Below are 56,924 nucleotides of genomic sequence, written 5' to 3'. Positions count from 1 at the left end.
GCCCAGCCACAAGAGGTCGGTGCGGTACTGGAAGCGCTGTGGGGCGGGCCGGAAACCCTCATTGTAATCAGTTCCGACCTTAGCCACTATCGCGGCTATCAGGCGGCCCACATATTGGACAGCGCCACCTCGCAGGCCATCGAGGCGCTTCGTTTCGAGGACATCGGCTACGAACAGGCTTGCGGGCGCAATCCGGTCAACGGTTTGCTGTGGGTCGCACGGCGTAAGGCGCTGCACGGTGAAACGATTGATCTGCGCAATTCCGGCGATACCGCCGGCCCCCGCGATCAAGTCGTAGGATATGGCGCTTATGTCTTCCACTGAATCCCTCTCGAATTCAAGCCGCGCCGCACTGCTTGATGTCGCCCGCGCCTCCATTCAGCACGGTTTGCGCCAGGGTCAGGCGCTGGCGGTAAATCCGGACGACTATCCCGCCGCCTTGCGACCGTTGCGGGCGACCTTTGTGACTCTGGAAATCGGCGGCCAGTTGCGTGGTTGTATCGGCGCGCTCGCCGCCTATCAACCGCTGGTGCAGGATGTCGCTGCCCATGCTTACGCAGCGGCCTTCGAGGATCCGCGTTTTCCCCGACTGCGGCCAGAGGAGTTTCCGAGTCTGGATCTTCACCTCTCGGTGCTGTCGCCACCGGAGCCGCTGCATTTCGGATCGGAGGAGGAGTTGCTGGCGCAATTGCGGCCGGGCATCGACGGTTTGATCCTGCACTGCAACAACTACCGCGCCACCTTCTTGCCCGCAGTATGGGAAAGCCTGCCCGACCCCTATATGTTCCTGACCCAGCTCAAGCTGAAGGCAGGGCTGCCGCTGGATTTCTGGTCGCCGGAACTGCGGGCGGAACGCTATACCACCGAGTATTTCGGCGCAGATGCCGCAGATCAGTAGGGGTGTCAACGTCCCAGCCGAGCGGCAATTCCGCCCAGTCCACCCCCGCTCGCTTGAACCGGCGGCGAGTCGTTGCCAGCACGGTGGGCGTACTCCAGGCGATGCCTCGGAACAAGGCCGGACAGCGCTGACCCAGCCCAACCAGCACATAACCCCCATCCGCCGCCGGTCCAATCACGGCGTCCCGTCCAGCGGCGAGCAGATCGAATGCGGCGCGCAACTCCGCGATACCCAGCGAAATGCAGTCACTGCCGATCAGTACGGCGTGATTGCCTTCGGCCAGCGTCCGGTTCAGAGCATGGTTCATTCGCTGACCCAGATCGCCGGTACACTGCCGGCGCAATCTGATCCCGTACTTCCGCCGGCAGGCGACGAAAAAACCGTGCCGCGAATCCGGCGCACACCACAGTTCAATCGGGCATAGCCGGGATGCATCAGCCATAGCCAAGGTGCGCCGCAACAGTTCTTTATAGAGCTTCGCTGCGCCGCGAGTACCCAATGATCCCGCCAGCCGGGTTTTGACCCGACCGGGAATCGGCGCCTTGACGAAGATCAGCAGGCGGGCGTTAGGAAAGATGTAGGCGTTGCTCATCAGCGGTAGTAAAGCCGGGCCAAATGGTTGGGATCGACGCCAAGGAAATAGGCCAGTCGCAGTCGCCACATCAGCAGAATGGTGCGAAGTATCCCGTCACGCTCCCAGCGCCGGCTGGACGTTTGCAATCGCTGGCGCAAGCAAACCGGCCAGCCATGCCGCTTTAACAATCGGCTGAGGGCGATGTCTTCCATCAGCGCGAGGGCGGGATAACCGCCGACCCGTTCGAATAGTTCTCGGCGGACGAAAATTCCCTGGTCGCCGGTGGCGATGCCGGTGAGCCGGGAGCGGAGATTCATCAGGGTTTCCACCATCCGCAGCAGCGGATGACACCCGGACAGGCGCACATCAAACCGGCCCCAATGTCGGGCCGGGTCGTTCAAGGCGGCGCGGATGATGCCAGCCGCATCCGGTGGAGGCAGGCAGTCGGCGTGCAGGAACCAAAGCAGGGGACTCTGCGCCAGCGCTGCACCGGCGTTCATCTGTGCCGCACGGCCTTTGGGGCTGGCGATCACCCGATCTGCCAACGGTCTAGCCAGCGCCATGGTTTGATCCCGGCTGCCGCCGTCTACTATGATCAATTCACAATCCTGCTGGCGCAACGGTTGCAAGCGGCTTAGTCCGCCACTGATAGATGTTTGCTCGTTCAGTACCGGCAGAATAATAGAGATGTGAGGCATGATTTTTCCGGCGTGAGGTCTAGCCAAGGGTCATTGAAAATTGTATAGTTTGCGCCCTCGTAAAGTCATGGGGCGGTAGCTCAGTTGGGAGAGCGTCGCGTTCGCAATGCGAAGGTCGAGGGTTCGATCCCCTTCCGCTCCACCAATCCAATCAGCGGCCTAGTGCCGCTGTTCTGTTTTTATGGATAGAGCAGCAGGCGCGGAGGCTTCGGGTCCTGTTGTGAACAGGCTCGGAGTGACCGTGGCCGGCCGTGTCACCGGAACCGCAGGCCGGGCAAACCGGCATCGTCAGCGTCTTCATCGCCCCAGTACAACTCACCCAACGACTCGACACAAGGGCAAATCCAGTGGTTTAAGCCCAGTGCCCAGGGTGCTGATTAACTACGATATGCCATGGAATCCAATGCGGGTTGAGCAGCGGATTGGCCGCATTGATCGCTTGGGTACTTCGAGGAACACGCCGACAGCGTGGAATTATGGTCGCCGGGGAATCCGCTGTTTCCGACTGAACCCCTCAGTGGCGAAAACGATAATCCCACGCAGGCCGCGTTTCGGGCAGTCCTGGCGGAGTACGGCTGGGGCAATGTCAGTGACTCGTTTTTAGGCAATACTGCATCCATTGTCGGTTATCCGCCACAATTTCAGGCGTTGATCTCGCCGGTTCTTTCCTAGTTAGGACTTTCGCTTAGGCCGGTTGATAAGCACGAATTCGCGGGTTTCGCAGCTCATTGCGCAGATAATCACTCCCAGGACTTTCGCTAAACCCGTAAATTCGTCATACCCGCGAAAGCGGGTATCCAGGCTTTTCAGCGGCTTACTGGATTCCCGCCTATGCGGGAATGACGGAAAGCGAAAGTCCTGAAAACAAAAGGCTGGATTGCGGTTACCCATCAGAACAAAAAGAAACACTCGGATCGGAGAATGTCATGAAATACGAGAATAAAGGTTGGACGATGCTGCTGTTGGCCTTACTCACCGCACCGGCGCTGGCGGCGAACAAGTGTGTCGAGGTGAGTGGACGGATTTTCTACCAGGCTGCGCCGTGTCCGGCGAGCGCACGGGGTGGCGACATGGCCTTGAACGCCAACCGAACCTTCTCTGGGCAGGCTCAACATTCCTCCACAGAAGCCGCCGCCACTGCCACGACGAGCAACGCGGACTCACTGATCAACAGCGAGCCGGACCACAACGTATCAATCGAAAAGGATGCCGAACAGTAATCGGCAGGATCTGTTCTCAGGGAAGCTAACTTATTTATTTCAATATCTATTTCTCAATTTCGATGACGCTGATCGATCCACCTTTATCGCTAATCGGGTAAAATCGCGCACCTTTCCAACCGCGATGACCCCCGACCCGCAATGACCACCTTTCTCAATGAACTCCAGCGCCGGCGCACTTTCGCTATCATCTCCCACCCTGATGCCGGCAAGACCACACTGACTGAAAAACTGCTACTGTTCGGCGGCGCCATCCAGTTAGCCGGCACCATCAAGGGTCGCAAGGCCACCCGCCACGCCACCAGCGACTGGATGGAACTGGAGCAGCAGCGCGGCATTTCGGTCACCTCCTCGGTGATGCAGTTTCCCTATCGCGACCGCATCATCAACCTGCTCGATACCCCCGGCCATGAAGACTTCTCCGAAGACACCTACCGCACCCTGACCGCAGTGGATTCGGCGCTGATGGTGATTGACTGCGCCAAGGGCGTTGAGGAGCGCACCATCAAGCTGATGGAAGTCTGCCGCTTGCGCGATACCCCAATTTTCACTTTCATTAATAAGCTGGACCGGGATGGCCGCGAGCCGATTGACCTGCTGGACGAGGTTGAAAATGTTCTGAAAATCCGCTGTGCGCCGGTCACCTGGCCGATTGGCATGGGCCGGGAATTGAAGGGTGTCTACCATCTCGACCAGGATTTCATCCACTTTTACGACCCGTCCCGCGATGGCCGAATCAATACGGGTCACCTTCTGCACCGACTGCACAGCCCGGAGGTTGATCAGGTCTTGGGTGTGGATCGGGCGCACGCCTTGCGTGAGGAAATTGAACTGGTGCGCGGCGCCAGCCATGCCTTCAATGTAGACGACTACTTGGCTGGACGGATGGCTCCGGTATTTTTTGGCTCGGCGTTGACCAACTTTGGGGTGCAGGAAATGCTGGATGGCTTCGTCGAATACGCCCCACTGCCGCGCCCCCATGCTACCGCCAATCGCGAGATTGCCGCCGAAGAGGAAGCGTTCACCGGCTTCGTGTTCAAGATTCAGGCGAACATGGATCCGCAACACCGTGACCGCATCGCCTTCCTGCGAGTCTGTTCCGGCAGCTATCAGCCCGGGATGAAGGCGCGGCATGTCCGGCTGGGCCGCGACATCAAGATCGCCGACGCCCTGACCTTCATGGCTGCCGAGCGCGAACACGCCGAGGCCGCCTATCCTGGCGACATTCTCGGTCTGCACAATCACGGCACTATCCGCATCGGCGACACTTTCACCCAAGGCGAAGACCTGCAATTTACCGGCATTCCCGACTTCGCCCCGGAGTTATTCCGCCGCGCCCGCCTGCGCGATCCACTGAAAATGAAAGCACTGCAAAAAGGTCTGGAACAGCTTTGCGAGGAAGGCGCAACCCAACTGTTTCGACCGTTGAACAGCAACGATCTGATTCTGGGCGCGGTCGGGATTCTGCAATTTGACGTGGCCGCTTTCCGCCTGCGCGGCGAATACGGAGTCGAGTGCGGCTTCGAGAACATCAATGTCACTACCGCCCGCTGGGTCCGTTGCGCTGACGCCAAGCGCTTTGAGGAATTCAAAACCAAGCTGCATGACAACCTGGCACTGGACCATCACGGCGAACTGGTCTACATCGCCCCCAGCCGGGTCAATCTGCAACTGACCCAGGAACGCTGGCCGGAAGTGCACTTTGCCGCCACCCGCGAACACGGATTGCACTGAGCCATGCGCCGCCTGTTGCAACGGCTGGCCCGCTACCTGTTTCGCGGGCTGTTCCGGGTAGAATTGCGCGGCTGGGAACATTACCCACACCACGAGCCACGGTTGCTGATCATCGCCAACCATGTGTCCTATCTGGATGGAGCGTTGCTGGCAGCATTTCTACCGGATCTGCCGGTCTTCGTGATCAATACCCACATGGCCCGGCATTGGTGGATCAAGCCGTTCATCGCCATCACCCGCCATATCAGCATCGATCCGACCAATCCGCTGTATCTGAAAATCCTGATTCAGCACCTCAAGGCCGGCGAGCGGGTGGCGGTGTTCCCGGAAGGTCGGATCAGCGTCACCGGGGCGCTGATGAAAATTTACGAAGGGCCAGCGCTGGCGGCGGATAAAGCCGACGCCGCGCTATTGCCGGTTTACATCGAGGGTGCGCAATACAGTCTGCTGTCACGCCTGGGCGGCAAGATGCGACGACAGATGTTGCCGCACATCCGTCTGACCCTGCTGCCACCGCGCCGGCTGACCGCCATCGCCGGTAACGGTCGCGCCCGCCGCCAGTATCTCGGCCGGCAACTGGACGAGTGGATGACCGAACTGGCGTATGCCGGAACGGTGATCGATCAACCGCTGGTGGTATCCATGCTGGAAACCTGGAAGCGGCACAGCAGCGGTGGGATCGTTCTCGAAGACGCACAAGGGCAACGGCTGGGTTGGCGGGCGCTGTTCACCCGCGCTTTCATCCTGGCGGAATTGCTGGAAGCAACCTGTGTCGGCCAACGCAACGTGGGTCTGTTGCTGCCGAATGCCGCTGCTGCCGTGATTAGCCTTCTGGCGTTGCACTTGCGCGGGCGGGTGCCGGTGATACTCAATTTCACTGCGGGCATTCATGATCTCATTAGCGCCTGCCGCACCGCTGAAGTGCGCACGATCTGTACCTCACGGACCTTCGTAGTCACCGCCAACCTGCAAGCACCCATCGCCGCGTTGAGCGAGCGGTTTCAAATGCTGTTCCTGGAGGATGTGCGGCCACGGGCCACGCTGCGGGTAAAATTACGCGGGCTGGCGCAGGCGCTGGTTCCGGAACACAGTTTCCGCCACTGGGCTGGGGCGGTGCGCGGCGACGATCCGGCGGTGATCCTGTTCACTTCCGGTTCCGAGCGGGCGCCAAAGGGCGTGGTGCTAACCCATCGCAACTTGCTGGCCAATGTCGCCCAGGCGCGGGCGATGCTGGATATCATGCCGTGCGACGTGATTTTGAACCCGCTGCCGCTGTTTCACGCCTTTGGCCTGACTACCGCAACGCTCACCCCGCTGCTACTCGGAACCCGGGTCATTCTTTACCCTTCGCCGCTGCACTATCACCTTATCCCGGAACTGGCCTACGAGCGCAGCGCCACAGTACTGTTCGGCACCAACACCTTCCTGATGGGCTACGGGCGGCACGCCGATCCCTACGATTTTTTCAGGGTGCGACTGGTGGTGATGGGTGCGGAACCGTTGCGCGAAGAAACGCGCCGGTTGTGGGCCGAGAAGTTTGGCCTCCGCATCAGCGAAGGCTATGGTCTGACTGAGGCCAGCCCGGTGGTGGCAACCAACAGCCGCCGCCACCATCGCAGTGGCACCGTGGGTAAACTGGCACCAGGGCTGGACTACTATTTGGAGCCGGTCGCCGGCATCGTCGAGGGCGGGCTGCTGTGTGTACGGGGGGCGAATGTGATGGCGGGTTATCTGCGGTCCGAGCAACCGGGGTGCGTAATTCCGCCGCAGACCCAGCGCGGGTTGGGTTGGCACGACACCGGCGATATCGTCCGCATCGACAGCGACGGGTTCATCACCCTGCTCGGTCGGGCCAAGCGCTTCGCCAAAATCGGCGGCGAGATGATTTCACTGACGACGGTCGAGCAACTGGCCGCTGACTGCTGGCCGGAAGACCAGCACACCGCGCTCAACCTGCCGGACCCGGTGAAGGGTGAGAGTATCGTGTTGCTGACGACCCACCGGGATGCTGACCGCCAGGAATTGATTGCCGCCACTCACCGTGCCGGACTGAGTGAGTTGCATCTTCCCCGGCAGGTCATCGTGGTGCGCGAGATTCCGCTACTGGGTTCCGGCAAGCCCGACTATTCGGGCGCCCGGCGGCTGGCGGAAAAGCTGAGCGAGGCCGGGGCGGCAGATTCAACGTAGTCGCTCACACGCCTCGCTCGTTTCCCGCGTTGGACGAATAACTAACGGCGATGGCGACCGCCGCCTCGGTCAGTCGGTGCGCGTTCCTCGTTCACTTTCAGCCGCTGACCACGCAATTCGCGGCCATTGAGCGCACCAATCGCGGCGCGGGCCTCATGGCCCTCCATCTTGACGAAGCCAAAGCCACGACAGGCGCCGGTAAACACGTCCTGCGTCAGCCGAAGTCCATGGACCCGCCCATACGCTGCGAACATCTCGGTGACTTCCTGTTCCGTCGTATCCGATGGCAAATTGCCGACAAAAACTGTTTTCATTAACGGCCTCCCGCTGTCGTGACCCGTCGGGTCTGGTGATAGGTGCGCCGCTGGGAGGAGTCTCCTGCCGCTCCCCCTGAACCGGCAGGCCGCCGCGAGGAGGACGATCCAGACCGCTCTCCGCTTGAGGAGCCGCGCTGAGGATGGTGCCGCCGCGCACCGGGAGCCGCCGACGCTGGCGCTGTCGGTGAACGGCGCACCGGGCTAGGTGCAAAACCTTCGACCACGGATGATGGCAGAGTGCGGCCCAGCAGTCGCTGGATGGTGTGCAGGCGCGACGTCTCATCTTCACTGACCAGCGATACCGCCAGCCCGGTGCAACCTGCCCGACCGGTGCGCCCAATCCGATGGACGTAGTCCTCCGGCACATGCGGCAATTCGTAATTCACCACTCGCGGCAACTGCACGATGTCCAGACCACGGGCGGCAATATCGGTTGCAACCAAGACCTGAATCCGGCCCTGCTTGAAATCATCCAGGGCGCGGGTACGAGCCGACTGGCTCTTGTTGCCATGCAGGGCGGCGGTGCGGATGCCATCACGTTCGAGCTGGCGACTCAATCGGTCGGCGCCGTGCTTGGTACGGGTAAAGACCAGGGTTGCATCACGTTCACCGGCACTTAACAGGTGACTGAGCAGGGCCGCTTTCCGATCCTGATCCACCGGATGCACCTGCTGATCCACCAGATCGGCGGGCGCATTACGCGGGGCTACGTCAATCACCGCCGGGTCGTTCATGAAGTCGCCGGACAGTTGGCGAATTGGTTCAGCGAAGGTCGCCGAAAACAGCAGGGTTTGCCGACGCTTGGGCAACAGCGCCAACAGGCGGCGGATCGCCGGCAGGAAGCCGAGATCCAGCATCCGGTCAGCCTCGTCCAGCACCAGAATCTCGACGTTGGACAGGTTAACCGTTTTCTGGCTGATATGGTCCAGCAGCCGCCCTGGGGTGGCGACCAGGACATCGACGCCGCGTCGCAACGCATCAAACTGCGGTTTCATGCTGACGCCGCCGACCAGCAACGCAGTGCGGGGGGCGAGGTGGCGGCCATAGACGCGAACGCTCTCAACGATCTGGGCGGCCAGCTCACGGGTGGGGGTGACTACCAGCGCACGCGGCCGACCGGGCGGTAACAACCGGCCTTCGCGGCGAATGTCCAGGCGCTGTAACAGCGGCAAGGTGAAGGCGGCGGTTTTGCCGGTGCCGGTCTGGGCAGCGGCGAGCAGATCGCGTCCGGCCAGAATCACGGGAATGGCTTGCGCTTGAATCGGGGTAGGCGTGGTATAGCCTTGGGCGGCAACGGCGCGCACCAAGTCATCGGCCAGGCCGAGGATAGCAAATGGCATGTAAGCTCCTGAATCCGCCTGCCCATGCGGGGCGCATGGAACCGGTCCAGGCAGAACGAGTGAATTGGGGTCATCGGGGAGCCCCGACAGGGGCGAACCACGGCGGGTTTGCTGGAGGGACAGGGGTTGGATGAACCGCTGATGACAATTCCGGGAGGAACGGCTGGAACCTCGGGGCGCGAACCGGATCGCACCGCGACAAACTCGGCGCTGAATGTAACATGATACCGGGTCATTTGCCTAATCCGGGAGCGCAGTGCCTCGGTGCAACCTACGGCTCAGAGGGGTTGCGCTCCCCGGAATACGTCATCACAACAGGCTTTGTGGATGTAGCACGGATCTCTTACCCGTGAGGCGTTGACGGGCTGGAAACCCGCGCTACGCCGAATTCCGCAACTCACTTAGGAGTGCTGCCGACCCTGCTGTCACTGGGCTTCGCTGGACTTCGGATGTTAGTTCTTAGAACTTTCGCTTTCCGTCATTCCCGCGTAGGCGGGAATCCAGTAAGCCGCTGAAAAGATTGGATACCCGCTTTCGCGGGTATGACGAATTTACCGGTTTAGCGAAAGTCCTGGTTCTTATACGGCTTCCTAATTGCCAATTATCCCCGATGCCGATCCTTCAATCGCCGGTAGTTCTGGGCCGAGTATTCCAGAAATTCCAATTCCCGGTCATTCAATGGGCGGACTTGCCTGACCGGACTGCCAACGTACAGATAACCACTTTCGAGGACTTTACCGGGCGGCACCACGCTGCCAGCGCCTATCGTCACCCTTGCCTGTACTACAGCCTTGTCCATCACAATAGTGCCCATCCCAATCAGGCAATAATCCTCTATAGCGCAGGCGTGCAGAATCACCTTGTGACCGACCGTGACATCATTGCCAATGACGGTCGCCTGACCGCCTGGACAGAACCGGCTGTCATGAGTGACATGAATAATGGTGCCGTCCTGAATATTGGTGCGAGCGCCAATTCGGATACTCTGAATATCACCGCGAATCACGCATAGCGGCCACACGGAACTGTCTTGACCAATTTCGACATCGCCAATGACCACGGCAGTGTCGTCAAGGTAGGCGGTAGGATGAATGAGCGGAGCATGGTGTTCAAAAGGACGAATCGGCATGACGGTTCTCGCAATCCTTAACGCATCGTTACCAGTTCTTCAGCGCTGGTGGGGTGAATTGCCACCGTGTCATCAAAATCACGCTTGGTTGCACCCATCCGAACCGCGACCGCAAAACCTTGCAGGATTTCATCCGCGCCCGCGCCAATCAGGTGGCAACCGACAATCTTCTCTTCCGCGCCTACACAAATCAGTTTCATCACCGTTTGCGGTTGACGGACAGTAAAGGCGTGATACATCGGACGGAACCGGGTTTGATAGATGCGCACTGCGTCGCCATGCTGTCGCCGGGCTTCATCCTCGGTCAAACCTACCGTGCCAATCGGCGGGTGGCTGAACACCACGCTGGCGATATTTTCATAGGGCAGCCGCCGTTCCGGTTGCTGGCCGAACAGCCGATCCGCCAGCCGACGACCCGCAGCGATAGCCACCGGAGTCAGGTGGAAATGCTCGGTCACGTCGCCGATAGCGTAAATACCGGAGATGTTGGTGTTCTGATACGGGTCGGTGGGGATAGATCCGCTGGAAGTAGTCGCCACACCTGTCGTCGCCAGATTCAGCGCCTCGGTATTGGGATCGCGGCCAATCGCCCACAGCAGTGTTTCCGCATACAGAATGCTGTTCTGTCCATCGCAGTGCAGACCCAGGGTGCCGTTGGCCAGCCGCGCTACGGCGCGAATCTGGGTACGAGTCAGCACCGTGATGCCATCTTCGCGCAACCGTTCCATCAACTGTTCACGCAGCATGGCGTCGAAAGGACGCAAGACCTGATCGCCGCGCACCAGCAGGGTCACCTCGGCCCCTAGCGCATGGAGCATTCCTGCCAGTTCCACCGCGATATAGCCACTACCGGCAATGGCAACCCGGGGTGGACATGCCTCCAGGGCGAAAAAGCCATCGGACGTGATGCCAAATTCGGCGCCAGGTAATTCGGGAATCTGGGGCCGCCCGCCGGTGGCGATAATGATGTGATCGGCGCTGTAATGTTCACTGCCGACTTCCAAGGTGTGAGCATCGGTGAATCGAGCAAAGCCGCGAATCAGAGTCACCCCGGCCTCGGCCAGGTAGCCCAGATACCACTCGTTAATATCACGCACGAAGTGGTCACGGGCGATTTTTAGCTTATGCCAATCGAAGCCGAAATAATCCAGCCGGAACCCATAGCCGGGGGCATCGTCGAGCGCGTGCGCCAGGTTGGCGGCGTACCACATGACTTTCTTGGGTACGCAACCAACATTGACGCAGGTGCCACCCAATCGGCCGGCTTCGATCAGGGCGCAGCGAACGCCATAACGAGCCGCCCGTTCCGCTGCCGACAGGCCACCGCTACCGCCGCCGATGACGATGAGATCATAATGCTGGGCCATGCACCCTCCTCAGAAAGTCGTGGTAATTTCAATAGATCCGCAGGGGAATCCGCACATTCTGCTTTGCCATTACTATAGCGGGTGCCCGGCGGTCGCGCCCGTCCGGGTGGGATGAATTGACAGAAAACGGGAGAGAATGACGATGTGGCGATGGGCGAAATTAATCGGGTTGATCGGACTGTTGCTATGGATCGGGTGGGTCGGCGCAGGCGAACTGAACTGGCAAGGGCAGATGACGCAAGGTGGATTGATTATCGGTCGAGTGGCACCGGGAACCCGGCTGGAATTGGATGGACAACCGTTGCCGGTCGCGCCGGATGGTGCCTTTGTATTTGGTTTTGGCCGCGATGCGCCGCTACAGGCACGGCTGAGTACGCTGTTCCCCGATGGCCTCCGCCAGGATCGGATGCTGGCGATTGCCCAGCGCCAGTACCCCATCCAGCGCCTCGACGGCTTGCCACCGGACAAAGTGACGCCACCTCCTCTCCTGCTCGATCGCATCCGCCGTGAAAACGCCTGGGTAGACGAAGCACGGCGCCGGGATATTCCACAGCCTTATTTCCTCAGTGGCTTCGCTTGGCCGGTTGCCGGACGCATCAGCGGAGTGTATGGCAGCCAACGCATTCTCAACGGTGAACCGCGCCAACCTCATTACGGGGTGGATATCGCCGCCCCAGTTGGTACCCCGGTGCGCGCTCCAGCCGATGGCATAGTGACCTTGGCCGAACCGGATCTGTACTACACCGGGGTCACACTGATCATCGATCACGGTTACCGATTAAGCTCCACGTTGATGCACCTGAGCCGGCTTCACGCCAAAGTGGGCCAGCAGGTGCGCAAGGGCGAGGTGGTGGCGGCAGTGGGTGCGAGTGGTCGGGTGACCGGGCCACATCTGGATTGGCGAATGAACTGGCGCGAAGCACGGATTGATCCGGCCCTGCTGGTCCCGCCGATGCCGTAAGAGGGTTGCTAAACTATAAAAAAACGCCCTCACTCCTTGGGCGGGAGAGAGGGCGCTGTGGTTAGCTCGAAGAACTTACTTTGAGCCTACGCCAGAGGTGCTTTTAGCAGCGGGTTTGGCTTCCGCCAGCGGCATTTCCGGCAGCGGATTCAGCTTCCAGATTTCGGCGTTGTACTCCAGCATGGTGCGGTCGGTGGAGAACTTGCCGCTGGTGGCGGTATTGAGGATGCTCATCCGCGTCCACCGTTTCTGATCCTGATAGGCCAGAGCTGCCTGCTGTTGAGCGTCGATGAAGCCACGGAAATCAGCAATGGTCAGCCATGGATCGTGCGGGCTGGTCAGCGAATGCAGGATCGGGTCGAAAATACCCTGCTCGAACTGATTGAAGTGCGCGCTTTCCAGCAGTTGCATCACCCGGGCAATGTCAGGATCACTGTGGATGATCTCGACCGGATTGTAGCTCTGCCGCCGTTCCTCTACTTCCTGGGCGGTCAAGCCGAACAGGAAGAAATTCTCATCGCCGCATTCCTCGCGAATCTCGATATTGGCGCCGTCCAGCGTACCAATCGTCACCGCGCCGTTCATCATAAACTTCATGTTGCCGGTGCCGGAGGCTTCCTTGCCGGCGGTCGAAATTTGCTCGGACAGGTCGGTGCCGGGACAGATGAGTTCCATCGCCGAGACCCGATAGTTGGGCAGGAACGCCATCTTCAGCTTGTCGCCGACTGCGGGATCATTGTTGATCACCTTGGCGACATTGCAGGTCAGCTTGATGATCAGCTTGGCCATGTAATAGCCCGGCGCCGCTTTGCCGCCGATCAGCACACAGCGTGGCGTCCAGTTCGCGGTATCGCCGCGCTTGATCCGGTCGTACAAATGGATGACGTGCAGGATGTTGAGCAACTGGCGCTTGTATTCGTGCATGCGCTTGACCTGCACATCGAATAAAGCGGCGGTGTTGAAGGTCACGCCGCAATCGGCTTCGACCAGACTGGCCAACCGCACCTTGTTGTCCAGTTTGATCTGCCGCCATTTGGCTTGGAATTTGGCATCGTCGGCGAGGGGTGCCAGCTTTTTCAGTTCATCCAGATGGGTAACCCAGCCCGAACCGATGGTTTCGGTGATCAGTGCGTTCAGCCCCGGATTGCAACCGGCCAGCCAGCGGCGCTGGGTCACCCCGTTGGTCTTATTGTTGAATTTTTCCGGCCACAGCTCGTAGAAATCGAGGAACAGGCCCTGCTTGAGCAATTCCGAGTGCAGCGCGGCTACGCCGTTAACCGAAGTGCTGCCGACAATCGCCAGATAGGCCATCCGCACCTGCTGCTCATAACCTTCCTCGATCAGCGACATCCGGCGCTGGCGCTCAATGTCGCCGGGCCAGCGCCGGGCGACTTCGGCCAGAAAGCGGGCATTGATCTCGTAGATCACATCCAGAATCCGGGGCAGCAGTTGCCGGAACAGCCGTACCGGCCACCGCTCCAGTGCTTCCGGCAACAAGGTGTGGTTGGTATAAGCCATGACCTTGCTGGTGATCGCCCACGACTGATCCCAGGTTAGGCCGTGTTCATCCATCAGCAACCGCATCATCTCCGCGACCGAGATGCTGGGGTGAGTGTCGTTGAGCTGGAAGCAGTTCTTGGCGGCGAACTCGCTGAAATCCTCGCCGTGAATGCGCACCCATTGCCGGAGTACGTCCTGCAAACTGGCTGAGGCCAGGAAGTATTGCTGGCGCAGCCGCAGTTCCTTGCCACTCTCGGTGGCGTCATTGGGGTAGAGCACCATGGTGATGTTTTCCGCCATGTTCTTGGCGCCCACCGCCTCGGTATAACTCCCCGAATTGAAATCCTCGAAGTCAAACTCGTCAGTCGCCGCCGCCGACCATAACCGCAGGGTATTCACCGTGCCATTGTGATAGCCGGGAATTGGCAGATCGTAGGGCACCGCGAGGACATCATGGGTATCCAGCCAGCGCCAGCCCATTTCGCCATCGGCTTTCAGAAAGCCTTCGGTGCGCCCACCGAATTTGATCCGCTGGGTGTACTCGGTTCGTTCCAGTTCCCACAGATTGCCGCTGCGCAACCAGTGGTCCGGTTCTTCAATCTGGTGGCCGTTCTCGATCCGCTGGCGGAACATGCCGTAAGCGTAACGGATGCCATAGCCCACCACCGGCAGCCGTAGCGTGGCGCAACTGTCCATGAAGCAGGCTGCCAGTCGCCCTAAACCGCCATTGCCCAAGCCGGCGTCGTTCTCACATTCGGTCAGTTCTTCCAGAGTCAGGCCCATGTCATAGAGCGCTTTGCTCACCGGCTCGGTGACGCCCAGATTAAGCATGGCGTTGCTCAGCGCCCGGCCCATCAGGAATTCCATCGACAGGTAGTAGGCGCGACGAACACCGCGGTCTTCCTCATAGGCATAGCGGGTGTCCTTCCAGCGTTCCCACAACCGGTCGCGCAAGGTGAGTACCAGCGCCTCGTACATGTAGTGAGCGTATTTGGTGTGCCGATCACGGCCCAAGGTATGGCTGAAATAGCGGCGGAAATCGGCGGAGATGCTTTTGGCATCCATGCCCATAGGTGGCAATTCGGTCAGCCAGGCTGCTGGTGTACTTCTTTCTATGACTTTGATTGACATAGTGATAGGGTCCGTGAGGGGTGCTGGGTAGCTTGGAAACGCCCGGTGAGTCGAACCGGGCTGGATAGCATCGAAAAGGTTTTGATAGCTTCAGCCGCAAACCGTGCGTTGTGGGTGGTGGTTCGCAGTTTGCCGCGAACCTCCTGAACAACGATAGTCGCGCTGCTTCCAAATGCAAGTCGCTGGTCATAATCGGCGATGGAATGCCGGCAGTTGAACGCTGCGTTCCACCGGATCCCCGCTTAGTCCAGGCAATGCGCCGCCTGTTCACGGGTGTAAAAATGACCTTGGCGGATGAAACCGGCGATGACGCCCGCCTTGATCGCCGTGATATGGCCGCCGGGATCGCGCTCCCGAATCAGGTGATCGGGCAGACCGTCCAGGGCGTGAAAGGGGGCGGGGCGACCATCCGCCCAGCAGGAGCAGTACACCGCCCCGGTTTCCCGATCCAGAAAGCCGGGCGTGAAGCCACAGCATTTATTTTCGGTACTGACGCCTTTGGTGCCAGCGAACGCCTGGTTTTCGGCTTTCAGCATGTGCGGTGTAAGCATCTGCGCCATGATGATGCCCTCGCGATGGAGGTGGATGAAACGGAACCGGCATTATCCCGCATGAATAATAGTTGTATTATGTAAACCACTATTTGTCTAAGCGAGACATATTGTTGTATTTAAGTCTAGGAGTTTTTGGTCACACAAACAACCGGAAAATGGTAATGAAATTGTCGCTGATGGGTATTTGAGGGGAGTTCAAGTGGCTGGAATGTGGAGCGGGATGGCATGACCAAAATTTCGCATGGCTATATCGCCCTGTCCGGGCATGGTTTCGGCCATTTGGCGCAGATCGCGCCGGTGTTAAACGAGTGGCACCGTCGCTACCCGGAGGCGCGGCTGACTCTCCAGAGTGTTCTGCCGGAAGCCGTATTGCGCGAACGAATTGCCGGTGAATTTACCGTTGTCGCCGGTGCGGCTGATTTCGGGATGCTGATGGTGAATGCGCTGGAGGTGAAAGTTACCGAGAGTCTGGCGGCGTATCGGGCGTTTCATGCCGAATGGGAGGAGCGGCTGGCTTGGCAAGATCGCTTATTGCGAGAGGCCGCGCCGGATTTTGTGCTGGCGGATGTGCCGTATCTCACTTTGGCCGCCGCCGCCCGGCTGGGTATTCCGGCGCTGGCATTGTGTTCGCTGAACTGGGCCGATGTTCTGGCCGGCTGTTGTGCAGCGGAACCCGATCTGGCGGCATTGCGTGCGCCGATGCTGGCCGCCTACAACAGCGCCGTAGTTTTTCTGCAACCGACACCGAGTATGCCGATGCCGGAGCTGAGCAACGCGCAGCCGCTAGGCGTGATTGCAGCGTTGGGACAGGATCGGCGGGCGGCGATCAATCGCCGACTTGGGTTGCGGGGCGATGAAACGCTGGTGCTGATGGCTTTGGGTGGATTTGATATGCGTCCGCCGCTGGAAGATTGGCCGGAACTGCCGGGGGTGTGCTGGCTGACTCCGCCGGCGTGGAAGGTGGCGCGGCCCGATATGCCCAGTTGGGCGATGGCGGAAGACGGTTCGATGCTGGATCTAATCCGCTCCTGCGATGTGCTGTTCACCAAGCCCGGTTACGGCGCGTTCACCGAAGCGGCTTGTAACGGAGCGCGGACGCTGTACGTCGAGCGCGATGATTGGCCGGAGGAACCGTGGTTGAGTCATTGGCTGCTGGAATACGGCAACGGCGTCAAGATCAGCCGGCAGCAATTGGTCAGCGGTGATCTGGCGGAACCGCTGCGGGCGTTGCTGGCGCAGCCGGCCAGGCCGCCGGTCGTGCCAACCGGGGTGAGCGAGGCGGCGGATTGGCTGGAGCGGTTGCTGACGCTTTGCCCCGCTCATGGGCTTCGATCCGGTCAAATTTGAAGTCTACTCAAAATCCCAGTTCAGCCTTGACCCGTTCCAGTGGGATCGGCGTTTCACCATCGTGCAAAGCGTCCAGCGCGTCGGCCAAATCCTCGGCGTCTTCGAGATAGCGCTCGATCAATTCAGCCACGATTTGCTCAGTGGTTTTGCCTTGAGTCTTGGCCAGCGCGGTCAATTCGGAAACGGCGGCATCGGTGATCGGGACAGTGAGGATCATGGTGGAGTCTCCCGGTTGGGATGTGAATACCGGCTTTTGGCGGCGTACAGAGCGAGGTTTCGCGACGGGTTGGATCGCCAGTACAAGATATAGCAATCCTATTTGACTTGTAGAATTCGTCGTAGCACGGGCATCCTGCCCGTGTTTAGTTCACGGGCAGGATGCCCGTGCTACATCCACAATTGGCTTCAAGCCGGTCAAATTTGAAATCTACTCAAAATCTCAGTTCAGCCTTGAAGGGTGAACCGGTATTTCCGATTGATCCCCTGCGTTGAGGAAGCCGCGATGATCGAGGTTCGTTCAGTCGAGGCGCTTTCCGGGTACGAGTTGGCGCTGACCTTTAATAGCGGTGAACGACGGCGCTTCGATATGCGCCCTTATCTCCGTTACCCTGTGTTTCGTCGTCTGGAAAATCCGGGTTATTTTGCTTTGGCGCGGGTGGATTACGGCACCGTCACTTGGCCGGGCCACATCGACATTGCCCCTGAAACGCTCTACGAAGGTTCGGTTCCTTGGGCGTAAGTGGGCATCCCAACAAAAACGGCGACCCGAAGGCCGCCGTTTCACATTGCATCAAACTCGCCTACGATTAAGCCCGCCGGCGACGCACGAAGCCCAGACCGGCCAGACCGATGCCGAACAGGGCGAGAGAGGCGGGTTCGGGGATGGTGGGGGGGCCAACCTCTCGGCCAATCTTGGTTAGCACGGCGTTTCCAAAATCATTGAAGTTTGTGGCGGCAATCACGAAGCTGTTGGAGCCACCCTGGATGTTGGCACTGTACCAAGCCGTTAGGCTAGCGTCACCAATGGGTAGGCCGTTAACGGCAGTATTATTGACGGGACCAGCGGCGAGGAAGCTATTGCGGGCAGCGGCGGTATTGGCACCGTCGTTTTCCGGGCCATCGCCAGAAACATCAATAACCCACCCTGTCTTACCTCGGAGACGACGATGCAAACAGTGCTATCAAGCAAAGGTCAGACCGTCATTCCCAAACCCATCCGTGAAGCGCTCGGGATCAAACCGGGCGACCGGATCAACATTGTGTTGGAAGGTAACAGCGCAAGGTTAATCCCGATACGGCAGCGGCCCACCTCTCGCGTGGCCGATGGAGCCGGAATGCTGTACTCCGATCAACCGCCCGCGCCGGTGGATTTCGACGCTTGGAACTGCATCCGCCTTGCGAAAATCCCTTGATTGCGTAGCTGCGCTCCTGAACGCCCATCCCCAAGTTCGCCGCCTGATCGTGGGTTACAGCGGTGGCATGGACTCGCATGTCCTCTTGCACCTGCTGGCGATGCAGCGGGCGCAAAGGCCGAAGCGAACTTTAGAAGCGATGTACGTCGATCATGGGCTGCACGCCGCGTCCGCCGTCTGGGGCGAACATTGCGCCCGCGTCTGCCACGCCTTGAATGTCCCGTTCCGCGTAGTCCCGGTGAATGCCCAACCCGCGCCCGGCGCAAGCCCCGAAGCGGCGGCCCGTCAGGCCCGCTATGCCGCACTTGCAGCGGAATTGGAACCGGATACCGCCCTGCTCACTGCCCACCATCGCGACGACCAGGCCGAAACCCTGTTGCTGCAATTGCTGCGCGGCGCGGGACCGCACGGACTGGCGGCGATGCCCGAAGCAGCGCCTCTCGGTCAGGGTCGGTTGTGGCGTCCGTTGCTGAATGTGGATCGCGCCGAGTTGCTGGCGTATGCCCACGCCCAGCAACTTCACTGGATCGAAGACACCAGCAATACCGATACCGGTTTCGACCGTAACTATCTCCGTCATCGCATTTTGCCGCTGCTGCGGGAACGCTGGCCCGCCGCGAATCGGGTTCTGGCCCGTTCTGCGCACTGGTGCGCCGAAACTGCCGATTGGCTGGACGCGGAAGCCGACGCCGATCTCGCTCGCGTCGCAACCGCCCGCCCCGATGCTCTCACCATTCCGGCCTTGCGCGAATTAAGCGAACTGCGCCAGCGGAATCTGCTGCGGCGCTGGCTGCGAACGCTCGGCTTACCGACACCGGACGCCCGCCAGTTGCAACACCTGCTCCACGACGCTCTAACCGCCGCTGGCGACCGCCAACCGTGCATTCACTGGCCCGGCGGCGAAGTGCGGCGTTATCGCGATACGCTGTACGCCATGCCACCGCTGCTTCCGCACGATCCGCAACACACTTTTCTCTGGCGACCCGATACCAATGCAGCCTATCCACCGCTGAAATTGCCGGGCTTGGGAACCTTGGAATTGCAGGAAACGGTCGGCGCGGGCTTGCGTGCTGAAATGCGGGCTGGAGCGACGCTCAGCGTTCGGTTCCGTCAAGGCGGTGAACGCTTTCGGCCGCTGGGTCGCTTGCATAGCCAGGAATTGAAGAAGCTGTTGCAGGAAGCCGGCATTCCGCCGTGGCAGCGCGAGCGGTTGCCGTTGCTGTATCGAGAGGAGGTGTTGCTGGCGGTGGTGGGGTTGGGCATCGCCGCCGATCATGCCGCTGGACCCGGCGAAGTGGGTTGGCAACCGGCTTTGGAGTCGCTATCGGTAGCGGAACCGGATCGCTGATCGCTTTGCGAAATCGTTATTTTCGGTCCAGTTCATCGAGCATGGCGTTACGCAGGATCGCATTCATCCTGGACTGGTAGCCGCGTCCTTTGACTTTGAGCCAAGCCAGCACATCTGCATCCAAGCGGGCGGTTAACTGCTTCTTGACCGGTTTGTGGAGTGGACTACGGACGGCTAACCACCATGTCTCGGTCGCGGTACTCTGCGGAATGTCCGCGTAGTCAATCTCAGAATCCGGCCTTTGGGCTAAGGCGTCCAGCTCTGCCCGCTGTTCCGCAGTCAATGGCGGAGGATTGCCCGGATCAAGTTTGAAACTGACGATAGGCTCTTTTTTCCGTTTCATCGGCGCACCTCGCTGAAATGATTCTGATGGTTTCTTCGTGATGTCGACGCAGGGTATAAACCACTGCAAGCAACTGGTGTTCAATTAAGCCTACCGTTTTCCAGCGGTCCTCGCCGTAGCTTTCACGGTCGTCGTAGGTTTCGATGCGGTTTGGATCGAGAAACACGCGAGCCGCCACCTCAAAGCTCACATGATGCTTGCTCTGGTTTCGGTTGGCTTTATCCTCATCCCATTCAAAACGCACGATTGACTCGTGAATTTGTAGTTACATCATTGTACTTTATATCAGCAGCAGGGTGAAAAAAAGCGGCCCGAAGGCCGCCGTTTTGCGTTGCTTCAACAATCCCGGCGATTACGTCCGCCGACGGCGCATGAAGCCCAGACCGGCCAAACCGATGCCAAACAGGGCAAGGGAGGCGGGTTCGGGAACTTGACCAGGCTGTTCGGGGGCAGCACCTGCGGGTAGACTGATAGCGATCAGTACGCAAGAAAGACAATCACTGTTTACTCCGGTAGTAAAATTAAGACTATTAAGTCCCGGACTCAGCAAACTGGTGACGTCATAGTCCTTGATGTCCCACAAGCCACCATTATCTGGCCCACCGAGTCCCCTAGGTACGGAATCTCCTGAGAAAATTGGACCAGTAGAGACGAGTGTGCTCGCATTGACTTTCAGCGCATCGTCGTCGAAGGACTGCCCATCACTGACATGAAGCTGCATACTCGCTGAGCCAGCGGAATAATTAATGCCCGCCAAAGTAATGTTCCAGCCGCTCGCATCGAACGAGTTATCGATATTGGAATCGTTGCCGTCGAACATCACGACATCGCGGTTGTTGGTCGTATCTGCATCCTTGTAGAAGACGATTAATGAAGCCCCGTTCACGTTGACTTGATTATTATTCTTGGTGAAATTAGCCAGGGAATAATTGCCGTTACCTGTTACCCAGCTAGTGACATCAGCCCGGTAGGCCATGCTATTTGAAAACCCCCAGCAGTTGTCACTGGATATGCCCAAGAAGATTCCCGACACATTGTTACCATTGAAAAGCACATTGGCGTTGGCATTCGTATCGGTAGCATTAGCATTAGTGGGACCATGCCAATAGAGATAGGCCTCACTGATGGTGCCGGAAACTCCAGACAGGCCTATTGAACCTGTACCTATATCACGCATACCGCCGTAACCAGCAGCAGTGAAATCGGTGTCGAAGACCGTCTTAAAAGGATTTAGATTCGTGGCACTGACTATGCCCGGTAACGACAAGGTCGCAGCCAGCACCGCAGATGAAAAAAGAGTTTTCTTGAACATTTGTGATTTCCCCTTATGGAAAAGATGGATTGGCTGAATCCAGCGCGTTTGCTTGCTTGGCCTTAGTTTTCAATTAAGCAAACTTGCTTGACTCATGCTTTATCGGTATGCAAAAAAAAAACCAACATATAAATTATATAAATATCAATAAATTATAAATAGTTGACTAATTTAGTAGTGTAAAATTCTCCAGACTACCTGATAACCGTAAACCCGGCTCAAACCCGCCAAAACCCGCTCGAAATTATCAATTTATAGATAAATCATAAAGTTAATCACTGTAAAATTTTCTGACAAATCCAAAGCCGCCGAACCGCTACTTCCCGTTGATCTACGGAAACAGGTGCTAAAACCACTGTAAAATTTTCTGACAACTTGGGCGGGCGATGAATAATGGCTACTGCGGCCATGAAAATCATCATCGGCGATCTCAACGGAAAATCCGCTGACCCACTCCGCCCGGCCAGCGCGGGCGGGTCGCTATCGGCGGTGCGGTCTGGTATCGTGTCGCGTCTTCTTTCACTACCCACACCCTTCTCGGCATGACTCGATTTATCTTCATTACCGGCGGTGTAGTGTCCTCACTGGGCAAAGGCATTGCCGCTGCGTCGCTGGCGGCGGTACTGGAAGCCCGGGGTCTCAAGGTCACCCTGATCAAGCTCGACCCCTACATCAATGTTGACCCTGGCACCATGAGTCCCTTTCAGCATGGGGAAGTCTTCGTCACCAGCGATGGCGCCGAAACCGACCTCGATCTCGGTCATTACGAACGCTTCGTTGGCATGACCGCGACCCGCCGCAACAACTTCACCACCGGCCGCATCTACGAAAACGTGATCCGCAAGGAACGGCGCGGCGACTACCTCGGCGGCACGGTGCAGGTCATCCCGCACATCACCGACGAGATTAAACGCTGCATCCGGCTCGGCGCAGGTGAGGCAGAAATTGCCTTGGTCGAAGTCGGTGGCACCGTCGGCGACATTGAATCGCTGCCGTTTCTGGAAGCCATCCGTCAGATGGGATCAGAACTGGGCCGCGAGCGCTCGCTGTTCATCCATCTGACTCTGGTGCCCTACATTTCTTCCGCCGGCGAACTCAAGACTAAACCGACCCAACACTCGGTCAAGGAACTGCGCTCGATTGGCATTCAGCCCGATATACTGCTGTGCCGTTCGGATCGCCCCGTCCCGACCGAGGAACGCCGCAAGATTGCCCTGTTCACCAACGTCGAACCCAAGGCCGTGATCAACGTCCCCGACGCCGACACCATTTACCGGATTCCGCTGCTGCTCCACGCCCAGGGCGTAGATGACATCGTGGCGCGCAGGCTGCGACTGGATAACCTGCCGCCGGCTAACCTCGCCGACTGGGAGCGCGTGGTGCGGTCTATCGAAACCGCCACCGACCCGGTGGACATCGCCATGGTGGGCAAATATGTGGACTTGGCCGACGCCTATAAATCGCTGAATGAAGCGTTGCTCCACGCCGGTATCCACACCCATACCCGGGTTAACATCCACTACATCGACTCCGAACGGATTGAACGTGAGGGCACCGCCAGCCTGGAAACAATGGACGCGATTCTGGTGCCGGGTGGCTTCGGCGAACGCGGCATCGAAGGCAAGATCGCCGCCGTCCGTTTCGCCCGCGAGCGCCCGCTTCCCTACCTCGGCATTTGTCTGGGAATGCAGGTCGCGGTCATTGAATTCGCCCGCCATGTGGCCGGACTGGCCTGGGCACACAGCACCGAATTCCGCAAGAACACCCCGCATCCGGTGATCGCGCTGATTACCGAGTGGACTGATGAGGACGGCACCGTTCAGCAACGCCGGGAGAACAGCGATCTGGGTGGTTCCATGCGCCTGGGCGCGCAGCCGTGCCGGTTGGCTGCCGACTCGCTGGCTCGGCTCAGCTATGGCAAGGACGTTATCACCGAGCGCCACCGCCACCGCTACGAATTCAATAACCGCTATCGGGAACCGCTGCACGCGGCGGGCATGGCTTTCTCCGGCCATTCGCTGGACGACCGACTGGTAGAAATGATTGAGCTGCCCGATCATCCCTGGTTTCTGGGCTGCCAGTTTCACCCGGAATTTACCTCCACGCCGCGCGCCGGTCATCCGCTCTTTCACGGCTTCGTCAAGGCGGCGATCCGGCAGCGCCAGCAACGTCATAAAGAGGTCATCGCCCGATGATGAAGCTCTGTGGTTTTGAGGTGGGACTGGATCGGCCGCTGTTCCTGATCGCCGGCCCCTGCGTGATTGAATCCGAGCAACTGGCGCTGGATACCGCCGGTCAGCTCAAGGAGATCACCGGTCGGCTGGGCCTTCCGTTCATCTACAAATCCTCCTTCGACAAGGCCAATCGCTCTTCACACCACAGTTATCGCGGCCCTGGGCTGGAGCAAGGACTGAAAATCCTGGAAAAAGTGAAAGCCCAAATCGGGGTTCCGGTGCTGACCGATGTCCACGAATACACCCCGCTGGCCGAAGTCGCCGCCGTGGTAGACGTGCTGCAAACCCCGGCTTTCCTGTGTCGCCAGACCGATTTTATCCAGAACGTCGTCCGCCAAGGCAAGCCGGTCAATATCAAGAAAGGCCAGTTTCTTTCACCCTGGGACATGGCCAATGTGGTCGCCAAGGCCCGCATCGCCGGCAATGTTCAGATCATGGTTTGCGAACGCGGCGTTTCCTTTGGCTACAATAATCTGGTGTCCGATATGCGCGCCCTGATGGTGATGCGCGCTACCGGCTGTCCGGTGGTGTTTGACGCTACCCACTCGGTGCAACTGCCCGGCGGCCAAGGCCGCGTTTCCGGCGGCCAGCGCGAGTTTGTGCCGGTGCTGGCGCGGGCCGCAGTGGGCTGGTGGCAGTGGCGGCAGGCGTCTCCGGGCTGTTCATGGAAACTCATCCCGATCCGGAGCGGGCGCTGAGCGACGGCCCCAATGCCTGGCCGCTGGATCGGATGGAACCGCTGCTGGCGACGCTCAAGGCGCTGGACACATTGATCAAGCAACAGGGCTTCCCGGAAGCTGAGCTGTAACGCACCACAACTTTTAACTCTTCACTCAACCCGTACCCATCAGGAGTTCACCATGTCAAAAATCAAGTCCATTCAAGGTCGTGAGATTCTCGATTCACGCGGCAACCCAACCATCGGCGTCGATGTGGTGCTGGAATCCGGCGCCAAGGGCAGCGCGATGGTGCCGTCCGGCGCTTCGACCGGCAGCCGCGAGGCGCTGGAACTGCGTGACGGCGACAAGAGCCGCTATCTAGGCAAGGGTGTCCTCAAAGCGGTCGCCAATGTGAATGGCGAATTGCGCGCCGCCCTGCTCGGGGTGGAAGCCGTCAACAATCAGGCAGCGATTGACGAGAAGATCATCGCGCTGGACGGCACCCCCACCAAGAGCCGGTTGGGCGCCAATGCCCTGCTGGGGGTGTCGCTGGCGGTCGCCCACGCCGCTGCTGATGAACTGGACGTGCCGCTGTACAAATACCTGAATCCCACCGGCCCCTACACCCTGCCGGTGCCGATGATGAATATCCTCAACGGCGGCGCTCATGCCGATAATAATGTAGATATTCAGGAATTTATGATCATGCCGGTCGGTGCGCCCAGCTTCCGCGAAGCGCTGCGCTGGGGGGCGGAAGTGTTCCATGCGCTGAAAGCGGTGCTGAAGAAGCAGGGCATGAATACCGCTGTTGGTGATGAGGGCGGTTTTGCGCCCAACCTGCCGTCCAACGAAGCGGCGCTGGATGTGGTGATGGAAGCCATCAAACAGGCGGGCTATGTTCCGGGTAAGGACATCTACCTGGCGCTGGACTGTGCCAGTTCCGAGTTCTACAAGAATGGCAAATATGTGCTGGAAGGCGAAGGCTCCTTCACCTCCGCCGAATTCGCCGCCAAGCTGGCCGATTGGGCGGCGCGCTATCCTATCGTCTCCATCGAAGACGGCATGGACGAGTCGGATTGGGATGGCTGGGCGGAACTGACTCGCCTGCTGGGCAAGAAAATCCAGTTGGTCGGCGATGATCTGTTTGTTACCAACACCTCGATCCTCAAACGCGGCATTGATCAGGGTATTGCTAATTCGATCCTGATCAAGGTCAACCAGATCGGCACCCTGACTGAGACTTTAGCGGCGATCAACATGGCCGCTGCTGCCGGCTACACCTCGATTTCCTCGCACCGCTCCGGCGAAACCGAGGACACCACCATTGCCGATCTGGCGGTGGCGACCGCCGCCAGCCAAATCAAGACCGGCTCGCTCAGCCGTTCTGACCGCGTTGCCAAGTACAACCGGCTGCTGGTGATTGAGGAAGAACTGGGTTCTGCCATCACCTATCCAGGCAAGGCTGCATTCAACGTGTTTCCAAGCTGAGTCTCAGATCCTGACGGTGACCGTTCTGGTGCCGTCATTTCACCCCTGAATCGCGCCTTCCCTGCCGCTCCGCTCCGTTCTGGATCCGGAGAGCAGGGCGGGCGCTCAATTTTTTAGCCCGCGCCCTTATGGCTTATCCCACAGAACACCGCTTGAGCTTGCAAATTCTGGCGGCGGTGCTGATCGCAGTGTTGGTATTCCTGCACTATCTCCTCTGGGTTGACGAAGGCGGCATGCGCCAGACCCGTGCCCTGCGGATTGCCATCCAGGTGCAAAAGGACGATAACGCGGCGCTGTCCGAGCGCAATAAGGGATTGGATGCAGAAGTCAAGGATCTGAAAAGCGGGTTGATGGCGATTGAGGAGCGCGCACGCGCTGAAATGGGCATGATCCGTCCAGACGAAATTTTTTACCGACTGCTCGAACAGCCGTTGCCGCAACCGGTCACTCCTTTGATTCCTCATAAAGCGGTGCCTCCCGGTAAATCGGCGACTCCCGCCCGAAAACCGCCGGGGGCCGTTAAACCTCTTGCGCCAACCGCCAAGCCTTCTCTCGCCCCGCCCAAACCGACAACTAAACCATCGGCTCCACCGGCCAAACCCAAGCCCGCACCCACTATTGAGGCGGCTGAAATGCCGGAACGCCGTGAATAACCGCCACCACTGGGCCATCGTGCCCGCTGCGGGTGTTGGCAAGCGCATGGGTTCAGCTCTCCCCAAGCAATATCTGTCCTTGGCCGGTCGGTCGGTCATCGCCTACACGCTGGACACGCTGCTACATCATCCGCGCATTGATGGCGTCGTGGTCGTGATCGGTGCTGAAGATGAACAGTGGTCAGAAGTCGCCGCCGAACTCACAACCGACAAGCCCCTGCGAGTCGTCATTGGCGGCGCAGAACGCTGTCATTCAGTGATCAACGGGTTGGAGGTGCTGCGGGAATGGGTCGCCCCGGATGATTGGGTGCTGGTCCATGATGCCGCCCGGCCCTGTCTGACAGTGGCAGACTTGGATCGATTGCTGAACGAACTGGTCGCCGATCCGGTGGGCGGACTGCTGGCCGTTCCGGTTCGCGACACCTTGAAACAGGCGGATTTCGCCGGGCGGGTCGCGGCGACGGTAGACCGCTCGCAGCTTTGGCACGCGCTAACCCCGCAGATGTTTCGGCTGGGGCTGTTGTACGACGCGATCACCGCAGCGTTGGCGCGTGGGCTGCTGGTCACCGATGAAGCGGCGGCGATGGAAGCGGCGGGCTTTGCACCCCGGCTGGTCGAAGGCCGGGCGGATAATTTGAAAATCACCCGACCGGAGGATTTGGCGCTGGCGGAGTTTTATCTGAAGCACCGGACTGCCGGTTAAGCCACTGGAAAATTGCTTTGGCGGGAGGATCACCATGCACATCGGTCACGGTTTCGACGTTCACGCCTTCGGCCCCGGCGCGTTCATCACCTTGGGCGGCGTTCGCATTCCGCATAGCCACGGCTTGATCGCTCACTCTGATGGCGATGTGCTGCTGCATGCACTCTGCGATGCGTTGTTGGGCGCGGCGGGATTGGGCGACATCGGCCAGCATTTTCCCGATAGCAGCGCCGAATTCAAAGGGATTGACAGCCGGATTTTGCTGCGACGGGTGGTCGTGCTGCTGCAAAACCAAGGGCTGACGGTTGGAAACGTGGACGCCACGATCATCGCCCAAGTGCCCAAAATGGCTCCGCACATTGCCGCCATGCGCGAACAGATCGCCGCCGATTTGGGCATCGCCCCGGAACAGGTCAACGTCAAAGCGACCACCACCGAACGCTTGGGCTACATCGGGCGCGGCGAGGGGATCGCGGTTCATGCCGTAGCACTGCTGGTTTGACGCTGCGGCGCTGCGCGGGCTATGGCCGCCGTTCCTGTTCTTCCGCCATCCCGACCGCAGATGGTTCGCTCAGATCTTCGTAAACCGCTTCCACCGGGCATTCCAGGTCAATGCTCTCCAAGCGCAGCCGCTGGCCGGGACCGGCGCTATCCACGATCCATTGATTGTCCCGCCGCCGGTAGATTTGAACCCGAACCCGCTCCGGATCCACCAGTACACATTCTTGCAGGCTGTCGAGTTGCCGGTAGGCCGCAAATTTTTCACCCAGATCGAAGGTGGCGGTCGTTGGCGACAATACCTCGACCACCAGCAGCGGGGAACGCTTGACGTAGCGGTCGGCGCGGTCATGCTCGGCGCGAGTCACCAGCACGTCGGGGTAGAAGCTGCAATCCGCCGTCTCCACTCGAACCTTGACATCAGCCATGTACACTCGGCACGGACTGCCGCGCAGGTGCTGGCGCAACATTACATAAAGATTGCCGGCAACTTCGTTGTGCAGATCACTGCCGCCGGCCATGGCGAACACTTCACCGCACACGAATTCATGGCGCTGCGCTTGGCACTGTTCCCAGGTCAGGTAATCATCGAAACTAAAGCTGAGGCGGGACGCAGGTTGGGACATGGTTCATCTCCTGAAGAAATTCAACGCGAGCAAAAGCGTAGCATAGCCATACAGCAAACCGGCGCGACTCAATCCTGAGCTCTGTGGAAACCACCCAAAATGACTGATGTTGACCCCATAATCTCCTTGCCCTACGCCCACGGCCAGCCGCGCTTGATGGGTCGGTTACGTACCACTCCTGAAGACTTTCAGGTTCGCGAAGAACTGGATTTCAGCTTGGACGGTGCGGGTGAACATGCCTGGTTGTGGGTGCGCAAACGCGGCGCTAATACCGAATGGGTCGCAAAACGCTTGGCGGAACGGGCGGGGGTTGCGCCCAGCGCGGTGAGTTACGCCGGACTGAAAGATCGTCACGCCGTTACCGAGCAATGGTTTTCAGTTCACTTGCCCGGTCGGGCAGAACCGGATTGGACTGTGGGCGATGATCCCGATTTCACCGTACTTAAGGCAGTGCGTCATTCGCGTAAATTGCGGCGCGGCGCTTTGAGTGGCAATGCCTTTCGCATCGTGATCCGCGAACTGGACGGCGATCTGACCGAACTCGAAAACCGGCTGAATCTCATCGCCACCCACGGTGTCCCTCACTATTTCGGCGAGCAGCGCTTCGGACGCGAGGGCGGCAATCTGGAACGAGCGGCGGCGATGCTGAGCGGGCGGGAAAAGGTGCGCGACCGCCATCGGCGCGGCCTGTATCTATCGGCTGCCCGCTCCGAACTGTTTAACGCGGTGCTGGCGCGGCGAGTCCACGATCAAAGCTGGAATCGGGCGCTGCCCGGCGAGGTGTTGATGCTGGCGGGCAGTCACAGCATTTTTGCTGCTACCGAAGTGGATGAAACCCTTCAGCAGCGGGTCGCCACCTTCGATGTTCATCCGACCGGCCCCTTGTGGGGTGCCGGCGAGTTGCGCAGCAGTGGCGCGGTGCGAGAACTGGAGGAGGCAGTCGCAGCGACTTTGCCGGTATTCCGCGACGGATTGGCGGCAGCGGGACTGGCGCAGGAACGGCGGGCGCTGCGGCTGGCGGTACCGGAGGCGACGCTGGAGTTTCCCGAACCCGGTACCGCCATAATCAGTTTCCGGTTGCCCGCCGGCGCTTACGCCACCACGGTGTTGCGTGAACTGGTGGTCGAGCCAATGACGTCAGGTTCAGCCGCCACCTGCTGAACGCAGAGTCAAAACCACGAGGTGAGCCAGGCAGCCGAGTACCATCGCGGCGATACCCGCCTGAAGCAGCGTCCCAACCTGGAACCCGGCAATCCAGAACGCGCCCCCCAGCCGCGCCCCAATGGCGATCAGGCATGCGACTACGCCCACCAAACCGGCCAGTCGGCCAATCCACAACAACAGCATTTCCATAGTGTCACCTCCGCAATTACGCTACGTTAATTATTCTCCAACCGTTCTCGGTTCGTCCAAGCCCCGCTCTGCTAACGCCGCTGCCCGGAACAAGGCCCGGCCCTTGTTCATGGTTTCCTCCCATTCCTTCTCTGGAACAGAGTCTGCCACGACCCCGCCCCCCGCCTGAATATGCAGCATTCCGTCCTTAAGAACAGCGGTGCGAATCGCGATAGCGGTATCCATATTGCCAGACCAGGACAGATAGCCGACGGCACCGGCGTAAATACCGCGTTTGACCGGCTCCAGTTCGTCAATGATCTCCATCGCCCGAATCTTGGGTGCGCCGCTGACGGTGCCCGCCGGGAAGGTGGCGCGCAGCGCGTCGATTGCGGTTAGTCCAGGTCGCAACCGTCCGGTGACATTGGAAACGATGTGCATGACATGCGAATAACGCTCGACCACCATTTTCTCGGTCAAGCGCACACTGCCGATTTCGCTGACCCGGCCTACATCGTTGCGTCCGAGATCGATCAGCATCAGATGCTCGGCCAGTTCCTTGGGATCGGCCAGTAATTCCGCTTCCAGCGCCTGATCCTGCTCCTCGGTTGCGCCGCGTTGACGGGTGCCGGCGATGGGGCGAACGGTCAACAGTCCGTCTTCCAATCGGGTCAGGATTTCCGGCGAGGAGCCGACGATATGAAAATCACCCAGATGGAAAAAGTACATATAAGGCGATGGATTCAGGCCGCGCAGCGCCCGGTAGAGATCCAGCGGTGCGGCCCGGAATGGTGCGCTCAATCGTTGTGACGGCACCACCTGCATACAGTCGCCGGCCAATATATAATCCTTGATCCGCTCAATTGCCTGTTCATACGCCGGTTGGGTAAAGCCAGAGACGAACTCGATGGTGCTCGCCGTCGTTGGGTGGGGATCTTTCGGCGCATAGAGCGAGCGACCCGCCCGCAACCGTTCGACCCACTCATTCAGCCGTTGCTGGGCGCGGGCGTAGGCGCGTTCCACCGCCGGATCCACCAGCGTAATCAGATAGAGCCGCCCGGCCAGATTGTCGAACACCACCACATCCTCAGATACCAGCAGCAGGATGTCAGGATTGTCCAACGGATCAGGGTTGGGGCACTGCGCCAGCCGGGGTTCGATATAGCGGATGGTGTCATAGCCGAAATAGCCGACTAGCCCGCCGATGAAGCGCGGCAAGCCGGCGCCGGTGATGGGCACCCGGTAACGGTGTTGAAACTCCTGAATCCAGGCCAGCGGGTCGGGACAGTCCAGTGCCTCCACGATCTCGCCGGTGTGTTCGACTGTAATGCGGTGGCCGCGCACCCGAATAATCTTGCGGCAGGGCAGGCCGATGATGGAATAGCGACCCCACTTTTCGCCGCCCTGCACCGATTCCAGCAAATAGCTGTAGGGCGCGTCGGCCAATTTAAGGTAGGTGCTGAGGGGAGTATCGAGATCAGCCAGCACTTCGCGGGCGACCGGAATGCGGTTGAAACCTTGATCAACCAGATGTTGAAAATCGTTCGGATTCATAAAAGGACCAACAGCCTTGAGCAGCGGAGACGGAAAACGGCACGAGTCGGTGCAGCGTCACATTCAGCGCCGCCATCGAAAATCCGGGGCCGGTTGCCGCTGCATCAGGCGGCCTTGCCCAACAGGGCCGGCAGATCAGCAATCGAGGCAATTACGGCATCCGGTTGGGCGTCGCGAATATCCTGGCTGTGGTTGTAACCGTAAGGTACGCACACGACGGGGCAACCGGCGTTACGGGCGGCGCCCACATCGTTGAGCGAATCGCCGACCATCAAGCCACGATGGATCGATATCCCCAGCCGCTCGGCGCTGAGCAGCAGCGCATCGGGCGCGGGCTTGGGATGGGCGATACATTCGCCGCCGACCACGGTGGCGAAAAAGTGGCTGATACCCATTTGCTCCAGCAGCGGTAGCGCGAATTCGACCGGTTTGTTGGTCACGCAAGCCATGGGCCAGCCGGCGGCGTGCAGCGTGGCTAATCCGGCGCGGACACCGGCATAGAGGTCGCTGTGGACGCTGACATTCTCGGCGTAAGCCGCTTTGTACAATGGCTTGGCGCGGCTGAACAATTCGGGTTCGGCCTGTCCGGCCATATCACTGGTCAGGGCGCGGCGGATCAGATTATCCATGCCGTTGCCAACCCAATTTCGCACCTGAGTCTCTTCGCACGCCGGCAAATCCAGTTGCCGGAGCATGATATTCACAGCGGCGGTCAAGTCGGGAGCGCTGTCCACCAGAGTGCCATCCAAATCAAAAAAGATCGCCGTTACATTTTCAAACATGAGTTAGCCATTCACCTGAGCCAGTTCGGCGCGCAGGGCCGCAATGGTGGCCCGATAGTCGGGAGTGTTGAAGATGGCCGAACCGGCCACAAAGGTATCAGCGCCGGCTTCGGCGATCCGGCGGATGTTGTCGAGCTTGACCCCGCCGTCCACTTCCAGCCGGATCGGATAACCACTCTCGTCAATCAACCGCCGCACCTCACGCAGCTTGCTGAGCGTGACGTTGATGAAACTCTGGCCGCCAAAACCGGGATTAACCGACATCAACAGCACCATATCCACCTTATCCATGACATAGCGCAGGCAATCCAGCGGAGTGGCGGGGTTGAACACTAGCCCGGATTGGCAACCGCAATCACGAATCAGTTGCAGGCTGCGGTCGATGTGCTCGCTGGCTTCCGGGTGAAAGGTGATGTAGGTAGCGCCCGCAGCGGCGAAATCGGGAATGATCCGATCCACCGGTTTGACCATCAGATGCGCGTCGATGGGCGCGATGACGCCGTGCTTGCGCAACGCCTCACAGACCAGCGGCCCGACGGTCAGGTTAGGAACATAGTGATTGTCCATCACGTCGAAATGAACCAGATCCGCACCTGCCGCCAGCACGGCATCCACTTCCGCGCCGAGCCGGGCGAAGTCAGCAGAGAGAATCGAAGGCGCGATCAGGTAATCCCGCATGGCTTGCCACCTATCCGTTTTCGACCGATGCCGTAGGAGCGGGCTTTAGCCCGCGACCATCGCGGCCTGAAGGCCGCTCCTGCGGTCAATGTGCTGTTCATTACGCGCTTCAAGTTTGCATCTGATCGGTGATGATCCCGCATGGTCGGCACCACCCTAACGCAGCGGAAGCACGGTCATCGCAGGAAAGATCTCCATCGCCCTTACTCCCGCTGTACCCGTTGCAAGTTTTCCCGTCGTTCCTGGGCTTCCAGCGACAAGGTTGCGGTCGGACGCGCCAGCAGCCGTTTAAGACCAATCGGTTCACCGGTTTCCTCGCAATAGCCATACGTACCATCATCAAGCTGTCGCAAGGTAGAGTCGATTTTTTTCAGCAGTTTGCGTTCCCGATCACGCACTCGCAATTCGAGCGCGTGTTCTTCTTCCAGCGTGGCGCGATCCACCGGATCGGCCGCCACTTCGGTGGCGCGCAGATGGGCGCCGGTGACTTCGGCGTTTTCCATCAACTCGCGTTTCATGACGGTTAGCCGCTGGCGAAAAAAGTTGAGCTGAGCCGGATTCATATAATCTGCATCCGACATATCCAGCAGATCTTTTTCAGTCAGAACCAGAGGATCCGATTCGGCGACGTCGTTACCCATGATTTAGAATCTCCATAAGCAGTGGGGTGGCAGGGCGCGCACGGCATCAGTCGTCAAACGTCGGCGTGGCGCGATAATCCCATATCGCCCCGTTTGAAAAAACCCATCAATTGCCGCAATTCGCTGGCCGGGCTGCCCCTCATCCGGCGGGTTGCCACCATCGGTTCGATCAGCGCAGCATGTCGTATCAGAATTTCGCTCTATCGGTTTGCCCTGCACCGGTCGAATCCCGAACGGTTTTTGAACCCGAAGCGAAAATCCCGATGCTAAAAATTCTGGCTGGCAGTGGGTCGCAAGAGCAATTTCACAGTGTAGTACGACTCATCGCATTAACCACTTTTGGCATGATCGGCATGATGACGAACGGTATTCTGAGCGTGGTTTACACCCTTGGAGAGCGGTCATGCTGGAATTCACCTGTCTGAACCTCACCCTGGCCGATCATATCGCCCAGATCGAACTTAACCGACCCGACAAGGCAAATGCCCTGAATGGGACGCTGTGGCACGAGATCAGCGCTGCGTTTCATTGGGTGGACGATACGCCTGAAGTGCGGGTAGCAGTATTGAGCGGCGCGGGCCGGCATTTCTGCGCCGGGATTGATTTTGAGTTGATGGGTGAAGTACTCAGTACGGTTGATACGCTGGGGCCGGGCCGCAAAGAGGAGCAGTTACGGCGGACTATCATGGAATTGCAAGCCGCATTCACCACCCTGGAAAGCTGCCGCAAGCCGGTCTTAGCCGCGATTCACGGGCGGTGCATCGGCGGCGGCCTGGACCTGATCGCGGCGTGCGACATGCGCTATGCCACCGCCGATGCCGCGTTCTCGCTCAAGGAGGTGGATTTCGCTATCGTGGCCGATGTCGGCAGCCTGCAACGCCTGCCCTATCTGATCGGCGGAGGCCGGCTGCGCGAACTGGCGTTCACTGCCCGCTCATTGGATGCCGCTGAAGCACAAGCAATGGGGCTGGTAAACCGGGTGTTCGCCGATGCCGCGCAATTGCGGGAAGGGGTGCAGGCTATCGCCGCCCGCATTGCCACCAAATCGCCGCTGACGGTGCGTGGAATCAAGCAGGTGTTGAACTACGGACGGGATCATAACGTGGCAGATGGCTTGGAGTACGTCGCTACTTGGAACGCCGCCCTGCTGTTGTCGGATGACACCCGTGAAGCCATCGCCGCAACGATGCAGAAACGGACGCCGCAATTCGGGAATTAGTGAGCGATCATCGGGTTTATCGTCCTATGCGGGACATTAAGGATGCGGAGGCGATATGCAGGGATTGAAAGGGGCCTCACTGGGTGCGCGACCGGGTTTCTATCCACACCTGGCCTTTGGATTCCGCCTTCAGCCGTTTGCAGGATTGTCCCAGGACCGCCCTTCTAAGCTATGGGTCCGTTTGATGCCGGACGCATTGCAATTCTCTCCTATTTTATTCCCACCGACTTGACAGTAATAGGGTGTTGCACTGTAGTTATTGTCATTGTTTCCAAGGAAATCCCAATTCGACGGAGCCGCCGTCTTGTACAGAAAAGGAGGGGTTCCATGCGATTGTTATGGATGCAGGCGGGAGCCTGCGGCGGTGACACCCTGTCGTTGCTGTGCGCCGACAACCCACCCCTAGAGCAGCTTGTTGAGGAGGGGCTTGAGTTGCTCTGGCAACCTTCGTTATCCGTAGGCTCGACGCGGCGTCTGGAGCGAATGATTACTGCGATCACCAGCGGCCAGACTACGCTGGACATTCTTTGTGTCGAAGGCAGTCTGATCACGGGTCCGAGAAATACCGGGTTATGGGATCCGCTGAGAGGTCGGGGCAAGAAGGACGTCATCGCAGAACTGGCCGAGACGGCTACCTACGTCCTGGCAGTAGGGACCTGCGCCGCCTATGGCGGCGTTCATGCGGCGGCGCCCAATCCTGCCGACTGTCTGGGCATGCAGTTCGACAAGGATTCTCCAGGCGGTCTGTTGCCTTCTACGTGGCGGAGCAGGAGCGGATTCCCTGTGATCAATCTGGCCGGTTGCCCCACCCACCCGAACGCCATTACCAAATTTCTAGCGTTCCTGCTCCGTGGCTTGCCGGTGACGCTGGATGAATGGCAACGCCCTTCCGTTTTTTTCACCACCACAGTCCATCAGGGCTGCACCCGCAACGAATATCACGAATACGATCTTGAGGATGTGACCTTGGGCGGTCAAGGCTGTATGTTTTTTAATGTCGGATGTCAGGGGCCACTGACGTTGGCGACCTGCAATCAGGAATTGTGGAATGGCCGCAGCAGCAAAACTCGGGCGGGCGTGCCGTGCTTCGGCTGTACGTCGCCTCAGTTTCCACGGGAAGGCGCCCTGTTTCTGACCGAGAAGATCGGCCATATTCCCCTGCGGCTTCCTCTTGGCGTGCAGCGATCCCATTATATGGCCTATAAGGACCTGGCCCGGGAAGCGGCGCCAGAACGGTTGATCCGCCGTGAGATGGAGCCTTGAACCATGGCGCGATACACCCTTGATCTCGACTTGAACCGAGTGGAAGGGGATCTGACCTTCCAGGTAGAGACCGAGGACGGGCAGGTGGCCGACGCGCGCTGCGTGGGGACCACCTACCGGGGCTTCGAGCAGATTATGATCGCTCGCTCCCCCCTGGACGCACTGGTGATTACCCCCCGCATCTGCGGGATCTGTAGCACAGCCCAGCTTTACGCCGCCGTCTGCGCCCTGGAACAGGCTTGGGAGGTCGCTCCACCCACGAACGCCGTGCATATCCGCAATGCCACTCTTATGGCGGAAATCATCCAAAGTGATCTACGCCAGACCTTTCTGTTTTTTACGCCGGATTTCTGTCATGTCCGTTATGCTGATCTGCCGGTGCGGGATGCAGTCATCGCGGCGTTTACCCCCTTCCAAGGATGGATGTATCTGGAAACCCTGCGCTATTCCCGGCGCGTCACCGAAATCGTAGCGCTGTTTGCCGGGCAGTGGCCGCACTCCTCTCACATGGTGCCGGGTGGCGTAACGGTTAAAGCAACAATACGTCGAATTGTCGACGGTCAAAGCATCATTGCCGAGATCACGCGCTGGGTGGAGCAGCGCATTCTCGGCGGTGACCTTGAGGCCTGGCTGGCGCTCGCCCATGGCGATGAATTTGAAGAATGGGTGATGGAACGACCGGCTGCGGCCCTGGCGCTGCTCTCACAGGCAGCCCGCTTCGCCGGCCTGTCGGCCATGGGTTTCGGTTCCGCGCACATGCTTTCTTACGGCGCCTTCATTTTGCCTGAACCGACCCACGGCCAGACCCACTGGATGGCTCCTGGCGCGCTGTTTGGAGACCGATACCCGGCGGTTCCTTTGGAACCGGCCGAGATTAGCGAGCATGTGCGCCACTCCTGGTTCCGTCCATATCCAGGCGGTAAACACCCTTTTGATGGGGAGACCGTGCCGGATTACCAGCCGGCCAGCGACCGGTACTCGTGGGCCAAGGCCCCCCGCTACGGTGGCGTGGCGATGCAAACCGGTCCGCTCGCTGATCTGCTGGTGGACGGCGATCCGCTGATTACAGACCTTTATCGTCGCGAGGGAGGCAGTGCGTGGTTGCGCCAACTGGCGCGAGTGCGGCGCATGACAAAACTGCTGCTGTTCCTGCGCCAGACCCTCAACCAATTGGCGGCGCGAAGCGACGAGCCGCATAGCGTCCCGGCGCTGCGAGATATGGAAAGAGATGGACAAGGCGCGGGGATGTTGACCGCCGCCCGTGGCGCGCTGGGGCACTGGGTCAGTATTCGCAACGGCGTTTTTGATCGCTATCAAATTATCACCCCGACCAGTTGGAACGCATCGCCCCGCGACAGCAACGGCGTTCGCGGGCACTGGGAAGAAAGCCTCATCGGGGTTCCGGTGACCGATCCCGAGGATCCGCTGGAAATCGGCCATGTCATCCGCTCTCACGATCCCTGCCTGGTCTGCACCGTTCATTTCCTCGATTCCGGTAGTCGAGTCCGCTTTGGAGTTTAACTTTGGCGCGGCGCGTGTTCTGTTTCGGCAACTCCTTGCACGGTGACGATGGCGTTGGGCCGCGTATTGCCGAGGAACTGCGCCAACTTCGCTTGCCCAAGGACATTCAAGTGATGGAGTTACCCCATGCGCTGGAACTGACCCGCTTGTTGGAAGGCTGCGTGGAAGCCGTGTTGGTGGACGCATTGTGTTGCGAGAATGGATTCGTGGGTCACGTTTCCGTCCATGGCGCCGAAGCGGTTCTCCAAACGGGAATGAATGGGAGAATCAGCCATGAAGCGGATCTTCGGTTTGCGTTGCAGTCGGCGCGAGCCGAATGGGGTTCGCTCCCACCGATCAAGGTGGTGACAGTGACGATAGCAGCCATCGAAGTTTTTAAAATCGGGCTTTCTCCAGCGGTGGAAGGTGCGATTCCCTTGGCTGTGGCGAAAATCGCCAGCCTGCTTCGATTGGGAGATAGCCAATGATCAGTTCTGGTTTGATTCCGCTAGAACAAGGTCAGGTAATTCCGTCCAGAGACCAGCTTTTGGAAGAAATCGCGGCGTTGCGTCGGATTGTGGCGAACCGGGACAACACGCTCCTTTCCCTGACCCGACGCATGGATCGCGTCATCGAAGAGGTCAGAGCGGAGCGGGATCGCCTCGATAAGGTGGTGAAACGCGAGCAGAAACTGTCGGAGCTGGTGCGGCGGGTGCTGGCCAGTATGCGGGATGCGCTGATAGTCACCGATCCAGAGGGCGTGATCGTGCAGGCCAACGCGGCGACGTATCGGGAACTGGGATATGGACCGGATGCGCTTCTGGGAATCATGGTGGACGTGTTGCTGCCGCCAGAGGTGCTGGCCGCATACGAGCGCGCATTGCCGGTGCGGCGGGTGGTATCGGCTTCGGTCTGGGTTGAAACGATTGCCGGGCGGAGGAGCTATCTGGAGGAACATGAACTGCTGAACCGGGCTGGAAGGGTAGCGGGAATATTTCGGGTGGGAGCAGAAATTTTCCACAGCGCCCAGGGTAAATTTGAAGGCGTCGTGATTACAGCCAGCAATTTTACTCAGCGCATAGCGGTGGAACAGGCGCTGGTGGAGAGCGAGACACGCCTGCAAAGTATGCTGGATGGCAGCCCGATCCCACTGTTTGTGATTGACCTGGAGCATCGGATCACGCATTGGAATCAAGCCTGTGAGGCAATGACCGGGATGCCTGCTGCAGAAATGATCGGCACCCGAAATCATTGGCGTCCATTTTACGACTCGCCGCGTCCCTGTTTGGTCGATGTAGTGCTGGAAGGCGCTGATTCTAGTGAGGTGATGAGGTATTACGGTTCCAGCGTCCGGGATCAGGGGTTGTCCGGGCGGATCCTTGAAGGAGAAGGCTACTTCCCAAGATTGGGGAAATCGATCTTTTTCACGGCTACGTCGATCCGCGATAGCCAGGGCAAGATCGTCGCCGCCATGGAAAGCGTGCAGGATTTTACTCAGCGTAAGGAAGCGGAACGGGCGCTGGCGGAGAGTGAAACGCGCCTGCGGAACATTCTGGATGGTAGTCCAATCCCGTTGTTTGTCATTGACGGCAATCATCGACTTACCCATTGGAACCGCGCTTGTGAAGTGATGACCGGAGTATCCGCCGAACGGATGATGGGTACGCGGGATTACTGGCAGCCGTTTTACGACTCGCCGCGCCCCTGCTTGATTGATATGGTGCTGGAAGGCGTCGATCCCAAGGAAATCGAAAGGTATTACGGCGCCAGCGTCCACAACCGAATCCTCTCCGAACTCGTTTACGAAGGGGAAGGTTACTATCCCACGGTACAAAAGTGGCTCTCTTTTACCGCCGCCCCGATCCGTGACAGCCAGGGCCATATTGTCGCCGCTATGGAAACCGTGCAGGACATTACGGAGAGAAAGGAAGCCGAAGAAGCGCTGCGTCGCAGTGAAACCCGCTTCCGTAGCCTGTTCGAAGAAGTGCCCAGCGTCGCCATTCAGGGGTATGGACCCGATGGGACTATCCGCTATTGGAACAAGGCGAGTGAGAATCTGTACGGCTACACCGCCGGCGAGGTGATCGGGCAGGGTCTGCTGGAGCTGATCGTGCCGCCGAAAATGCGCGAGCGGGCGTTCGACGCCATACGGAGCATAGTCACCAGCCGAAAGTCTCGTCCCGCAGAAGAATTGCAGCTCATGCGCAAGGACGGCTCGCTGGTGACAGTGCTATCGAGCCATGCGGTGATCCCGACCCTGGATAGTAAAAGCGAGGTGGAGTTCTACCGCCTGGATGTTGATTTGTCCGAACTCAAGCGCGCTCAGGAGCGCTTGCGCCTGGCGGCCAGCGTCTTTGAGCATGCCCATGAAGGCATCATGATCACGGATGCGGCTGGAACGATCATTGATGTGAACAAGACCTTTGTGGAGATCACCGGGTACTCGCGCGAGGAGGTGATCGGCCACAACCCGAGGTTGCTGAAATCCGGCCGTCACGATGCCGCGTTTTATGCCCATCTGTGGCAAATCATCGCCGAGCATGGTTATTGGCATGGCGAGATTTGGAACCGGCGAAAAAGCGGCCAAGTCTATCCGGAAATCACCTCGATCTCGGCCGTACATAATGCTAAAGGCGTTATTATCCACTATGTGGGCTTGTTTGCCGATATATCGGTTCTCAAGGAAAGCCAGCAACGGCTCGAAAAAATGGCCTACTACGATCCGTTAACCCGGCTCCCCAACCGCGCCCTGCTGGCGGATCGGCTCCAGCTTGCCTTGTCCAAGGCGCAACGAGAGCAGCGGATATTGGCTGCCTGCTACCTGGACCTGGACGGTTTCAAACCCATCAATGACACCTGGGGGCACGCTGCGGGGGATGATTTGCTGATCCAGGTCGCGCAACGCCTCCAGAGTTGTGTGCGCGACAACGATACTGTAGCCCGCTTGGGAGGTGACGAGTTTGTGGTGCTACTCGATGATTTGCACACGCTTGATGAGGGTGAGCGGGCGTTGCAGCGCATCCTGGAGGCTTTGTCGGCGCCATTCGCGCTGGGTGCGGCGACAGTAACGGTCTCAGCCAGTGTGGGGGCTGCGTTCTTTCCCAGCGATGGCACCGATCCGGATACCCTCCTTCGACATGCGGATCAGGCCATGTATTCGGCCAAGCAAGGGGGACGTAATTGTTACCACCTGTTCGATTCGGAACATAATCGACGGGCGCAGACTCATCGGGAATTGCTGGAACGGGTTGGGCAGGGTTTGGTCGCCGGGGAATTCTGTCTCTACTACCAGCCCAAGGTAGATATACGCTGCGGAAAAGTCATTGGCGCCGAGGCGCTGATTCGCTGGCGGCATCCTGAACAGGGCATTCTCCCTCCCGACGCCTTTATCGCCGTGGTGGAAAACTCTGATCTCGCGCAGACGGTGGGGGACTGGGTATTGGGGACCGCGATGAAGCAGATGGCGGTCTGGGCCGCCGAAGGTCTGACGTTACCCGTCAGCGTGAATATATCGGCGCGCCATCTGCAACAGCCGGATTTCGCGGCCCGCGTTCAAGCCTTGTTAGCTCATCACTCCAGCATCCAACCGGAGTGGCTAGAACTGGAAATTCTCGAAACTACGGCCTTGGATGAGATCGAGCAATTCTCCAGAATCATCGCCGATTGCCGACAACTGGGAGTCCGGTTTGCGCTCGATGATTTCGGCACCGGCTATTGTTCCCTGACTTACCTGAGACACCTGCCGGCTCAGATACTCAAGATCGATCAAAGCTTTATCCGCAACATGCTGGATAGCCCGGATGACTTGGCGATCGTGCGCGGCGTTATAGGACTTTCCTCCGCTTTTAAGCGTGACATTATCGCCGAAGGGGTCGAGACCATAGAACATGGGGTTTTGTTGCTCCAGCTCGGTTGCGATTACGCGCAAGGTTACGCCATTGCCCGGCCGATGCCGGCCGAGGAGGTTCCCGGTTGGGTGCGCGCCTGGCGAAACCCCGAGGAGTGGAATGGTTCGAGACGGCATTCCCGATAGCGCTCGATTTCTAACCGGTTGATCCTAAAATGCTTGGAAAGACCTGCGCCCACCGCTGAAGCATTACGGCTCGGGTTAAATCTCCACCACTCCCGCTCCAGTCTCCATTTTCAGGATGCCCTGCTGTTCCTGGATCACCTCCGCCAGCACCGCTAACCCGCGATCCAATTGATCCGGCGTGGCGTGGCTGAAATTGAGGCGCATGAACGCGCCGTGCTGCGCGTTGGGATTGGCGAAAAACGCCTCGCCCGGCATGAACGCAACCTTGCGCTCCAGCGCCCGCACCAGCAAAGCGCGAGTATCGCCGCCTCCCTTCAGCCGCACCCAGAAGAACAGGCCGCCATTGGGCATCGTCCACTCCGCCAGTTCGCCCAAATGCCGGGTCAGCGCTGCCTCCATGGCGTCGCGCCGCTCTCGGTAAAACGCCCGCAACCGTTCCAGATGCGCGGAGTAGTCGGGCGAGTTCACAAACTGGGCGCACCACCATTGGCCGATGCGGTTGGTATGCAGGTCGGTGGACTGTTTGAGTCGCACCAGATGCGGGTGGACGTTCTCGGAAGCGGCGATATAGCCGATCCGCAGGCCGGGGACGCCCGTCTTGGAAAAGGTGCCCATGTACATCCAGGTGTCGCCCTCACCCAGCCGGGCGCATAAGGGACTGCGATCCACCGGTTCATACACCAGTTCCCGATACGGTTCGTCTTCCAGCAACGGGATGCCGGTTTCGCGCAGCACTGCGGCGACCGCCGCACGAGTGGATTCGTCGTAGCAGACCCCGGCGGGATTCTGAAAGGTCGGGATGAGGTAGACGAAGGCCGGACGGTGGCGGTGGATAAGCAGACGCAACTGCTCCGGATCGATGCCGTTCGCCGTCAGCGGCAGCTCCTCGAACCGGGCGCCGAACAACCGGAACGATTGCAGCGCCGCCAAGTAACTCGGCGTTTCCACCGCCACCGGCGTACCGGGATCAATATAGAGCTTGGAGACCAGATCGATGCCCTGCTGCGAACCGGTGGTGACCAGCACCTGTTCCGGTCGGCAGCGCAGGCCGAGTTCGCGCAGTTGTGCGGCGATGGCCGTGCGCAATTCCGGTTCGCCGTCGGTGGCGCCGTACTGGCTCAGATCAGGCGGCACATCGGCCAGGTTCAGCGGCGGCATGGCTTCGCGGGCCGGCAAGCCGCCGGCGAAGGAAATGATGTCGGGTTTTTGGGTCAGGGCGAGCAGTTCCCGGATCAGGGAACTGGTCAGGCGATCAATACGTTCGGAGAACATGAGCGATATTTCCAAGGCAGGAGTGGTAACGCGGTGGGGCTGGAAAGATTAAACGTCAATGCCGAATCGCCAGCGGATCGTCCTGCCGAGGCATTTGCAGATGCCAGCCGCGTTCCCGCAAGTTCCGCAACACCTCCGCTACGTCTTCCCGCGCCAGCTTGCGTTCCGGGGATAAATCCAGATCCATGACGTGAACCGGCTCGCCGATGAGCTTGAGCAGCGGATCGGGGATGTGGGAAAAATCGTCCTTGGTCGCCAGGTAGAGATAAGTGTCCTGTTTCCTGCGGCTTTTGTAGATCGCGCACTGCATCGGGCGTCTCCGGGAAGAAGGGTTGGAAGCGATCAAGATATAATGCCCACGATGATAAAAATACAACGTTCGGGGAGAGCAGGGCTATGTATCAGCTTGCAGTTCGACATCGCGACCGGCCTACCACGGATTAGCGGCCATGCGCATACTCAGCTTTATCCTGTGGGCGCCATTCTTTGGGGCGATATTGGTGGTCCTGTTACCGACAGCACAGCATCGGATCATTCGTAGTCTGGCCCTGTTCCATGCCGGCCTGGCTCTGGTGCTGTCATGGAGTCTGCTTGCCCAGTTTGATCGGAGTACGGCAGCGATCCAATTTGTGGAACAGGTGGTCTGGAGTTCCAGCATCGGGGTTTCCTACGCGCTGGGACTCGATGGGATTTCCTTGCCGATGGTCCTGCTGTCCACCCTGCTCGTTGCCGTGGCGCTGTTGGCTTCAAACTCAGTGACCGTTCGAGCGAAAGGTTACTACGCCTGGCTGCTGATTCTGGAATTTGCCATGCTGGGCGTGTTCATGGCGCGGGACTGGTCGCTGTTCTTCATGTTCTGGGAACTGACTCTGATCCCGCTATTTTTTCTCATCGACCTGTGGGGTGGTGAAAAACGGCATGTGGCCAGCCTTAATTTTGTGCTGTACACCATGGGCGGAGCCATCTTCATCCTGATCGGCATCATCATGGTCTATCGGCTCACCCCGACCCAATCGTTCGCCATGGCGGCTATTTCACAAGCGGCCGCAAGCCTGCCTCGTAATGAACAGGTATGGCTGCTGCTGGCTTTTCTGGTCGGCTTCGGGGTGAAAATCCCCATCTTCCCGCTGCATGGCTGGCTGCCGCTCGCCCATGTCGAAGCGCCCAGCCCGGTCAGCATTCTGCTCTCCGGGGCGCTGCTCAAAATGGGGGCTTATGGCCTGCTGCGGGTTGTGTCCATGTTGCCGCAAGGGACTCTGGCGCTACAACCGCTACTGGTCGGGATCGCGCTGGTCAGCATCCTCTACGGCGGGTTGCTGGCGTGGCGACAGAGTGATCTGAAGGCGATGATCGCCTATTCCTCGGTCAGCCACATGGGTGTAGTGCTGCTCGGCATTTCGGCCCTGAACGAGATTGGGCTGTTAGGTGCAACGCTGCAAATGGTGGCGCATGGCCTGATCGCCGGTGCGCTGTTTCTGTTGATTGGCCTGCTGTACGAGCGCACCCACACCCGCCAGGTCGCTGATTACGGCGCGCTGGTGCGATTGGCGCCCGGCTTTTCTCTGCTACTGACGCTGGCGCTGCTGGCGGGGATGGGATTGCCGGGCCTGGGCGGATTCGTTGCCGAGTTGCATGTTCTTATCGGCGGCTTCGAGCGTTGGGGCTGGCTGATGCTATTGGCCAGTCTCGGCGTTCTCATCAGCGCGGCTTACGCAGTCCGCACCATGGGGCAGTTATTCACCGGCCCGGTGCGCCCGGCTATGGGGGAACTCCACGATTTGCAGCCCCATGAGTGGGTTGCGGCGATGCCGCTGGCGGCGGGACTGGTGATCCTGGGACTTTATCCCGCGCCGGTCATCGCCCTGCTCAGCGCCACGGTCAAGGAATTAGCCACGATCTTTACTTATTCGCTATAGGAGGGTGACGGTGTGTTCTCGAAAGGCGGGTTACGCTTCGCCAACTTGCCTTACGCTACGCGCTGTTGCCTTGCCAAAGTTCTCGGCGAGCGAGTCGGATTTAGCCGTGCAGCGATTTGAGCGCAACCTCCGGGGTCGCCGATACGATCTTGAGCAACACCCGCGCCGGTCCGGCAGGACGACGACGACCCTGCTCCCAATTTTCCAGTGTGCGTTTGCTGACGCCGATGAGCTGCGCAAAACGGCTTTGCGAGAGGCCGGTTTTCTCGCGGATGGTGCGCACCTGGAGTTCGGCCACCGACGTAACCCGGCCCGGCTCCAGCTCGCCGCGCACGATTTTGTCCATTTCTTCGACACTGGACAGAAGTTCAGCAAATAATGTTTCGTTCATAAGATGGATGATGTGCCATCGGCGTAGTTTGAGGATAGGTGAGATACAAAAGGTCGGAAAGTACAGCGTTGCCTAACGGGTTTCCCCTGCTCAAGAAAATGGCGGCCCGCAGGCCGCCATTTCAATACCGCAACAGATAGACTGCTGGCGATGAATCAGGCCCGCCGCCGCACCCAGCCCAATCCCATCAGTCCTAACCCGACCAACACGAGACTTCCCGGTTCGGGGACGGAAGACGAGGGGGTGGTAACATTGCCGTCACGCACGGCCCATGCGTAATAGAGGGCGTTCTTGTAGTTGATGCCCTGCTCGCCGTAATACGTTTCGAAGAAAAACGCCTGCGTGGTGTCAGGCTCGAACTCAGTACCCGACCAGTAAGCGGTACCTGGGGTATCCATCAGATTTACAAATGGGCCGGTATTATCCAGGCAGCCCAAGGAAGACGCGATATTAAGACATTCAGTTGCCGTCCCACCGGTGTCGTAAGCGCCTATATTCCCTAGGTTCTGATAGTGCATATAGGCTAACTCACTACCGGTACTGCCCGCATAGAGTGTACCGGGCGCACTCAGGTTGTAACCGAGGTCCCGAGTGCCATCTGTAGCATTGCCAGCGACAACAGGAATGAAGCTGACGCCATTGATCGGTTTCACCGTCGGCAAGCGCCAATCGTTATAGGTCACGCCACGCACACTATCGTAATAGCTCAAATTCGCGGCCCAGGTATTCGCCGTATCCCAGTTCATCAAACCGTCTGCGTCGCCCAACGCGCCACCACTGTTGTCGTACTGAGTTTTCGCGTAATTAGCATCCTGCAACCAAGTGATATTCAGCACGTCGTCGTAAATCAGCCCGCCCCCACGATTGATCAACGTGGCATCAGCCGCACCGGCAAAACCCAGCGCCGCAATAAAAACCAGTGACTTGTGATTCATAAAAAATCCTTTGTTGATTTGTTGTTAGAAGGCGGCTCAAAAACATGCAAAAAAAAACCAACTCAACAAAGTTTTTTAATTTCAATAATTTATTTAATTTCTGACCAAAAAACTCTGCAAATCAACTGTAAAAAATCCTGACAACTTATTGCCTAAGCGCTAATCCTTGGATTTTGAGATAAAATTAAAATAACTATTTGATTTTTATATTTTTATTTTTATAAAGTTGATGACTATTGAGTGGTATTCTGTCATAAGAATGCTTGTTTTTCGCTGATTCCAGCTTGATGCAAGCCTTTCAGCCCTGCAACCGGGTGTAAAGCTTTCTGACAAACCAGCGCGACTCGGCCCACCCCGCCTTCTGGCGCAGTGTGCAGAGCGGCCATAATCGGGTGATCTGCCACATCCATGGATCAATAAACCACCCAAAAACGCGATTTTTCCCGAATTTCTGCCCTTGGCGAGCGGTGAAAACCTGATTGCTTTAGTAGTGTAAAATTTTCTGACAACCCTGCCGCCAATCCTGTGATTCGTTGCCTGCGTGTAAAATGATCTGCACTCTTTAGCCGCCTCCGCACAGGATCGCCGCCATGAATACTCCGCACTCGACGAGATCCGGGTCTCATTCCTCTCATCCGCCGCTGGAACCGCGCCAGATCGTCGAACGAGCCATCGCGCACCTGGATCATGTGCTGCCTGGACAAGCGCCGATCCTGAACTTTGTCCATCACAACACCCTGCACGGTTATCAGCACCTGCCCTTTGAGCAGGCGCTGGCCGCTGCTGAGCAACTCACCGGGATTCACGCTTATTGGCCCGATGAGAAATTTCACACCTTGTACCGGGCCGGACGGATCACCGACCGGGATTTGGCGGCGGTTTTTGCCCAGCGCCCGGAGATTCGGGCCGATGCGGTGCTGGTTCGTCTGGGTGAGCGCGAAATTCGCCGGGGCGAAGTACTCCGAATTGCACTGATTCACGGGGCGGAAGCGCTGACCCTGAATCAATTGGTGTGGCACATGGAAGAACTCGACGCCACCCGGCAGTTTCAGCAGGATGTGCCGGAGACCGCCCGGCGGCGACTGCGGGATGCGGCCCGGTGCCAAGGTATAACGGAGGTCGGCGCGGCGTTGGACGATCTATGGCGGACCTGTCTGGAGGGTTTTCAATTACCTGCCTTCAATCTCCATCCTGAAGATTTGGTGGATTTGCAACTGAGCTTGGCGAAGTCGTTACTGGCGCGATTCAGGACCGAGGGTGCGGCGGAAGATCAAGGTCCCATCGTTCACCAGCGGATGCAGGCGGATGCGCTGACATTGCTTGAACGGTTGTTCGCCGATGTCGGAGATGCGCTGACGCTCCGGGGGTTGCTGCGAATCCTGACCGGTCAAGATGTACTCGATCAGGTTCGCCCGTATTTGATTCGTCTATGCGCTGCTCACCTCGACGAGGGATTGGCGGCGTGGCATCTGCCTGGTCGGGTCGAGGGTCTGTACGCCGCTTGGCAGCGTTTCGCCGGGAGTGATCAAGCCTGGAGCTTCGCGGGGCTGTCTGGGTGGCGCGAGGCGCTGGCCCGATTACCCGCTGATCCGGTCGATGCAATGATTGCTGAACTCCAGCGACTGGAAATTCCCGAATCACGCTGGGAAGGCTATCTCACCCGCCTCGCTCTGGAATTACCCGGTTGGTCTGGAATGATGAACTGGCGGCAGCACCATCCTCGTTACCCGGCCAATCAGGAAAGTCCGGTCGCATTGGCCGATTACCTCGCAGTACGACTGTGCCTTGATAGCCTGTGGATCGAAGATCTGTGCCGCAAAAACTGGGGTGTGGCGGGAACGCTGCCCGCGTTGCGTGACTATTTCAGCGCACACCCGGCAGAGGCGCTCATCCGCTATGCGCTGTACGAAGGACATCTGCCCGAATATCTGGCGAGTCGGGTGCGGGCGCTGATTGAGAGAGGAATGATCCCCTCACCCCTAACCCCACTCCCGCAAGGGGAGAGGGGAGTCAAAGCCGCCTGGGATACCCTCGCGGACATGATTTGGACCTGGCAGCATAGCCCGGTCGCCGAGCAGTCCGAAACCCATACGGTTCATGGCAGCGCATGGCGGTTGTTTCGGCTGGCTCAGCATCTCGGACTCTCCAGCGGCGAACTGCGCACCCTTTCCCTGGCCGATCTGGAACACTTGCTGGAACCGCTGGACGAACTCCCATCCGCAGTACGTGGTGCGCTGTGGCAGTGCGCTTATGAACACCATTATCGGGATGCGCTGATCAACGCTCTGGCGAATAACCATCGACGTTGGCTGGGACGAACGCAACGGCCGCAAGCTCAGATGGTGTTCTGCATTGATGACCGGGAGGAAAGTTTCCGCCGCCATATCGAAGAGCTGAACCCGCAGATTGAAACCCTCGGCGCAGCGGGTTTCTTCGGCGTGGTAATGAATTGGCGGGGTCTGGATGACCGAGAGGTCACTCCGCTGTGTCCGGTGGTGGTAACGCCCGCTCATGAAGTGCGTGAAGTGGCGCGGGCAGGCACCGAATCCCAGTACGCACTGCATAACCGGCGGCGAGATCGGCGCGGCCGGCTTCGCGCGATCTACCACGAAGTGCGGCGCAATCTGCTGTCCTCATCGCTGCTGATTAACGCGCTGGCGCCGGGCGCGCTGCTGACGCTGATGGGTAAACTTTTTTTCCCCACCCGGCAGGCTGATCTCGTTGCAGCGGTTGACGCCGCTTTTGTGCCCACCGTGCCGACACAGGTTGCGATCACGGCGGCAACCAATGACAGCGCCCCCGCCACCCCGGAACAGCCGCGTCTGGGTTTCACTGATGCCGAACAGGCGGATCGGGTCGCCGCCCTGCTCCGCAATATCGGGATGACTGCGCAATTCGCGCCGCTGGTGGTGCTGATGGGCCACGGCTCGATCAGCCAGAACAACCCGCATCTCGCCGCTTACGATTGCGGAGCCTGTAGCGGACGCCACGGTGGCCCTAATGCCCGTGCTTTCGCCGCGATGGCGAATCGTCCTGAAGTACGGGTGCTGTTAGTCGAGCGCAGCATCCACATCCCGGACGATGCGTGGTTCCTCGGCGCTGAGCACAATACCTGCAATGAACAGATCAGCGTCTTTGATCGGGCCGATTTGCCAGCCACACTGGCACCGGCGCTGGCGGAATTGCAACGGATTCTGGATCAGGCGGGTGCGTTGTCGGCGCATGAACGCTGCCGCCGCTTTGCTGCCGCGCCGCGCCATCCCACGCCGGCCCAAGCCTTGCGCCATGTAGTCGAGCGCTCCAAGGATTTCAGCCAGGCGCGACCGGAACTCGGCCACGCCACCAACGCCGCCGCTTTAGTCGGACGCCGATCGATGAGCCAGGGCGTGTTTCTGGACCGGCGGGCGTTCCTCGTTTCCTACGATCCGACCCAAGACCCCAGCGGCGCCGTGTTGGAAAACATCCTGTTGGCGGTGGGTCCGGTCGGTGCGGGCATCAACCTGGAATACTACTTTTCTACAGTGAATAACGAACGGCTGGGCTGCGGCACCAAACTACCGCACAACGTCACCGGGCTGTTTGCGGTGATGGAAGGCGCGAGCAGCGACCTGCGCACCGGGCTACCGCGACAAATGATTGAGATTCACGAACCGCTGCGCTTGCAGATCGTAGTCGAGGCCCGTACCGAAATTCTTGCCGCCATTTATCAGCGGCAACCGACGTTGCGGGAGTTGATCGGCAACGAGTGGATTACTCTGATCGCCAAGGAGCCGGATAGCGGAGAATTTTCAGTTTTCGACCCGGCGCGGGGTTTTGTACCGTGGACTGAATCCATCCGACCTTTGCCTGAATGTGCCCGTTCCGGCGACTGGTATCGCGGGCATACCGAGCCGTTGCCACCCGCTTTGATCGGTGAGCATTCGTGATCGATCACGTCTCTTTCGCTTGAGATTTCAGTTTGCGGTTTTCTTCGATCAGCGGCGCCATCAGCCGCTCGACTTCCGCGCTTGAGAAACGTGGCGTGATGTGTTGCGGGCAGTTCCAGTCGTAAGCGGCCACCTGGATCACGATTCCCCGCTCCACGCGGGCGGGATAGGACGGTGTTTCGAGTCGCGCCAGCAGTTCGGGATGCTCATTTTCATCGACGATTCGGGCATGTCCCCAGATTTTCAAACGCCTGCGGTGCGCGTAGTCCATCAGAATCAGCGCAATGCGATCATTGGCGGCGAGGTTGCCCACGCTCAGGTATTGGCGGTTGCCGCGAAAGTCAGCGAAACCTAATGTTCGTTCATCAAGCACCTTCAGAAAACCGGTCGGCCCGCCCCGATGTTGCACATAAGGCCAGCCCGATTCGGAGACTGTGGCTTGATAAAAACTGTCGCGCTCGGCGATGAAGCCCATTTCACGCTCGGTCAGTTCATTGTGGGCATTCTCCGCTCATTCCAGGCCATGATTGGCTTCCCGACTGCCATACCGGTGCTGAGCAGCCTTTACGCTGGGAGTGAAAGCGATTTCGGTAAATGCACGCGGCATGAGGCTTCTCCCGGAGAGTGGCTGGCGATGCAGGGCCATCGCCAGCGGCTGGTGAAAACAACCCGATTACGCTGCGAGCCTGAGCGCGACCTTGGGAAAATCCACATCGGTCAGGGCAACGTTATTGACGTAGTTGGTAAGTACGTTCAGCGCCACGTTCAGCACAATTTCGATGATGCTGGCGTCATCGAAACCCGCTGTGCGCAAGGCGGCAAGGTCGGCATCGCTGACGCGGCCATGCTCGCTGGCGACCCGGCGGGCGAATCGCAGGGCGGCATCGGCCTTGGCTTCGCTCGATCCGCCTTCGCGGGCGGCGAGAAATCGCAGGGCGGCATCGGCCTTGGCTTCGCTCGATCCGCCTTCGCGGGCGGCGAGAATTTCGGACTCGTTGAGTTTGGCCAGATTTTTACCCAGGTAGGTGTGGGCGGCCAAGCAGTATTCGCAGCCGTTGAACTCGGCAATGGTCAAGGCGATGCGTTCGCGCAACGCGCTATCCAGCACGCCTTTGGCCAACGCGCCATTGAGCGACAGATAGCCCTCAAGCGCGGCTGGGCTGTGCCCGACCAGTTTCATCAGATTGGGCACCACGCCCAGTTGTTTGTGTACGGCGTCGAGGAGCGGCTTCGATGCAGCAGGGGCTTGTTCGACTGTCGGGATGGCAATTCGGGACATGATGGCTTCTCCATTTTCAAAGGGGTTGATGGATTCGCAGCACACACCGCGCTGCGAATGACTACACTTTGCCAAATTCCACTGAAGAGAAGAATATCCATTTTTTACAATTTATTATTTCTAATAATGGAATAATCTATGGACCGGCTGCATTTGATGAGTGTGTTCGTAGCGGTGGCGGAAGAAGAGGGTTTCGCCGGCGGCGCTCGTCGGCTCGGTATGTCACCGCCCGCCGTGACCCGATCCATCGCCGCGCTTGAAGCGCGGCTGGGCGTCAAACTGCTGCATCGGACGACCCGCTTCGTGCGCGTTACCGAAGCGGGGCAGCGCTATCTTGACGACGCCCGCCGCATTCTCAGTGAAGTGGACGAAGCCGACGAAGCCGTAGCGGGTATTCATGCGGAACCTCGCGGTTACCTGGCGGTGACAGCCCCGGTGTTGTTCGGCAGGATGTTCGTGATGCCCGGCATCGTGGAGTATCTGCAACAATATCCAGCAATGACGGTGTCCGCGCTGTTTCTGGACCGGGTAGTGAACCTGCTTGAGGAAGGTTTTGATGTAGGAGTGCGGATCGGTGAATTACCTGATTCCAGCATGAAGGCCATCCGCGTCGGTCAAGTGCGCCAGGTTGTGTGCGCATCGCCAAGTTATCTGGCCGAACACGGCCAGCCGAATACGCCGCTGGAGTTGGCGAATCACCTCATGGTTGCCGCCAGCGCGGTATCCCCTGTCGTGGACTGGAAGTTCGTTCAGGATGCCCAAACTACCGTGGTTCGGGTAAAACCCCGATTGACCGTAAGCAGCAATGCGGCTGCCATTGAAGCCGTCCGTCACGGCTTCGGCATCACTCGCCTGTTGTCCTACCAGATCGCTCCCTATTTGGCATCGGGGCAGTTGAAAACCCTCTTGAGCGAATTTGAACCGGGACATTTACCCATCCACGTCATACACCGCGAGGGGCGATCTGCCGCTGCCAAAGTAAGAACTTTTGTTGATCTCATGGCCGCCAGGCTGCGAGCAGATCCGGCGCTGAATGGGTAACTCTCCACGACGGCTCCAGTGGTCTGAACCAAGGCGAGTTTCATCGCGTTACTCCATAATACGCGGCTATGCAACTTCGGAGGAAAGACCATGCTTGAGTGGATCGCTGGCCTGATTCCAGCCCTGCCACTGGTCGCGGCGCTGTGGATCGGGATTGCCATTTGGTTCAGGAGGGCGCACGGAGAAGCGCACGAGCGGCGCACCAGCCGGATCGCGCTGACCGCTTGCACGGTTTCACTGGCTGCTGCGCTGGTGCTGGTCGCCGCTCGTTTAGCCGGAGATTTGCCCGATCAACTGTTGCTAGGCCGCTGGCTCAGTAGCGGTGATTTCCAAGTAAATCTGAACGTTGCTACTGACCCTCTCAGCCTGACCTTGATGATTCTGGTATCGGCAGCCTGCCTGTTCATCACCCGTTTTTCCGTGAATTACATGCACCGCGAAGCCGGTTTCCATCGCTTTTTCCTGATTCTGAGCCTGTTTACGGCTGCCATGCTGCTGCTGGTGATGAGCGGTAATGCGGTGTTGACCTTTATCGGTTGGGAAGTCGCCGGGCTTTGCTCCTACCTGCTCATTTCGTTTTTCCAGGATCGACCCATCGCAGCGGAAAACGCCACTCGCGCCTTTGTTACCAACCGGATCGGCGACGCCGGTTTTCTGTTCGGGATCGCCCTATCGTTCCGGTGGCTGGGGGGCGTGGACTGGCCGACGATGACCGCTGGCGCGGCAGGTTTAAGTTCGGTTCAGGCTGGAACTCTGGCTGGCTGTTTCCTGCTGGCGGCGATGGCTAAATCGGCTCAGATACCACTGACGCCGTGGTTGGCGCGGGCGATGGAGGGACCCACTCCGTCGAGCGCCCTGTTCTACGGCGCGGTCATGGTTCATGCCGGTGTGTATCTGGTGTTGCGCTTGCAACCGCTGTTCGAGCAGTCGCCGGTCGCCATGGCGGTGATGGCGGTCATCGGACTGGCGACCGCCCTGTACGGATTTTTGGCCGGACTGGCACAAACCGACATCAAGAGCGCCCTCATTTTTTCCACCTCCGGGCAACTTGGGCTGATGTTCCTGGCCTGCGGGCTGGGATTATGGCAGTTGGCGCTGGTGCATTTATGCGGCCATGCGATCTTTCGCGGCTATCAGTTCCTCAGCGCACCCGCGATTCTGTATCAACTCCATGGAGAGCATACCCGCCCAGTGCCTGCCTATCTCGCCCGACAACGCGGGATGTATGCGGCGGCGCTGCAACGGTTCTGGCTGGAGGATGCTATGAATTGGGGGATCGTCCGTCCAGTGCATCGCCTGGCGAGCTATTTAAGTGTGTTTGATACCGCCGTGGTGGATCGGGCGACCGGTCTACCTGCGCCGGCGGTGAATGCGCTGTCGTCGCTGGCTCAGTGGGAGGAGCATCATTTCGGGGCGGGGCGATTCATGGATCTCCCCGGCTCGGCGCGCCGCACTTCTACTCAAGGAGGGCAAGAGGATCAGGGGATCGTGGGGTGGGTCACCGAATGGATAGCGACCGCTTTTCACCGGATCGAGGAACAACTGGTGTTCAAGGCGCTTGGACAAGGGATGGTGACCGTCAGCCACCGTATGGGGCATCGCCTAAGTCGGGTAGAGCGTTGGTTGGGGCGCTCCTGGTCCTGGATCGCGGTGATGGTGGTAATTCTGGCGGTGCTGGCCGGCATTGGCGAGATGATGCACGGGAGCGGGGAACAGGGCACGAGATCGTCGGGTTTTCCGCTGTTAAGTGCGTTGATCGGGGTTCCCCTGCTTGGAATGATCGCAGCCTTGCGCGCACGTCAGGCACGAACTGCATTTGCGCTGGGTTTGACGGGAGCGGTGGTAGAACTGATCCTGGCGGTGGCGGTGCTGATTGGGTTCCAGCCGCACCTGCCGGGAATGCAGTTCGTTGAACAGCTTGAAATGCTGCCCTGGCTGGGCGTCCACTGGGGTGTTGATGGCCTCAGCGTGTTGTTTTTACCGCTGACGGCATTGTTGGCATTGTTCATTATCCTCTACGCCCAACCGTATCATCAGGAACGGCCCGGTGCTTTCGTGGCCAGCGTGCTGGCGCTGGAGGGGGCGCTGATGGGAATGTTCATCGCGCTGAATCTGCTGCAATTCTGGTTGTTTGCAGTGGCTGAAGTCATCCCGGCTACTTTCCTCATCGTGCGTTACGGAACCAGCGCGGGGCGCGTCCGTGCGACCTGGCAGTTCGTGCGATCCATGTCAGGTGGTTTGGCGATGCTGTTCGCCGGGATCGTACTGCTGGGCTGGAATCATGCCACTGCGACTAGCGGAATCTGGTCTTTTGATCTGCCCAGCTTGCTCGAAACGCCGGTGCCGAAGGGGCAACAATCGTTAATCTTCATCCTGCTGTTTGCGGGATTGGCGGTGCGGCTGGCACTGTTCCCCTTGCACTCCTGGCTGCCCATCGTGGCTAAGCACGGCACGGTTGCGCTGGGTGTGGTGTTTCTGGTCGGAGTAAAGGTTGGGATTTACGCGCTGCTGCGCTTTGTCCTGCCGCTGCTGCCTGCCGCCGCCCAGCAATGGGGTGGAGCGGTGATGGCGCTGGGTCTGGCCGGTATGCTGTACGGCGCACTGCTCGCCTTCATCCGCACTGATTTACGCCGGTTACTGGCGTTTGCGGTGATCAGCCACACCGGCGCGCTGGTGGCCGGACTGTTTTCACTGACCTCTTCCGGGTTGCGCGGCGGTCTCCTGCTCAGCCTGAACCTGGGTTTGGCGGCGGCGGGACTGTTCATCGTCGCCGGACTGCTTTATCACCGCTTGGGCACGACTCGATTTCACCGCTTGGGCGGGCTGTTCGACGCGGCGCCGCTGCTCGGACTGACCTTTCTGGTGGCGATGCTGGGCAGTATCGCCATGCCGGGCACTCCCGGTTTCGAGGCCGCGCATTTGGCATTGGAAGGCGTGTTTGAGTCGCGTGGCTGGGGCGTGGCGATCCTCGCCGCTTCCGGTAATGTCCTGGCCGCTGGCTATCTGTTGTGGGCCTATCAGCGGATTTTCCTGGCCCGCAATCCAAAAGGTGTGACGCTGCCTATGGTTGATTTGCGTTCGCGGGAGTTAGTCGTGGCGGGTTTATTGTGCGCGGTGATCATCAGCGTCGGACTTTATGCTGATCCGTGGATCGAGATGATTAGCGGGGCAGTGGAGAAGGTGGCGCGGTTGTTTGAGGCGGGTGGGCATTAACTGTGCGCCGCTTCACGATACCTTTTTACATCCAGTCGATATTAGAGGTTTTCTGGAATAATTATGCCAATACCTGACTTTCAGTCGCTGATGTTGCAAGGGTGCTTGTGATCCTCTTTGAAACAATAACTAACTACAATTTATGGTGTTAACCCTGTGGCAAATAACTTCAAAAGTGATGATAGTTTTTTGAGAAAGCTTGCCGTCGGCGCTGCTGGCACAAATGCAACTATTCACTGATTAAAGGCGATGGGTTTCAATCCCATAGAACTTGAGCGTGGTTCCACCGGCTTCAAAATCTGGAAGAAAATCAAAATTAAACGTGTCCGGGTTCCCGATATTCTCTGTTTAAACACCGGTTTACAATTTGAATCTCGTGGCAAGACAAAGCCTGAAATATCAATGTCCCATTCCCTAAGTGATCCGAAGCGGGCTTGGGATGCGGGGATGCGGGACGATGATTTCGTCTCAATCGTTGTCTTCCACCAGCACGACGATTCTCCTATTGACCTAAAACAAGTTTCTCCTGTTCACTTTATCAATGTTGAGGAAATGCGGAAAGCATTTAAAGCCGGGCAAGTATCTATCACGCAACCAAAAGGAGTTGAAGAAGGCTCGGAAATCCGGGTGGTTTGGACATGCGCTACCGCTAACCAGAATGCTATTGCTTTTGAAGTTCAATCAGGGAAAATCAGCTTAATACCAACCACGACTGCACAACGACAAACTGTTCAGTTGCTCCGAAGCAAGGGGAAGATAACGCTTGTACCACAAATTAAGGTAGGAGATACCGTTGAAGCCAATCAAATCGTGGCAGCAGTTGTACCAGTCTCTACAACGCTCGCTTATCCAACTCCTGTTAAGGAAATCTATTTCATTGAGAAGCTCGCCGGCGTCAATTTGAGCGAACGTTATGCTGCAGCAAAGGCTCTTCGATATCGGGGTTACGACGCTGCCAGATCAGTCCTTGAAGCGCGCATGAATGATTCGGACGAAGATATTTATGTCCAACTTGAGGCGGCAGCAGCCCTTGCAGCATACGATGATCCGAAGGGCTGGCAGTTCATGGAGAACAAGCTTCGCGGTCCAACTATTACCGTTCCCCTTGAAACACAGCTCGAAACTATTATTGTCGCATCTGAAATTCCAAAGGAGCGGAGTGAACAACTGTTGATTACAGTGTTACAGAACAGAGATCGGGATAACGAACTACGTGCCGGTGCAGCGTGGGCACTGGGACAGTTTGCGTCCGCAGCGTCAGCAACGGCACTGGTTAGTACCTTCAACTCAAGCGCTTTAGAAATAAAGATTGAAGCTGCGCGGGCCGTGTTGATGCTCGGCCTTGTGGTGAGGGATCGGGCGTTGCCGCTGGTCTGGGCGGTGGCGGCCGGGCCGGCCCATCTGGGGTTTGACCGGCAGGCCGTCGTGCTGGAACGGGTGCGGGGCTGGCTACCGGCTGGAGCGGAGGTGCTGTTGTTGGCGGATCGGTTCTCTCCGTCCGCCGCGCTCTTGGCCTGGGTGTACCCGCGGGATTGGCACTATCGCTTGCGCTTGAAAGGGAACTTGAGCGTCGATCCCGGATTTGGCGACATCGTCACCACGGGCGAGCTGGCCGCAGGGTTCACCGAGCGGTTTTTGCCCGACGGGCGCCTGCTCGCGAACGGGGGGCCGACGAACTTGGGGATCCGGCACGAGACGGGCCATCCCGAACCCTGG

Annotated in this window: 52 protein-coding genes, 1 tRNA gene and 2 pseudogenes (1 of these 55 running past the window's edge); 30 read left to right on the top strand and 25 right to left on the bottom strand. The window is 58.9% G+C overall.

Going from position 1 to position 56,924, the window contains the following annotated elements; translation table 11 throughout:
- Window positions 1–324, top strand: partial view of an AmmeMemoRadiSam system protein B gene (gene amrB, locus BN874_RS20525; RefSeq protein WP_034436562.1) — the 3' end only. It extends 465 nt beyond the left edge of the window; 324 of the gene's 789 nt are visible here — the last part of the coding sequence; its start codon lies off the left edge, out of view; its stop codon occupies window positions 322–324.
- Window positions 311–898 (top strand): AmmeMemoRadiSam system protein A, encoded by a 588-nt coding sequence (amrA, locus tag BN874_RS20520; protein WP_034436560.1) that lies wholly within the window; start codon window positions 311–313, stop codon window positions 896–898. Before amrB ends, amrA begins: the two co-directional genes overlap by 14 nt.
- Here amrA and BN874_RS20515 read toward each other — a convergent pair.
- Window positions 798–1,490, bottom strand: a complete 693-nt coding sequence (locus tag BN874_RS20515; protein ID WP_034436558.1) for a TIGR04282 family arsenosugar biosynthesis glycosyltransferase — start codon at window positions 1,488–1,490, stop codon at window positions 798–800. The two genes, amrA and BN874_RS20515, sit on opposite strands and share 101 nt — an antisense overlap.
- Window positions 1,490–2,170 (bottom strand): TIGR04283 family arsenosugar biosynthesis glycosyltransferase, encoded by a 681-nt coding sequence (locus BN874_RS20510; protein WP_034436556.1) that lies wholly within the window; start codon window positions 2,168–2,170, stop codon window positions 1,490–1,492. The genes BN874_RS20515 and BN874_RS20510 overlap by 1 nt, the downstream gene beginning before the upstream one ends.
- Before the next feature lie 69 nt (window positions 2,171–2,239).
- Here BN874_RS20510 and BN874_RS20505 point away from each other — a divergent pair.
- The 6 genes and pseudogenes from BN874_RS20505 (at window position 2,240) to BN874_RS20480 (ending at window position 7,311) form a co-directional block, all read left to right on the top strand.
- Window positions 2,240–2,315: transfer RNA gene (locus BN874_RS20505), tRNA-Ala, on the top strand.
- A 228-nt stretch (window positions 2,316–2,543) separates the two neighbouring features.
- Window positions 2,544–2,621: pseudogene (locus BN874_RS26555) on the top strand (helicase-related protein); the annotation flags it as partial.
- A 17-nt stretch (window positions 2,622–2,638) separates the two neighbouring features.
- Window positions 2,639–2,842 carry a hypothetical protein gene (locus BN874_RS25240; RefSeq protein WP_034436555.1) on the top strand — a complete coding sequence of 68 codons (204 nt, stop codon included), beginning with the start codon at window positions 2,639–2,641 and terminating at the stop codon, window positions 2,840–2,842.
- Window positions 2,843–3,096: 254 nt separating this feature from the next.
- Window positions 3,097–3,390 carry a hypothetical protein gene (locus BN874_RS20490; protein ID WP_034436553.1) on the top strand — a complete coding sequence of 98 codons (294 nt, stop codon included), beginning with the start codon at window positions 3,097–3,099 and terminating at the stop codon, window positions 3,388–3,390.
- A 141-nt stretch (window positions 3,391–3,531) separates the two neighbouring features.
- Window positions 3,532–5,124 (top strand): peptide chain release factor 3, encoded by a 1,593-nt coding sequence (locus tag BN874_RS20485; protein WP_034436550.1) that lies wholly within the window; start codon window positions 3,532–3,534, stop codon window positions 5,122–5,124.
- A gap of 3 nt (window positions 5,125–5,127) precedes the next feature.
- Window positions 5,128–7,311: an AMP-binding protein gene (locus tag BN874_RS20480; protein WP_034436549.1), complete on the top strand. Its 2,184-nt coding sequence runs from the start codon at window positions 5,128–5,130 to the stop codon at window positions 7,309–7,311.
- Window positions 7,312–7,352: 41 nt separating this feature from the next.
- Here the strand turns inward: BN874_RS20480 and BN874_RS20475 are convergent, their stop codons facing one another.
- The 4 genes from BN874_RS20475 to gorA all read right to left on the bottom strand — a co-directional run bounded on the left by BN874_RS20475 (window position 7,353) and on the right by gorA (window position 11,464).
- Window positions 7,353–7,625 (bottom strand): RNA recognition motif domain-containing protein, encoded by a 273-nt coding sequence (locus BN874_RS20475; RefSeq protein ID WP_034436547.1) that lies wholly within the window; start codon window positions 7,623–7,625, stop codon window positions 7,353–7,355.
- A complete protein-coding gene (locus tag BN874_RS20470) occupies window positions 7,625–8,968 on the bottom strand; it encodes a DEAD/DEAH box helicase (RefSeq protein WP_081756557.1) in 1,344 nt (447 codons plus the stop codon). Before BN874_RS20470 ends, BN874_RS20475 begins: the two co-directional genes overlap by 1 nt.
- 601 nt (window positions 8,969–9,569) lie before the next feature.
- Window positions 9,570–10,097, bottom strand: coding sequence for a gamma carbonic anhydrase family protein (locus BN874_RS20465; RefSeq protein WP_034436545.1), 528 nt, complete (start codon window positions 10,095–10,097; stop codon window positions 9,570–9,572).
- A gap of 17 nt (window positions 10,098–10,114) precedes the next feature.
- A complete protein-coding gene (gene gorA, locus BN874_RS20460) occupies window positions 10,115–11,464 on the bottom strand; it encodes a glutathione-disulfide reductase (protein WP_034436542.1) in 1,350 nt (449 codons plus the stop codon).
- 136 nt (window positions 11,465–11,600) lie between these two features.
- Between gorA and BN874_RS20455 the strand changes: the two genes are divergently transcribed.
- The gene (locus tag BN874_RS20455) at window positions 11,601–12,425 is read left to right on the top strand and encodes a M23 family metallopeptidase (RefSeq protein ID WP_230314507.1); all 825 of its coding nucleotides are present in this window, start codon (window positions 11,601–11,603) and stop codon (window positions 12,423–12,425) included.
- A 75-nt stretch (window positions 12,426–12,500) separates the two neighbouring features.
- Here the strand turns inward: BN874_RS20455 and BN874_RS20450 are convergent, their stop codons facing one another.
- Together BN874_RS20450 and BN874_RS20445 are read right to left on the bottom strand one after the other, a co-directional pair.
- A complete protein-coding gene (locus tag BN874_RS20450; protein WP_051498146.1) occupies window positions 12,501–15,056 on the bottom strand; it encodes a glycogen/starch/alpha-glucan phosphorylase in 2,556 nt (851 codons plus the stop codon).
- Window positions 15,057–15,298: 242 nt separating this feature from the next.
- A complete protein-coding gene (locus BN874_RS20445; protein WP_034436538.1) occupies window positions 15,299–15,616 on the bottom strand; it encodes a hypothetical protein in 318 nt (105 codons plus the stop codon).
- 219 nt (window positions 15,617–15,835) lie between these two features.
- Here BN874_RS20445 and BN874_RS20440 point away from each other — a divergent pair, with 219 nt between their 5' ends.
- Entirely contained in the window at window positions 15,836–16,957 is a 1,122-nt protein-coding gene (locus tag BN874_RS20440) for a hypothetical protein (RefSeq protein ID WP_051498145.1), read from the top strand.
- A gap of 7 nt (window positions 16,958–16,964) precedes the next feature.
- On the opposite strand, the gene BN874_RS20435 is transcribed toward BN874_RS20440, so the two are convergent.
- Window positions 16,965–17,174: a hypothetical protein gene (locus BN874_RS20435; protein ID WP_034436535.1), complete on the bottom strand. Its 210-nt coding sequence runs from the start codon at window positions 17,172–17,174 to the stop codon at window positions 16,965–16,967.
- Between the two features lie 285 nt (window positions 17,175–17,459).
- Here BN874_RS20435 and BN874_RS20430 point away from each other — a divergent pair, with 285 nt between their 5' ends.
- Entirely contained in the window at window positions 17,460–17,696 is a 237-nt protein-coding gene (locus BN874_RS20430; protein ID WP_034436532.1) for a DUF2442 domain-containing protein, read from the top strand.
- 67 nt (window positions 17,697–17,763) lie between these two features.
- Here the strand turns inward: BN874_RS20430 and BN874_RS20425 are convergent, their stop codons facing one another.
- Window positions 17,764–18,129, bottom strand: coding sequence for a DUF1194 domain-containing protein (locus BN874_RS20425; RefSeq protein WP_051498144.1), 366 nt, complete (start codon window positions 18,127–18,129; stop codon window positions 17,764–17,766).
- On the opposite strand from BN874_RS20425, the gene BN874_RS20420 reads away from it, so the two are divergent.
- Window positions 18,124–18,369 carry an AbrB/MazE/SpoVT family DNA-binding domain-containing protein gene (locus BN874_RS20420; RefSeq protein WP_051498143.1) on the top strand — a complete coding sequence of 82 codons (246 nt, stop codon included), beginning with the start codon at window positions 18,124–18,126 and terminating at the stop codon, window positions 18,367–18,369. The two genes, BN874_RS20425 and BN874_RS20420, sit on opposite strands and share 6 nt — an antisense overlap.
- A complete protein-coding gene (gene tilS, locus BN874_RS20415) occupies window positions 18,353–19,717 on the top strand; it encodes a tRNA lysidine(34) synthetase TilS (RefSeq protein ID WP_230314506.1) in 1,365 nt (454 codons plus the stop codon). Before BN874_RS20420 ends, tilS begins: the two co-directional genes overlap by 17 nt.
- Before the next feature lie 16 nt (window positions 19,718–19,733).
- Here the strand turns inward: tilS and BN874_RS20410 are convergent, their stop codons facing one another.
- The 3 genes from BN874_RS20410 to BN874_RS25925 form a co-directional block, all read right to left on the bottom strand.
- Window positions 19,734–20,060, bottom strand: coding sequence for a BrnA antitoxin family protein (locus BN874_RS20410; protein WP_034436529.1), 327 nt, complete (start codon window positions 20,058–20,060; stop codon window positions 19,734–19,736).
- Window positions 20,020–20,304 carry a BrnT family toxin gene (locus BN874_RS20405; RefSeq protein ID WP_034436526.1) on the bottom strand — a complete coding sequence of 95 codons (285 nt, stop codon included), beginning with the start codon at window positions 20,302–20,304 and terminating at the stop codon, window positions 20,020–20,022. Before BN874_RS20405 ends, BN874_RS20410 begins: the two co-directional genes overlap by 41 nt.
- Window positions 20,305–20,412: 108 nt before the next feature.
- Complete coding sequence (locus BN874_RS25925) at window positions 20,413–21,372, bottom strand: PEP-CTERM sorting domain-containing protein (protein WP_034436524.1); 960 nt, start codon at window positions 21,370–21,372, stop codon at window positions 20,413–20,415.
- Between the two features lie 542 nt (window positions 21,373–21,914).
- Here BN874_RS25925 and pyrG point away from each other — a divergent pair.
- The 6 genes and pseudogenes from pyrG (at window position 21,915) to ispF (ending at window position 27,611) form a co-directional block, all read left to right on the top strand.
- Window positions 21,915–23,567 (top strand): CTP synthase, encoded by a 1,653-nt coding sequence (gene pyrG / locus BN874_RS20395; RefSeq protein ID WP_195912244.1) that lies wholly within the window; start codon window positions 21,915–21,917, stop codon window positions 23,565–23,567.
- Window positions 23,567–24,414 (top strand): annotated as a pseudogene (gene kdsA, locus BN874_RS20390) (3-deoxy-8-phosphooctulonate synthase). Before pyrG ends, kdsA begins: the two are co-directional and overlap by 1 nt.
- A gap of 52 nt (window positions 24,415–24,466) precedes the next feature.
- The gene (gene eno, locus BN874_RS20385) at window positions 24,467–25,753 is read left to right on the top strand and encodes a phosphopyruvate hydratase (protein ID WP_034436522.1); all 1,287 of its coding nucleotides are present in this window, start codon (window positions 24,467–24,469) and stop codon (window positions 25,751–25,753) included.
- 128 nt (window positions 25,754–25,881) lie between these two features.
- A complete protein-coding gene (gene ftsB, locus BN874_RS23025) occupies window positions 25,882–26,406 on the top strand; it encodes a cell division protein FtsB (RefSeq protein ID WP_051498142.1) in 525 nt (174 codons plus the stop codon).
- Entirely contained in the window at window positions 26,399–27,109 is a 711-nt protein-coding gene (gene ispD, locus BN874_RS20375; protein ID WP_034436518.1) for a 2-C-methyl-D-erythritol 4-phosphate cytidylyltransferase, read from the top strand. Before ftsB ends, ispD begins: the two co-directional genes overlap by 8 nt.
- Before the next feature lie 34 nt (window positions 27,110–27,143).
- On the top strand, window positions 27,144–27,611 hold the full coding sequence (ispF, locus tag BN874_RS20370; RefSeq protein WP_034436515.1) for a 2-C-methyl-D-erythritol 2,4-cyclodiphosphate synthase: 468 nt from the start codon (window positions 27,144–27,146) through the stop codon (window positions 27,609–27,611).
- A 19-nt stretch (window positions 27,612–27,630) separates the two neighbouring features.
- Here ispF and BN874_RS20365 read toward each other — a convergent pair whose 3' ends face one another.
- Window positions 27,631–28,233 carry a Uma2 family endonuclease gene (locus BN874_RS20365; RefSeq protein ID WP_051498141.1) on the bottom strand — a complete coding sequence of 201 codons (603 nt, stop codon included), beginning with the start codon at window positions 28,231–28,233 and terminating at the stop codon, window positions 27,631–27,633.
- Between the two features lie 99 nt (window positions 28,234–28,332).
- On the opposite strand from BN874_RS20365, the gene truD reads away from it, so the two are divergent.
- Window positions 28,333–29,394 (top strand): tRNA pseudouridine(13) synthase TruD, encoded by a 1,062-nt coding sequence (gene truD, locus BN874_RS20360; protein ID WP_051498140.1) that lies wholly within the window; start codon window positions 28,333–28,335, stop codon window positions 29,392–29,394.
- Here truD and BN874_RS20355 read toward each other — a convergent pair.
- From BN874_RS20355 to dksA, 5 genes are all read right to left on the bottom strand, one after another.
- Window positions 29,377–29,586, bottom strand: a complete 210-nt coding sequence (locus BN874_RS20355) for a hypothetical protein (RefSeq protein WP_034436512.1) — start codon at window positions 29,584–29,586, stop codon at window positions 29,377–29,379. The two genes, truD and BN874_RS20355, sit on opposite strands and share 18 nt — an antisense overlap.
- Window positions 29,587–29,616: 30 nt before the next feature.
- Window positions 29,617–31,119, bottom strand: coding sequence for an anthranilate synthase component I (gene trpE / locus BN874_RS20350; RefSeq protein WP_034436509.1), 1,503 nt, complete (start codon window positions 31,117–31,119; stop codon window positions 29,617–29,619).
- Window positions 31,120–31,223: 104 nt separating this feature from the next.
- A complete protein-coding gene (locus BN874_RS20345; protein ID WP_034436505.1) occupies window positions 31,224–31,901 on the bottom strand; it encodes a phosphoglycolate phosphatase in 678 nt (225 codons plus the stop codon).
- A 3-nt stretch (window positions 31,902–31,904) separates the two neighbouring features.
- Window positions 31,905–32,579: a ribulose-phosphate 3-epimerase gene (rpe, locus tag BN874_RS20340; protein ID WP_034436501.1), complete on the bottom strand. Its 675-nt coding sequence runs from the start codon at window positions 32,577–32,579 to the stop codon at window positions 31,905–31,907.
- 203 nt (window positions 32,580–32,782) lie between these two features.
- The gene (dksA, locus tag BN874_RS20335) at window positions 32,783–33,220 is read right to left on the bottom strand and encodes an RNA polymerase-binding protein DksA (RefSeq protein WP_051498139.1); all 438 of its coding nucleotides are present in this window, start codon (window positions 33,218–33,220) and stop codon (window positions 32,783–32,785) included.
- A 403-nt stretch (window positions 33,221–33,623) separates the two neighbouring features.
- On the opposite strand from dksA, the gene BN874_RS20330 reads away from it, so the two are divergent.
- The 5 genes from BN874_RS20330 to BN874_RS23015 all read left to right on the top strand — a co-directional run bounded on the left by BN874_RS20330 (window position 33,624) and on the right by BN874_RS23015 (window position 41,235).
- The gene (locus tag BN874_RS20330) at window positions 33,624–34,439 is read left to right on the top strand and encodes a crotonase/enoyl-CoA hydratase family protein (protein ID WP_034436498.1); all 816 of its coding nucleotides are present in this window, start codon (window positions 33,624–33,626) and stop codon (window positions 34,437–34,439) included.
- Between the two features lie 327 nt (window positions 34,440–34,766).
- Entirely contained in the window at window positions 34,767–35,702 is a 936-nt protein-coding gene (locus BN874_RS20325; protein WP_034436495.1) for an NADH-quinone oxidoreductase subunit B family protein, read from the top strand.
- Window positions 35,703–35,705: 3 nt separating this feature from the next.
- Window positions 35,706–37,223 (top strand): nickel-dependent hydrogenase large subunit, encoded by a 1,518-nt coding sequence (locus BN874_RS20320; RefSeq protein WP_034436493.1) that lies wholly within the window; start codon window positions 35,706–35,708, stop codon window positions 37,221–37,223.
- Window positions 37,224–37,225: 2 nt separating this feature from the next.
- A complete protein-coding gene (locus BN874_RS23020) occupies window positions 37,226–37,690 on the top strand; it encodes a hydrogenase maturation protease (protein ID WP_051498138.1) in 465 nt (154 codons plus the stop codon).
- A complete protein-coding gene (locus BN874_RS23015; RefSeq protein ID WP_051498137.1) occupies window positions 37,687–41,235 on the top strand; it encodes a sensor domain-containing protein in 3,549 nt (1,182 codons plus the stop codon). Before BN874_RS23020 ends, BN874_RS23015 begins: the two co-directional genes overlap by 4 nt.
- Before the next feature lie 75 nt (window positions 41,236–41,310).
- Here the strand turns inward: BN874_RS23015 and BN874_RS20305 are convergent, their stop codons facing one another.
- Both BN874_RS20305 and BN874_RS20300 read right to left on the bottom strand, forming a co-directional pair.
- Window positions 41,311–42,507 carry an aminotransferase-like domain-containing protein gene (locus tag BN874_RS20305; protein ID WP_051498136.1) on the bottom strand — a complete coding sequence of 399 codons (1,197 nt, stop codon included), beginning with the start codon at window positions 42,505–42,507 and terminating at the stop codon, window positions 41,311–41,313.
- A gap of 55 nt (window positions 42,508–42,562) precedes the next feature.
- Window positions 42,563–42,817 (bottom strand): YcgL domain-containing protein, encoded by a 255-nt coding sequence (locus tag BN874_RS20300; protein ID WP_034436489.1) that lies wholly within the window; start codon window positions 42,815–42,817, stop codon window positions 42,563–42,565.
- Between the two features lie 139 nt (window positions 42,818–42,956).
- Here BN874_RS20300 and BN874_RS20295 point away from each other — a divergent pair, with 139 nt between their 5' ends.
- The gene (locus BN874_RS20295) at window positions 42,957–44,423 is read left to right on the top strand and encodes a complex I subunit 4 family protein (protein WP_034436486.1); all 1,467 of its coding nucleotides are present in this window, start codon (window positions 42,957–42,959) and stop codon (window positions 44,421–44,423) included.
- Between the two features lie 100 nt (window positions 44,424–44,523).
- Here BN874_RS20295 and BN874_RS20290 read toward each other — a convergent pair whose 3' ends face one another.
- Both BN874_RS20290 and BN874_RS20285 read right to left on the bottom strand, forming a co-directional pair.
- Window positions 44,524–44,814, bottom strand: a complete 291-nt coding sequence (locus tag BN874_RS20290; protein WP_034436483.1) for a helix-turn-helix domain-containing protein — start codon at window positions 44,812–44,814, stop codon at window positions 44,524–44,526.
- 155 nt (window positions 44,815–44,969) lie between these two features.
- Window positions 44,970–45,749, bottom strand: a complete 780-nt coding sequence (locus tag BN874_RS20285; RefSeq protein ID WP_034436481.1) for a PEP-CTERM sorting domain-containing protein — start codon at window positions 45,747–45,749, stop codon at window positions 44,970–44,972.
- A 590-nt stretch (window positions 45,750–46,339) separates the two neighbouring features.
- On the opposite strand from BN874_RS20285, the gene BN874_RS20280 reads away from it, so the two are divergent.
- Window positions 46,340–49,675, top strand: a complete 3,336-nt coding sequence (locus tag BN874_RS20280) for a DUF2309 domain-containing protein (protein ID WP_034436479.1) — start codon at window positions 46,340–46,342, stop codon at window positions 49,673–49,675.
- 4 nt (window positions 49,676–49,679) lie between these two features.
- Here the strand turns inward: BN874_RS20280 and BN874_RS20275 are convergent, their stop codons facing one another.
- Both BN874_RS20275 and BN874_RS20270 read right to left on the bottom strand, forming a co-directional pair.
- On the bottom strand, window positions 49,680–50,150 hold the full coding sequence (locus BN874_RS20275) for a pyridoxamine 5'-phosphate oxidase family protein (RefSeq protein ID WP_320411489.1): 471 nt from the start codon (window positions 50,148–50,150) through the stop codon (window positions 49,680–49,682).
- Window positions 50,151–50,348: 198 nt separating this feature from the next.
- Window positions 50,349–50,954, bottom strand: coding sequence for a carboxymuconolactone decarboxylase family protein (locus tag BN874_RS20270; RefSeq protein ID WP_034436478.1), 606 nt, complete (start codon window positions 50,952–50,954; stop codon window positions 50,349–50,351).
- Between the two features lie 138 nt (window positions 50,955–51,092).
- On the opposite strand from BN874_RS20270, the gene BN874_RS20265 reads away from it, so the two are divergent.
- From BN874_RS20265 to BN874_RS23010, 3 genes are all read left to right on the top strand, one after another.
- The gene (locus BN874_RS20265) at window positions 51,093–51,995 is read left to right on the top strand and encodes a LysR family transcriptional regulator (RefSeq protein WP_034436475.1); all 903 of its coding nucleotides are present in this window, start codon (window positions 51,093–51,095) and stop codon (window positions 51,993–51,995) included.
- Between the two features lie 90 nt (window positions 51,996–52,085).
- Entirely contained in the window at window positions 52,086–55,208 is a 3,123-nt protein-coding gene (locus BN874_RS23960) for an NADH-quinone oxidoreductase subunit M (protein WP_081756555.1), read from the top strand.
- Window positions 55,209–55,457: 249 nt separating this feature from the next.
- Window positions 55,458–56,924: HEAT repeat domain-containing protein (locus BN874_RS23010; RefSeq protein ID WP_195912243.1), on the top strand; the 1,467-nt coding region annotated here is incomplete at its 3' end.

This window comes from Candidatus Contendobacter odensis Run_B_J11 (genome assembly GCF_000531125.1).
In the GTDB taxonomy this organism is placed as follows: domain Bacteria; phylum Pseudomonadota; class Gammaproteobacteria; order Competibacterales; family Competibacteraceae; genus Contendibacter; species Contendibacter odensensis.
Note: the sequence above shows the minus strand (reverse complement) of the source record. Positions and strands in the feature narration are given on the sequence as shown.

Coding starts and splice junctions, on each gene's coding strand:
- BN874_RS20320 (WP_034436493.1), top strand. CDS start 35,706: ATGGCGCGATACACCCTTGATCTCGACTTGAACCGAGTGGAAGGGGAT.
- trpE (WP_034436509.1), bottom strand. CDS start 31,119: ATGAATCCGAACGATTTTCAACATCTGGTTGATCAAGGTTTCAACCGC.
- ispF (WP_034436515.1), top strand. CDS start 27,144: ATGCACATCGGTCACGGTTTCGACGTTCACGCCTTCGGCCCCGGCGCG.
- BN874_RS20475 (WP_034436547.1), bottom strand. CDS start 7,625: ATGAAAACAGTTTTTGTCGGCAATTTGCCATCGGATACGACGGAACAG.
- gorA (WP_034436542.1), bottom strand. CDS start 11,464: ATGGCCCAGCATTATGATCTCATCGTCATCGGCGGCGGTAGCGGTGGC.
- BN874_RS20330 (WP_034436498.1), top strand. CDS start 33,624: ATGCTGGAATTCACCTGTCTGAACCTCACCCTGGCCGATCATATCGCC.
- BN874_RS20305 (WP_051498136.1), bottom strand. CDS start 42,507: ATGTTCTCCGAACGTATTGATCGCCTGACCAGTTCCCTGATCCGGGAA.
- BN874_RS20480 (WP_034436549.1), top strand. CDS start 5,128: ATGCGCCGCCTGTTGCAACGGCTGGCCCGCTACCTGTTTCGCGGGCTG.
- BN874_RS20435 (WP_034436535.1), bottom strand. CDS start 17,174: ATGATCCTCACTGTCCCGATCACCGATGCCGCCGTTTCCGAATTGACC.
- amrA (WP_034436560.1), top strand. CDS start 311: ATGTCTTCCACTGAATCCCTCTCGAATTCAAGCCGCGCCGCACTGCTT.
- BN874_RS20365 (WP_051498141.1), bottom strand. CDS start 28,233: ATGTCCCAACCTGCGTCCCGCCTCAGCTTTAGTTTCGATGATTACCTG.
- BN874_RS23015 (WP_051498137.1), top strand. CDS start 37,687: ATGATCAGTTCTGGTTTGATTCCGCTAGAACAAGGTCAGGTAATTCCG.
- BN874_RS20515 (WP_034436558.1), bottom strand. CDS start 1,490: ATGAGCAACGCCTACATCTTTCCTAACGCCCGCCTGCTGATCTTCGTC.
- BN874_RS20295 (WP_034436486.1), top strand. CDS start 42,957: ATGCGCATACTCAGCTTTATCCTGTGGGCGCCATTCTTTGGGGCGATA.
- BN874_RS20355 (WP_034436512.1), bottom strand. CDS start 29,586: ATGGAAATGCTGTTGTTGTGGATTGGCCGACTGGCCGGTTTGGTGGGC.
- BN874_RS23960 (WP_081756555.1), top strand. CDS start 52,086: ATGCTTGAGTGGATCGCTGGCCTGATTCCAGCCCTGCCACTGGTCGCG.
- BN874_RS20345 (WP_034436505.1), bottom strand. CDS start 31,901: ATGTTTGAAAATGTAACGGCGATCTTTTTTGATTTGGATGGCACTCTG.
- BN874_RS20280 (WP_034436479.1), top strand. CDS start 46,340: ATGAATACTCCGCACTCGACGAGATCCGGGTCTCATTCCTCTCATCCG.
- BN874_RS20270 (WP_034436478.1), bottom strand. CDS start 50,954: ATGTCCCGAATTGCCATCCCGACAGTCGAACAAGCCCCTGCTGCATCG.
- BN874_RS20465 (WP_034436545.1), bottom strand. CDS start 10,097: ATGCCGATTCGTCCTTTTGAACACCATGCTCCGCTCATTCATCCTACC.
- BN874_RS20440 (WP_051498145.1), top strand. CDS start 15,836: ATGACCAAAATTTCGCATGGCTATATCGCCCTGTCCGGGCATGGTTTC.
- BN874_RS20265 (WP_034436475.1), top strand. CDS start 51,093: ATGGACCGGCTGCATTTGATGAGTGTGTTCGTAGCGGTGGCGGAAGAA.
- eno (WP_034436522.1), top strand. CDS start 24,467: ATGTCAAAAATCAAGTCCATTCAAGGTCGTGAGATTCTCGATTCACGC.
- BN874_RS20450 (WP_051498146.1), bottom strand. CDS start 15,056: ATGTCAATCAAAGTCATAGAAAGAAGTACACCAGCAGCCTGGCTGACC.
- BN874_RS20470 (WP_081756557.1), bottom strand. CDS start 8,968: ATGCCATTTGCTATCCTCGGCCTGGCCGATGACTTGGTGCGCGCCGTT.
- BN874_RS20510 (WP_034436556.1), bottom strand. CDS start 2,170: ATGCCTCACATCTCTATTATTCTGCCGGTACTGAACGAGCAAACATCT.
- pyrG (WP_195912244.1), top strand. CDS start 21,915: ATGACTCGATTTATCTTCATTACCGGCGGTGTAGTGTCCTCACTGGGC.
- BN874_RS20490 (WP_034436553.1), top strand. CDS start 3,097: ATGAAATACGAGAATAAAGGTTGGACGATGCTGCTGTTGGCCTTACTC.
- BN874_RS20410 (WP_034436529.1), bottom strand. CDS start 20,060: ATGAAACGGAAAAAAGAGCCTATCGTCAGTTTCAAACTTGATCCGGGC.
- BN874_RS20325 (WP_034436495.1), top strand. CDS start 34,767: ATGCGATTGTTATGGATGCAGGCGGGAGCCTGCGGCGGTGACACCCTG.
- BN874_RS20430 (WP_034436532.1), top strand. CDS start 17,460: ATGATCGAGGTTCGTTCAGTCGAGGCGCTTTCCGGGTACGAGTTGGCG.
- BN874_RS20420 (WP_051498143.1), top strand. CDS start 18,124: ATGCAAACAGTGCTATCAAGCAAAGGTCAGACCGTCATTCCCAAACCC.
- BN874_RS25925 (WP_034436524.1), bottom strand. CDS start 21,372: ATGTTCAAGAAAACTCTTTTTTCATCTGCGGTGCTGGCTGCGACCTTG.
- dksA (WP_051498139.1), bottom strand. CDS start 33,220: ATGGGTAACGACGTCGCCGAATCGGATCCTCTGGTTCTGACTGAAAAA.
- BN874_RS20275 (WP_320411489.1), bottom strand. CDS start 50,150: ATGGGCTTCATCGCCGAGCGCGACAGTTTTTATCAAGCCACAGTCTCC.
- BN874_RS20455 (WP_230314507.1), top strand. CDS start 11,601: ATGACGATGTGGCGATGGGCGAAATTAATCGGGTTGATCGGACTGTTG.
- BN874_RS20290 (WP_034436483.1), bottom strand. CDS start 44,814: ATGAACGAAACATTATTTGCTGAACTTCTGTCCAGTGTCGAAGAAATG.
- BN874_RS20485 (WP_034436550.1), top strand. CDS start 3,532: ATGACCACCTTTCTCAATGAACTCCAGCGCCGGCGCACTTTCGCTATC.
- BN874_RS20285 (WP_034436481.1), bottom strand. CDS start 45,749: ATGAATCACAAGTCACTGGTTTTTATTGCGGCGCTGGGTTTTGCCGGT.
- rpe (WP_034436501.1), bottom strand. CDS start 32,579: ATGCGGGATTACCTGATCGCGCCTTCGATTCTCTCTGCTGACTTCGCC.
- ftsB (WP_051498142.1), top strand. CDS start 25,882: ATGGCTTATCCCACAGAACACCGCTTGAGCTTGCAAATTCTGGCGGCG.
- BN874_RS20300 (WP_034436489.1), bottom strand. CDS start 42,817: ATGCAGTGCGCGATCTACAAAAGCCGCAGGAAACAGGACACTTATCTC.
- BN874_RS20445 (WP_034436538.1), bottom strand. CDS start 15,616: ATGGCGCAGATGCTTACACCGCACATGCTGAAAGCCGAAAACCAGGCG.
- truD (WP_051498140.1), top strand. CDS start 28,333: ATGACTGATGTTGACCCCATAATCTCCTTGCCCTACGCCCACGGCCAG.